Raw genomic sequence first — 57,671 nt, forward strand, 5'->3', positions numbered from 1 at the left:
TGAACCATAGAATCTCCCACGGGGTCGTGCGGTACGCAGCTCGCAGTGGTATCGCGAAGCAGAATAAACAGCAGCATCAGTGTCCGCTTGGTACCCCTCATATCCCCAGCCTCTTTCTCAACCGCGAAAAATTCCCTCGGTCCATACCCAATTCCCGTGCCGCTTTAGCCTGATTATTATCGTAACGTTCCAGTGCGTCTCGGATCAGCTCGGTCTGAAACTGGTCGGTGGCCTGGCGTAGCGTTATGCCCGGCTCTGCGACTGCAGTTGCACCAGGCATTGCAGGCAACGATTGAGCGTCTGCAGGCGCGCGCGAGGCTCCCAGGTCCAGCACATCCGCTGTGATACTCAGCACCCGTCGGCTGCCATCCTGCCCCGCCTGAACCTTGAGTACGGCCCGGCTTATCAGATGCTCAAGTTCGCGTACGTTGCCTGGCCAGTGGTAAGCGAGTAACGCATCCCGGGCTGATGGATCGAGCCTGAGGCCCCGCAGGCCAATCCGTCGCCTGTTCTGTTCGAGAAAATGCCCGGCAAGCAGCAGTGCATCTTTCTGTCGGCTGCGTAAACTCGGTACCTCGATCGGATAGACGCTGAGCCGATGATAGAGATCGGCGCGAAAGCGCCCCTCAGCGACTTCTTTATGTAGATCCCGATTGGTGGCAGCGATGATCCGCACATCCGCCTGCAGATGACTGTCGCTGCCGACTCGCTGGATCTCTCCGCTCTGCAGGGCGCGCAACAGTTTTGGTTGTACCGTAAGCGGCAACTCGCCGATCTCATCGAGGAACAGCGTTCCGCCCTGCGCGAGCTCGAACTTGCCCACCCGACTCTGCACTGCACCGGAAAACGCGCCCTTGGTGTGCCCGAAGAGTTCGCTCTCGACCAGATTCTCCGGCAGTGCAGCGCAGTTCACGTAAATCAGAGGTGCTTGCGCACGCGTGGAGCGTGCATGCAGGCGCCGGGCGACCAGCTCCTTGCCGACGCCAGTTTCGCCGGTAATCAGCACGGCGAGATCTGACTGGGCGACCATCTCGATTTCCTGCTCCAGCTGCTGCATCGCTTTGCTGCGGCCAATCAGCTCCTGCGGGCCGTGCTCGGAAACCAGTGCCTGGGTCATCAGTTGATGGTGTTCGGCGCGGCGCTCCAGCTGGCTGGTGAGCTCGGCGACATGAATTACGGCTTCGGCCAGCCGTGCGATGAAGCGTAGGCTTTCGGGCTCGACCTGATCAAAGGCGTTGGGGTTTCGCGCATCCAGCGTCAGCACGCCCCAGGGTGAATGGTTCAGGCACAGCGACACGCCCAGGCAATCATGCACGTGAAGATCGCCCGTCACCTCGCTTAACAGACCGTCATAGGGGTCGGGGAGCGGCGAGTCTGAAGGAAACCTCACAGGTTCATGGCTGAGTAAGATCCTTGCCAGCCGCGGATGAGAATCCACAGCAAAATGCCGGCCAAGCGTGTCGGTGCTCAGGCCGTCGACCGCCAGCGGGATGAGCTCGGTGCCGCGCAACTGCAACAGTGCTGCGGCATTGCAGGGCAGGGTCTGCCGAACGGCTTCAAGCAAGCGCCGGAATCGCTGTGCCGGAGGTTGATCCTGGGCAAGCTCGGCAATAAGTCGGAGCAGAGGGCCAGAAGCGACTGTTGTCATAAGAACGCGCCCCGTTGTCGTTTTAACATGAATTATGTGTTGTTGTTTGGACAGCACGGCTCGGCAGGCGTGCGGAGCCGCGGCCCCGATCTTTGGCATGGTAAGTGCTTCATTCCTTTATCCATAAAGGAGCCTGGAGCGGCTCTGCGCCATTTGTGAGCGAGATATCAGTGTTACATCTCCTCGCGCAGTAGCGTCCAGGCCCCACCTATATTCGAGCCAAGAGAGAAACCATGCTGTCACAACAAAGCAAAGATACTATCGCTGCAACCTTGCCCGCGGTGCAGGAGCACGCGACGACCATCACCTCGGTTTTCTACCCGCTGATGTTCGAGCGTTATCCGTGGGTGAAGGATTACTTCAATGAAGCGCACCAGCGTCAGGGCACTCAGGCCCAGGCACTGGCCAATGCCGTGATCGCCTATGCAGCCAACCTTGATCGGCTGGAAGCCCTGGGCGACGCGGTATCGTTGATCGTACAAAAGCACGTATCGCTGAATATCCAGCCCGAGCATTACCCGATTGTCGGCGAATGCCTGCTGGCGGCCATCAAGGAAGTACTGGGCGACGCCGCTACCGATGAGGTGCTGGGCGCATGGGGTGAAGCCTATGGCCAACTGGCAGATATTTTCATCGGTGCCGAAGAGCAGCGCTACCAACAGAACGAACAGATAGCTGGTGGATGGCGTGGCGAGCGCAGTTTCAGGATCGAGCGCAAGGAACAGGAGAGCGACGTTATTACCTCGTTCTATCTGGTGCCTGCCGATGGTGGCGCGCTGATGGACTTTATCCCGGGTCAGTTCACCTGCGTGGTGGTGACCATCGACGGGCGCATCAGACGTCGGAACTATTCCCTGTCAGACCGTCCAGGCGTGGGCCATTACCGCATCAGCGTCAAGCGCGAGTCCGAAGGCCATGTATCGAACTACTTGCATGAGCAAGTGCAAGTCGGCGACGAGGTAATGCTGACTGCGCCGAGCGGCGACTTTGTGCTCAATCAACAACAACGGCCTTTGGTGTTGCTGACGGGCGGGGTAGGCATCACGCCGGCAATCAGCATGCTGCAGCCTGCGCTGGAAAGCGGTCGGGACGTGCACTTCCTGCATGGCGCGATGAATAGCCGCTCCCACGCTTTCCGAGAGCATGTGAACGCACTGGCGGAGCAGCACGATAACCTCAGCATCCGCTATGTTTACAGCGATCCGTTGCCGGAGGACGAGGCGCATGGCACTGGCTTCTTCGACCGCGACATGCTTCGTGAGATGCTGCCGAGCGGGCCGGACGTCGACGTCTATTTTCTCGGGCCCAAGCCCTTCATGCAGAACTGTCGCAAGCTGTTGAGCGAGCTGGGCGTGCCTGAAGAAAACCAGCGCTACGAGTTCTTCGGTCCGCTGGAAGACTTGCCTGTCTGAAAGCCGTGATTGAAAACCAACCTCGGCTGATGCCTTGTCCGGTCATATACTCATGACCGGACAAGGCATAGGGTGGGTTCATTCAGTGGGCTGCTTCACTTCCACAACCAGTAACCGATATCCCGCGCTATAACTGGGGATATTCAGCACTTCGCCTGCTTCGGCGCACAGCAGAACCGAGCCGACTGGAGAAAATATCGATATGCGGTTCTCCCGCGCATCACTTTCGCCATGCCCGGTCAGCTCTACTTCCAGAAAGCCTTCGTTCTCCATATCCAGCAACTTCAATTTGCTGCCGATTCGCGCCTTGCGTGCCAGACCTCGCGGCCCGTCATGATCGAGCTGATCGAGCTTGCCAATGACCATGGCTAACTCGCGTGGGCCGATCGTCGACCAGCGAAGGTCTTGCTGAAATGACGCCTGGGGCGCTTCGACGGTGTAATTATGCAACGTCATGTGAACTCCTGGACGCAACAATGCCGCGGCTGAATATGCCGCATTCAAACACGAGGATTACCGCCGGGTACGGCTGAACCGCCCCGGCTCAGGCCAGGAAGGTGGAAGGTGCTTTGAACATGCGGTGGTGGCTGTTTTGCATAGGAACTCCGTGGTGCCGATGACGCAGGACGCAACCATAAGCCATTGCAGAATAAAAGCAACCGCAGTCCGGCGGGCGGTGAAGATCAAGCAACGCTCCTGGTCCAGACTCGCGCCCGGCCGCTCCCGGCGAGCTATGAGCGTCGGCGCAGCATCAATAGCGGCAGCCCCGCCAGCAACACCAGCAACCCCACCAGAGCACCGGGACCGGCATACAGCGTGCTGGACCACAGCAGCCCCAGGCAGGTTGCCGCAAACAGCAATGGCAGCAAGGGATAGAGCGGCACCTTGAATGGGCGAGCCCGATCAAGATCACGTCGGCGCAGGACAATCACGGACAGCGCCGTCATCAGCATAAACAGCCAGAACACCGGCGCGGTGTAGGCCACCATGGTGCTGATGCCATCCTTGCTCAGGGCACCAAAGACGATCAGCCCCAGGGTGATCAAGCCTTGCAGCAACAGCGCCCGGACGGGCGTGGAACCCTTGTCGTTCCAGGCCCCGAGTACCGACAGGCCAGGTACGTCCCGCCCCAGGGCATAGTAGACGCGCGCGCCGGTCATGATACTGGCGTTGATGGTACTCAAGGCCGCCAGGCAGACCATTACGCTGAGCATGGCAGCCGCCAGGGGACCGGCAATGATACGCATCAGTTCTGCGCCTACCGCCTCGACGCCACGCAGTCCTTCCAACCCGAAAATGTTCAGATAGGCCAGGTTCGCCAACACATAGACCAGGCTCACCACCACCACCCCGATCAACAACACGCGGCGCACATTGCGCTGCGGGTCGCGCAGTTCGCCCGAGAGATAAGCCGCTTCGTTCCAGCCACCGTAGGTCAGCAGCACGAATACCATGCCCATACCCAGAGCGCCGGCCGGATTCCCATCCAGGGGTCCCGATGCCGCGGTCTCGACAGCGGGTTCAGCCAACCTCGTATCGCTAAGCGCTGGCTCGACCATTAGCAGTCCGGCACCGATCACGCCTGCCAGCACCGCCACAGTCAGACTGGTGAAAAGGATCTGTAGACGCTTGGAATCACCAGTGCCGTGCATATTCAGTGCGGTGAGCGCTACCACCGCGACGGCTGCATGTAGCGCGGGCCCCCAATCGCCAAGCGGTAGGAGCTGCTGGGCATATTCGCCGAATATGAACGCCACCGCAGCGATGGAACCGGTCTGTATCACGGTGCCGCGCGCCCAGGCGAACATCAGCCCGACCCCCGAACCCCAGGCGCGCTGCAGATAATGGTATTCGCCCCCGGCATCCGGGTAGGCCGACCCCAGTTCGGCATAACAGAGCGCGCCCACCAGCATGATCAGGCCACCACACACCCACATGCCCATGTAGAGCGCAGGGCTGGCTGCATGCTGCGCCACCAGCGGTGGAAAACCAAAAATACCGATGCCGATGACCACGCCGACCAGAACCGCCACGCCATCCAGAACGGAAAGGCTGCTGCGGGGTGCGCCCAACGCTGCGTCGGAGCTGTCCTCAGAGGCGCTCGGCATGCCAACCCTCTGCGTCGGAGCCATCTGCTGCCACGATACGGTCGTCCTCCACCTTGCCCACGTACTGATCGAGACCTATGGCAAAGCGAATCTCATCACCCTTGAGCGACGCATCGGTAACGGCTATGTCACTCCCATCCCGATCTGCACTGGCATGCAGTTGCTGGTAGTTCTGTTGCAGCATCAGCGTTGCCTGCTCACCGTCAGCCATCGTCAGCTGCCAGCGGCCACCTACCTGCGCCGGCACAATCCACAGGTAAATCCTGGCTCCATTGACCGTGTCGAACTCATCGGGCTCCCAGGGGCCCATGTCAAACGAATGGGAAACGATCCGCGTACCCGGCGCCATGGTCTCGAGAATAACCGGCCGTAACCGGGCATTCACGGTGCTGAGCAGATACATACTCAGCACCGTCGCGTCTGACAGATCCTTCTCGAACAGGTTGCCTTGCTCAAAGGTGGTGCGATCGGTAACGCCCTCTCGCTCGGCGTTGGCGCGCGCTTTGGCCACTCTCTCGGGGTCCAGATCGATACCACGGGCGTCTTGCACACCAAAATCACGGACAGCTGCGATGACGATACGGCCATCCCCTGAGCCCAGATCGATCAGATGATCATCGGGTTGCACATCGGCCATCTCCAGCATGCGGTGAACGACGTCAGGCGGCGTGGGGACATAAGGCACATCCAGCCGAGGTGCCGCGGTCAGGCTACTGGCAAAAATCAACAGGGAGAGTGCGAAGGTCATGCTGGCGAAACGGCCGTGCTGGGCGCGTGAGGTATGAGCAGAGGGAATCATGCAGATCTCCATCAGTCAGGTTGCTGGCAGGATCCGTTCGATACCTTGATCACGAGAAACAGGCGCTGCGGTATCGAAATGAGCCGAAGTGAGCCGCAGAAAAGCATGCCCCAGTCCATGGCGCCCATGCATCCCCGCTGATTTTTCGATACCGCCAGGCCTTGCTCAGTTCCCGCGTTATAGCGCGGATCGTTTCAGGAGCTTTGTATGGTGAAACCGTTTTTTTGGGGTTGCTATACACGAGGCTATACACGGCCAGCAACAGTAGAGGAGGCAGGCAAGGGCAGTCAGAGGCCAGAAAGCCTTTTAGATCAGGGGCTTGCGAGGTGTTAAAGGGAAGAAAGGGGGAGGGGTAAACAAGCAATTGGAGCGGGTGAAGGGAATCGAACCCTCGTCGTAAGCTTGGGAAGCTTCTGCTCTACCATTGAGCTACACCCGCGTGCTGCGCATTCTAAGCAGTTGTGCCAGTGTGGGCAAACACCTTCGGAAGTTATTTTTGCTGGCCGCAATCTGTCGCTTTGCAGCTGCCCTGTTTGCCCTGGCTGGAAAGGTTATGACGGTGGACGAAAAAGGGCGCCGCCTGGAAAGTGCGGCGCCCTGGGCCAGCTGAGCCGCTGTCTACAGAGTCGACGCGACTTTCATCAGGCGCTGATAGCTGTCGCGTCTCAGCTGCTGGTCATAGATTGAACTGGCAACGATGAGTTCATCGGCCTGGGTGCGCTCCAGCAGTTCCTCAAGCTGTTGGCCTACGGTTGCTTCATCGCCCACCAATGTGCCGGCCAGGGTCGCCAGTACGCTGTGTTTCTCATGCGGCTGCCATAGCGCTTCCATGTCGTCGACTGGTGGCGGCAATGGGCCGGGATGCCCGCGAATCAGATTCAGAAACGCCTGCTGATGGGAGGTCGAAAGCATCTGCGCCTGCTCTCTGCTGGATGCAACATAGGCGTTGATGCCCAGCATCAGGTGCGGCTTATCCAGCGTTTCTGATGGCTCGAAGTGCTCACGGTAGGTGTTGAAGGCCGCATACATATAGTCGGGAGAGAATTGTCCCGCGAAGGCGAAGGGCAATCCCAGCTGTGCGGCCAGCTGCGCGCTGAAGGTGCTGGAACCCAGCAGCCAGAGCGGAACCTTGAGCCCGGCACCGGGCACTGCACGCAGGCGTTGGCCCGGCTCGGGTTCTGCGAACAGATGACGCAGTTGGTCCAGCATCTCGGGAAAGTCGCTGCCGTCACCACGGCCGCGTCGCAGCGCCTGGGCGGCTACCTGGTCGCTGCCCGGCGCGCGTCCCAGGCCGAGATCGATCCTGCCGGGGTAGAGTGATTCAAGCGTGCCGAACTGTTCGGCAATCTGCAGCGGTGCGTGATTGGGCAGCATGATGCCACCGGAGCCGATGCGTATGCGTTCGGTGCCGGCGGCCAGGTAACCCATGACCACCGAGGTGGCGGCACTGGCGATACCCGTCATGTTGTGATGTTCTGCCACCCAGAAGCGTTTATAGCCTTGCTGTTCCGCATGGCGGGCCAGCGCAAGGCTGTTATGTAACGCTTGCCTGGGGCCGGATCCCTCAGTGACAGGACACAAATCCAGAATCGACAAGGGTACGACGGGGGACGGCATAAACTACTCCTGCATTTCAGTGGCGCTCAGCATAGGATTGCCGGGCGCTGCTATCAATGCTTGGATCCTTATGCCGCTGAAGGTTCCAGCCTGCTAGGGTCTGTTGCCGTTTCATCGCGAGCCGCGCTGCTGTGTCAAATGGCACCAGGCCGGGCGGCGGTCCGCAAGGCGCGGGACGCGGGTAATGGTTGTTCCCTTGCCAAGTCCCGCAACGCCGCATGGCGTCATTTGCCACGCAACCCGTAGGGACGGGGCCCGTTTAGCGCAGTACTGCGTTACTCGTCGCTCATTGGAACAACCAAATTACACTCCTCGCGCCTTGTTCTGCACCAAACGGGCCTCCGTCGCGGCCGCGATGAAACGGCGACAGACCCTAGACCAACTCCACTTCAGTGATCAACGCTCCAGCGGGCATCCCGATATAGGCGCCCTGAGCGAAATCGATGCCCAGTGCCCGCACCTGTTCCAGAATCTCCGGGTTATGCACATATTCCGCCACGGTGTGAACGCCCATCTCCTTGGCTGACTGAACGATGCCGCGGGTGAGGGTAAGGGCGTCTTCGCTGTCGCCCAGACGACTGACCAGACTGCCATCGATCTTGATCAGATCAATATTAAGCCGCAGCAGGTGCTCGAAGTTGGAGTAGCCGGTGCCGAAGTCGTCGATGGCGATACGCGCGCCCATGGCTTTTACCTTGTCGATAAATTCGCGTACCTGGCTGTAGTTCTCAATGCCCTGGGATTCCAGGATTTCGAAAATGACCCGGTTGGCCAGTTCATTGCCGTCGAGTTGCTGGAGGATGAAGGTGGTGAGCTCGGTATCGAGCAGATCTTCGCAACACAGGTTTACCGAGAAGTCGTACCGGCTGTTGGCAAAGCGCTGGAAGCACTGCTCAACCATCGCCCGTGTAATGAAGCGGTACAGACGAATCTTCTTGGCGATTGGCAGAAACTGTTCGGGGCTGAGTGGGTCGCCGTTAATGTCGATCATGCGTGCCAGGCATTCGAATTTTTCGATGCGCCCGGTGCGCACGTCGAGGATAGGCTGGAAGAACGGAACGATGCGGCCCTCGTCCAGCGCATTTTTCAGGCGATTGGCCCAGATCAGATTCTGTTCGTAGCCTTCGCGCACCCGATTAGCCGGGTCATACACGAAGTAGCTGAGCCGGTTCAGGCGCGCCAGCTTGAGTGCCATGCTCGCCGATGGCAGCAACTGCTCGCCGTTCAGGCGCGAATTGTCAGGCTGCACCGTACTGGCGGCGCCGATGGTGGCATTCAGCGGAATATCGTGACCTTGCCAGGTGATGTCCATCAGGGTAATGAACTTGGCCACCTCTTCCAGGCGTGGGGGCAGGGACGCCGGGGCGTGGTGCCCTGGAATCACTATTGCCATTTCGTCGCCCGGCATGCTGTACAGGCTGCAATTGCGCCACGCCGCCCGACTGGCCATGAAGCGCTGCAAGGCTTCGGACAGCTTGATAATGACGTGGTCGCCGCATTCGTGACCGTAGAAATCATTGACCTGTTTGAAGGCGTCAAGATTGAGCAGCAGCAGGGCGGCCGAATCGGTCTTGCGCAGATCCTCCAGCAGCTTCTCGCGGTTCGGCATTCTGGTCAGCGAGTCGGTATAGAGGTTGCTCAACTGACGCAGTGTGCCGGCGATGATATAGAGCACCAGGCCGGCCAAAACCAAGAATATGATGCCGATGATCGCTGCGATGCGCATATTGCGGTCGCGCATCGGCGTCAGGGCTGCATCGATTTCTGTCTTGGGCACGCCGATACCGAACACCATGCCCGCTACGGTTTCGGAGAAGAACAATGCGTATTGCTCGTCGTTCACTGTTAGCGACATGCGCTGCATGGGCGAGGCGATCAGCGGGCTGGCAAGGATGTCCGGCGGCTGGATGCGAATGGTCTGCTTGTGCAGTTCGCTGCGGGAAATCGCGTCCATCAATTGCTGCGCACGCCTGACATCATCGGCTCGCGACAGGCTGGACAGGTTGCGATTATCCGAATCGATCAGAAATGAGAAGGTGCCTGGGGTTACCTCGACGCGACTGACCATACGAATGATCTCATCGGCTCGCCAATCGGTGGAGGCCAGACCAATCACCTGCTGCTGTTCGTCGCGGATGGGTGTGCTGAGACTGACCACCACCTTCTCGGTACTCGAATGGTAGTAGGCAGGGCTCCAGTAGAAGCGCGTACCCATGGCCCACAATCGATCGTCGGGCGGCTGAATCTGTGCATACCAATCGCGCTCTGCGAAATCAGTGTCGTCACTCACGATTTCCAGCTGGTTGCCGACCTTGAATCCATACACGGCAAAGGGGCCCGGCTGATAGGCGTCAGGCTGAAACCAGATGCCGCCGCCGCTGACACCTTCGACATCGCTGAGCGTCTGCGCCAGCGCGTCCTCCAGCTCCTGCCTGTTATGCCGGCCAGTGAGCGACTGTTGCCTCTCGAAAAGTTGGCCCACGCGCGCCAGTTCGCGGGTGTTCTGTTCCATCAGCCGATGATGGGCATTGATGCGATCCAGATTGGCATGGAAGGTGTCGGCGATCTGGTGCTGGCGCAGTTCCGACATGGTTTTCTGAGCGAAATCCAGGTTGAGACTGGACATGAGCCACATGCCGATGATGAAAAGGCCGACCAGTAGTGAAAGCACTATCATGATCGACCGCTTGACCGGAGTCATTCCTTCGACTCTCACGAACGTCTGCCTCGCATGTCCGATTGGACTCGTTGTTGCCCGAGCTGGAGTTGTTCAGGCGTCAGGGTATTGGCGATTCGCTCAAGGTGCGAGCGGGCGCGGGTTTCGCCATTGAGCATGGCTTTGCTGAGCCAGATATAGGCTTCGAGCGCCTCCTGGTCATCTGGCGAGCCCTGGGCGTAGCTCATACCCAGATTGTACTGGGCCTCGGCCGATTGCTGGGCCGCGGCGCGCTTGAGCCACTCCCGTGATTTGTTGGTATTGGGTTGCTCCCCGGCACTGTACTGTTCGGCTAGCGCCAGCTGGGCCGCCAGATGATCCTGCGCGGCGGCCTGCTCTAGGTGCTGAAGCGCCTTGGCCATATCAGGTTCAGTGCCCTTGCCTTGCAGATAGGCCTGGCCAGCACGGAAGCGCGCCTCAGCGAAGCCTTGCTGGGCCGCCTGCTCGACCAGCTCCAGCGCGCGCGCCTCGTCGCGCGCCGCGCCTTCGCCTTTAGTGTAGAGATCGGCAAGTAGCAACTGGCCAGGGCCATAGCCTTGTTCGGCGGAGAGTGTTGACCAGTGGATCGCTGCATCGGCTTCATTGCTGATGCGCGCCAGCGAGGCAATATGATGCTGGGACTTGGCATCACCCGCCCGTGCAGCCGACAGGCACGCGCCATGGGCTTCCTGGTAGTTGCGAATGGCAAATAACAAGTAGCAGTTGTTGGCGTGCTTGCGGCTGTCCTTGTCGAGTGTCGATGCTGGCGCGCGCGGTCGAGTAGCCTGCTCAGGTTCGGACTCGGGCTTGGACTCAGGCTCGGGCTGCGTGGTGACCGCTGCAATTTGCGGCTGCGAGACGGTTGGCTCGGGTGGGGTCTTGCGCGGTTCGGGCTGGGGCTCGGTTTCCGGTGTGGCCGGTTGCGGGCGCGCGGCGGGTGTTGCCGGTTCAGCCGGGGTTGGGGCAGGTTGCGTGTCGATAATTGGCGCGGGTTCTGCCACGGAGCTGTCGGTCTCTCCAGCGCCTCGTTGGGCGGTCTTGGGTGCCTGGATGCTCGCCTCTTGCACCGGTGGTTTGGCCGCAGCGCCAGGGGCAGACGCAGCTTTGGCTTGCTCCTGTTCGGGCGCCGATTGGGGATCGCTCATCTTGGAGATAGCCGACACCAGTCCAACCATGAACGGTGGGAAGGGGCTATAGGACTCAGCCGGGCTGTTTTTGGCGAGAGCCTTGTCGACGCGCCGTTCAAACGTGTTGACCTGGGCGTAGCAGGAGTGGCTGTAATCCGCCTTCAGCTGGGCCAGGTTCTCGGCTGAGGGTGCCATGTCAGCATAGCGCTCGCCAACCGCATCACAACGCGCATCCCTTTCACGGGCGACGCGCTGGCGGTGCGGTATATAACGCAGATCTATCGGACGTTCTGCCAGGTAATCGGTCAGCGGATCGATCCTTGGTTGGGCGAGTAGCCTGTCTACTTCCCGGGTACGAGCCTCCTCAGAGGCGTTCATCCCATCAATAAAGTCCGTCAGATTCTGTTTCTGTTCGGCAATAACCTCCGCCGGCTTGGACAGCGGTGTCTGCTGTCCAGGCGTCGTTGCACAGCCTGCAACGCTTAGTGTTATGCAGGCAAATACTGTTCTTGGTATTAAGCGCATCTACTTTCTCTATCCAGTCGGCGTATGCCGTTTTGGTCGCTACCTTGCCGAGAATGTGATCTATCGGGTCCGTTTTCGTTTCGTCGTAAGCGTGCGTTGCACGGAGCACGCAGCCGGGACGTAGAGGCCACAGACCCTAGCATTGAGTGCAAACATTATCACTGCTAGGACGCCCATTTAGTCGGTTGGTTCATATTCCGCAATGTCGAAAGGCCGCCTGACTGGAACGCTTCTTGCGTAAGCGCTTGGTATACCCTTTTTCGCGTCAAATATTTGATCAGGTGCTAGCGCATGGCAGTGGATCGTTCCCAAATGATGAGCAACATGCGAACTGGCCTGGCCGGCCTGCGCCATGGCAGTCTCGGCGTGCCGATTCTGTTGCTGGTCATGCTCGGCATGATGATGCTGCCAGTGCCGCCATTTCTGCTGGACGTATTCTTTACCTTCAACATCGCGCTGTCGCTGGTAGTGCTGCTGGTCTGTGCCTATGCGCTGCGGCCGCTGGATTTTGCCGTTTTTCCGACCATTCTCCTGGTCTCCACCCTGTTGCGACTCGCATTGAATGTGGCGTCCACGCGGGTGGTGCTGCTTTATGGGCATGAGGGCGGCGACGCGGCGGGGAAGGTGATTCAGGCCTTCGGCGAAGTGGTCATCGGCGGCAACTATGTTGTCGGTCTGGTGGTGTTCGCGATCCTGATGATCATCAACTTCGTGGTGGTGACCAAGGGCGCCGGGCGTATCTCCGAAGTCAGTGCCCGCTTTACTCTGGATGCGATGCCGGGCAAGCAGATGGCAATCGATGCCGATATGAATGCCGGAATCATTGATCAGGAGCAGGCCAAGCTGCGACGCAGTGAGGTGGCCCAGGAAGCGGATTTCTACGGCTCGATGGACGGTGCCAGCAAGTTCGTACGCGGTGACGCGGTAGCTGGCCTGATGATTCTGTTCATCAACGTCATCGGCGGTCTGGCGATCGGCATGGCTCAACACGGGCTGTCGTTTGGCGATGCCGGCCGCATCTATGTGTTGCTGACCATTGGTGACGGTCTGGTGGCGCAGATTCCATCGCTGCTGTTGTCGACCGCGGCCGCGATCATGGTTACCCGGGTGTCGACGTCGGAAGACATGGGCGCTCAAGTGCAGCGTCAAATGTTCGCCTCGCCCAAGGCGCTGGGAATTGCTGCGGCCATTCTGGTGCTGATGGGTTCAATCCCCGGTATGCCGCATGTGTCGTTCCTCGGGCTGGGTGCCCTGGCCGCCGCCGGCGCGTACTGGATCGCGAAGAAACAGAAGGACAAGGTTGAGGAGGCGGCTGAAACAGAACGCAAGGATGCTCAGGTGCCGGCGGTTCAGCGCCCGGAAACCCGTGAACTCGGCTGGGAAGACGTGATGCCGGTGGACATGGTCGGTCTTGAGGTCGGCTATCGGCTCATTCCGCTGGTCGATCGCAATCAGGGCGGCCAGCTGCTGGCGCGGATCAAGGGCGTGCGCAAGAAACTGTCACAGGATCTTGGGTTCCTTATGCCGTCGGTGCATATCCGCGACAACCTGGATCTGGCGCCCAACGCCTACCGGGTGACGCTGATGGGCGTCGGTGTGGCCGAAGCCGAGGTGTATCCGGACAAGGAGTTGGCTATCAACCCCGGCCAGGTGTTCGGCGAGATCAAAGGGATCGCTGGCAAGGATCCGGCCTTCGGTCTGGAGGCGGTCTGGATTGAGATCATGCAGCGCGATCAGGCGCAGTCGCTGGGGTATACGGTGGTTGACGCCAGCACGGTGGTCGCTACGCACCTTAACCAGATCCTGCATAAGCATGCCCACGAAATGATCGGCCACGAGGAGGTTCAGCAACTGTTGCAGGTGCTGGCCAAAGCCTCACCCAAGCTGGCTGAGGAGCTGGTGCCTGGGATGATTTCGCTGTCAGGCTTGCTCAAGGTGCTGCAGGGCCTGTTGGAAGAGCAGGTGCCCGTGCGGGACATACGCACCATAGCCGAGGCCATCGCCAACCAGTCGGGCCGGAGTCAAGATACTGGCGCCTTGATTGGGGCGGTACGGGTCGCATTGTCCCGCTCCATCGTGCAAAGCATCGTGGGCCTTGACTCAGAGCTGCCTGTGATCACATTGGAACCCAGGTTGGAACAGATATTGCTACAGAGTGTTCAGAAGGCCGGACAAGGCGCAGAAGATGGCGTCATGCTGGAACCGGGCATGGCCGAGAAGTTGCAACGGTCCCTGGCAGAGGCGGTACAGCGGCAAGAGGTGCAGGGCAAGCCAGCCATCGTGCTGGTAGCAGGCCCCATCCGCGGGATGATGGCCAAGTTTGTACGTTATGCGGCACCCGCGGCCAATGTACTGTCCTATCAGGAAATACCGGACAGCAAGCAGGTCACCATCGTTGCGACGGTGGGCCAACAATGAATACTCAGCACCAGGACAGGTGAGGTCAGCCATGAAAGTGAAACGTTTCTTTGCCGCTGATATGCGTCAGGCGATGAAGTTGGTCCGCGATGAGATGGGTGCGGACGCTTCAATTATCGCCAACCGTCGGGTCGCTGGCGGCGTGGAGCTGACTGCGGCGCTGGATTACGAAGCGCCCCGGCTGACCCCACCGACACCGGGTCTTGATCAGGAACTGAAAAAAACCCAGGAGCGTATCGTCAAGGCGCGCGCCCAGCTGGGTGACGGCGCACAGCCGGCAGATGGCCCGCAGGTTAACCGCCAATTGTTCGGCGAAGCCATGCGCCAGGCCGTCGAGCAGGGCTCGCCCGTTGCCCAGCAGTTGCTGGCACGGCTGCAGAACGAACACGCCGCTGAAGCGCCATCGCAAGAGCGGGTGAGCGCGGCGTCGCACGCTGAATCAGGGGAGAGCGGTATTGGCGCGATGCGCGCCGAGCTTGCCGGACTGCGCGAAATGCTCGAGACCCAGCTGGGCAATATGGCCTGGGGACAGATCAATCAGCAGCAGCCGCATCAGGCCAGTTTGTGGCGCCGGCTGACCCAGCTGGGCCTGCCGGCAGAATTGAGCAAGCAACTGATGGCCAAGGTAGCGGACGTGACAGATATCCGTCAGGCCTGGCGCATGCTGCTGGCGCATCTGGCGCACAGTATTCCGGTGATCCGCGACGATCTGATGGAGCAGAATGGCGTGATCGCTCTGGTCGGACCGACCGGCGCCGGCAAGACTACCAGCCTCGGTAAACTGGCTGCGCGTTACGTGCTCAAGCATGGCAGTCAGCATGTGGCGCTGGTCACCATGGATACTTTCCGGATTGGCGCCCATGAGCAGCTGCGCACGCTGGGACGCATCCTCAATGTGCCGGTGCGGGTGGTCGACGAGCAGAACAGCCTGACCGATGTACTCAAGGAATTTTCTGGAAAACGCATGGTGTTGGTTGATACCGCCGGCATGCAGGGCCAGGATCCACAGCTACGCGGTCAGCTCAATGAGCTGGCGGCACAGGGGCAACGGGTTCGCACACTGCTGGTCCTGGCTGCGACAAGTCAGTACCAGGTGATGAAGTCCGCGTACCATCATTACAAGTCCTGCGGCCTGTCCGGCTGCATCCTGACCAAGATTGACGAGGCTGCCACATTGGGCGAGTCACTGGGTCTGGCTATGCAACACGCTTTGCCGGTAGCCTATATGGCCGATGGCCAGCGCATTCCGGATGATATCTGCCAGGCGGTCGGTCACAAGCTGGTCAGCCGCGCGGTAAGCATGGCAAGCAGTGCTGGCGAAGCGCCGGCAGACGAGGCGATGGCCAATGTGTTTGCGGGTATACTGCACGCAGGTTGAAGAGCCGGTTATGACCTGATGAGCCCGTCCAGACAGGCGGAGCCAGGAATACGAACTGGATGAGTGCCCCGCCAGCGAGCTCGAATCGCGGGGTACGGTTTTTACAGAGTTGCTAATACGCATTCCTATTACAAGGTAATCCACACAGATGGGCAGCAATCATCCGGTTCAGGTTATCGCGGTCACCGGCGGCAAGGGCGGGATCGGCAAGACCAACATATCCGTCAACCTCAGCATGGCGCTGGCGGCGCTGGGGCGCAGAGTCGTGTTGCTCGATGCCGACCTCGGCCTGGCCAACGTGGACGTGCTGTTGGGCATCAAGCCCAAGGCCACGCTCGCGGATGTGCTCGACGGTAAATGTGATCTGCGTGACGTACTGATCGACGGCCCCGGCGGCATCCGCATTGTCCCCGCTGCTTCGGGCGCGGCACGTATGGTCAACCTGAATCAGCAGCAGCACGCGGGGCTTATCCAGGCGTTCAGCGATATCGGCGACAACATAGATGTGTTGATCGTTGATACCGCCGCAGGCATCGGCGACTCGGTCGTCAGTTTCGTGCGCGCCGCTCAGGAAGCGCTTGTCGTGGTATGCGACGAACCAACCTCTATCACCGACGCCTACGCGTTGATCAAACTGCTTAATCGCGACCACGGTATGACCCGCTTCCGGGTGCTGGCTAACATGGTCAACACGCCGCAGGAAGGCCGCACCGTATTCGCCAAGCTGACCAAGGTGACCGACCGTTTTCTGGACGTCGCGTTGCAATATGTTGGCGCGGTGCCCTTTGACGAATCCGTGCGTAAAGCCGTCCAGAAACAGCGTGCGGTTTTCGAAGCCTTTCCGCGGAGCAAGGCCTCCATAGCGATCCGCGGCATCGCGCAGAAGGTTGATTCCTGGCCGTTGCCGGTCAATCCGCGCGGCCACCTGGAGTTCTTTGTAGAACGTCTGGTCCAGCAGTCGGGGACAGGTTCTTGATCGCGTCCGCCAGTGGAGCCCATATGTACAACCGTACCCAATTTGCGTCCGGTCAGCAGGACCGGCTGGTGGAGGAGTTCGCGCCATTGGTCAAGCGCATCGCCTATCACATGCTGGGTCGCCTGCCGTCCAGCGTGCAGGTGGATGACCTGATGCAGGCCGGCATGATCGGTCTGCTCGAAGCCTCGCGCAAATTTGATCATTCCAAGGGCGCCAGTTTTGAAACCTACGCCGGCATCCGCATTCGCGGCGCGATGCTGGATGAGGTGCGTAAAGGCGACTGGGCGCCCCGTTCAGTACACCGCAATACGCGCATGGTCAGTGATGCCATCCGGTCAGTCGAAGCCAGACTCGGCCGTGACGCTAAAGATCATGAGGTTGCGGCCGAATTAGAGATGAGCCTGGAGGGTTACTACGCCATCCTGGGCGACACCGCCGGCAGCAAGCTGTTCAGCTTCGAGGACCTGCTTGAATCGGGCGCGGCGGCCGATGTGCATTCCGAGGGTGAACCCCAGGGCGAACTGGTCGATGACCGCTTCCGTGGCGCACTGGCTGAGGCCATAGAAGGTCTCCCGGAGCGCGAACGCCTGGTCCTGTCGTTGTATTACGACGAGGAGCTGAATCTCAAGGAGATCGGCGCTGTATTAGGTGTGAGCGAATCCAGGGTAAGTCAGTTACACACCCAGTGCGCCGCCCGACTGCGCTCCCGCCTGGTTGACTGGCTAAACGAATAATACGGGGCGGGCCTTCACGAATTGCATGCGACAGGGTGCCACCGCCCTGCGCGGGCCTTTCCTGCTGGATTGTTCTGGCTCAGAAACATGAATCTGCAGAGTGCGAACCTGCACTTTTTACTGGTTTGTACGGAGGTCTACTTGGACAAGAACATGAAAATTCTTATCGTCGATGATTTTTCGACGATGCGGCGCATCATCAAGAACCTGCTGCGCGACCTTGGGTTCACCAATACTGCAGAAGCCGATGACGGCAATACTGCCTTGCCGATGCTGCAGAGCGGCAATTTCGATTTTCTGGTCACCGACTGGAATATGCCGGGAATGAACGGCATCGAACTGCTTCGCGCTGTGCGGGCCGACGAACGCCTCAAGCAGATGCCCGTGCTGATGGTGACTGCCGAAGCCAAGCGCGACCAGATAATTGAAGCCGCGCAGGCAGGGGTAAGCGGTTACGTGGTCAAGCCCTTTACGGCGGTGGCTCTAAAGGAAAAGATCGAAAAGATTTTTGAACGCGTCCAACCGAAATAACTAACCGGGGTATCACTCATGGCATTAAGCAAGGATCCCGGCCAGGCGACTGCTCAGCAATTTGAACACTCCCTTAAGGAACACGCGTTGCAGCTGGTCGATTACCTTGAAAGTGGTAATTTCAGCGAAGCAGTGCTGGTGGTGCACGCCATCAACCAGGCCCGTGATCGCGGGCTCTATCATGAAGTCGGACAGCTCACCCGCGCGTTGCACAACGCGATCGTGAACTTTCAGATTGATACCTCCCACGCCCTCGGCGACCGCGGTGAGGCATCAAGAATTTCCGATGCCTCGGACCGCCTCGATTATGTCGTGCAGCTCACCGACAGGGCCGCCAATCGCACCATGGATCTGGTCGAGAGCAGTGCGCCCATGGTTGCTGATATCGGCCAGGAAGCCGCTGCGTTGAGTGCCGAATGGGCACGCCTGCAGCGCCGGGAAATGGCTGCAGAGGAGTTCCGTGACCTGTCCCGGCGAATTGGCGCGTTTCTGACCCGCACCGAACAGTCCGCCAGCACCGTGTCGACGCAGCTGAATGACATCATGATCGCCCAGGATTACCAGGACCTGACGGGTCAGGTAATCAAGCGCGTTACCACGCTGGTCCATGACGTCGAGGAAAGTCTGGTCAGTCTGGTCCGCATGGCGGGAACGGTTGATCGAATCGCTGGAATCGAGCACGGCGAAGAGGGGCAAGCAAAAAAAGCCCCTGAGAAAGGTGAAGGTCCGCAGATGCATGCCGATACAAGGGAAGATGTAGTGTCTGGACAAGACGAAGTTGATGATCTTCTGTCCAGTCTGGGTTTTTAAGGTCGTAGGGTCTGTTCCCGCTTCATCGCGGCCGCGACGGAGGCCCGTTTGGTGCAGAACAAGGCGCGAGGAGAGAAGTTTGGTTGTTCCAAATGAGCGACGAGTAACGCAGTGCTGCGCTAAACGGACCCCGTCCCTACGGGTTGCGTGGCAAATGACGCCATGCGGCGTTGCAGGACTTGGCAAGGGAACAACCATTACCTGCGTCCAGCGCCTTGCCTGGCGCCATTTGACACAGCAACGCNAGCGCCTTGCCGGGCGCCATTTGACACAGCAACGCGGCTCGCGATGAAACGGGAACAGACCCTAAAGGAGTGGATGCATGAGTTTTGACGCGGATGAGGAAATCCTTCAGGACTTTCTGGTAGAAGCCGGCGAGATCCTGGATCAGTTGTCCGAGCAGCTGGTTGAACTGGAAAACCGTCCGGACGACGCTGATTTGCTCAACGCGATCTTTCGCGGCTTTCACACAGTGAAAGGCGGTGCCGGCTTTCTGCAGCTGGACGCGTTGGTCTCTTGTTGCCATATCGCGGAAAACGTATTCGATATCCTGCGCAAGGGCGAGCGTTCGGTCACAGCCGAGCTGATGGATGTCGTCTTGCAGACCCTCGATTCGGTCAACGGTATGTTTGCCGACGTTCGCGAAGGCCAGGCACCCACTCCAGCCGACCCCGCGCTGCTTGAAGCGCTGGCCGTGCTTGCCAGGCCGGCGGCGGCAACCCCGGACATCGCAGTCAGCGCGTCCGCCAAGCCGGACGCAGCGCCAGTGGCGGCTGAAGTGGCTGCCGCCGGCCAAGGCGACATTACCGACGACGAGTTCGAAAAACTGCTCGATGCCTTGCACGGCGAGGCCGCTGCAAACACTCTCAATGCTGCTCCGCCGGCAGCGGCATCACCGGCCGCATCGGCCAGGGCTGAAAATGATGAGATCACCGACGACGAATTTGAAGCTCTGCTCGACCAGTTGCACGGCGCAGGCAAACCACCGGTTGCGGCGGTAACTGGCGCTTCGAGCGCACCGATCCCGGCCGCGGATGCAACGGATGATGTCATCACCGATGACGAGTTCGAGGCACTGCTTGATCAGCTGCATGGCACCGGCAAAGGTCCGGGCGTCGTGGGTGCCGTGCTGGCCAAGTCCGAGGACGAATCAGCCGTCGACTCGGTGCGGTCCGAGCATATTAGCGACGACGAATTAGAAGCGCTGCTGGATCAGCTGCATGGCTCGGGTAAATCGCCGGGGACCTCCGAAGCTGCAGCTCAAACCAGCACACCAGCGGTGGCCACCTCCGAGCCCGCGTCGCGCCCAGCATCTGCTGCGCCCGCGCCGACGAAACCGGTCGAGGCCGCCGCCGTTAAGGCGCCGCCTGCTGCCGATTCGCATCCGCCAGAAACGACAGTACGCGTGGATACCGCGCGGCTTGACGAAATCATGAATCTTGTCGGTGAGCTGGTGCTGGTGCGTAATCGTCTGGTGCGTCTGGGCGCGAGCACGGGCGGCGAAGAGCTGAACAAGGCCGTCGGCAATCTGGATGTCGTCACCGCCGATCTGCAGTCCTCGGTGATGAAAACCCGGATGCAGCCGATCAAGAAGGTGTTTGGTCGATTCCCGCGGGTGGTGCGCGATATGTCCCGGACCCTCAAGAAAGAGATCACCCTTGAGTTGATCGGCGAGGACACCGATCTCGACAAGAACCTGGTCGAGGCGCTGGCCGATCCGCTGGTGCACCTGGTGCGCAACTCGGTCGACCACGGTGTGGAGATGCCCGACGAGCGCGAAGCGGCCGGCAAACCACGTGTTGGCAAGGTGGTGCTCGCCGCTGAACAGGAAGGCGATCACATTCTGTTGACCATCACCGATGATGGTCGGGGCATGGATCCGGAGGTGCTGCGGCTCAAGGCCGTCGAGAAGGGCATGATGGAGCGCGAGGCGGCAGACCGGTTGAGCGAAAGTGAATGCTTCGACCTGATCCTGGCACCGGGCTTTTCGACCAAGACCGAGATCTCCGATGTATCCGGCCGCGGTGTCGGCATGGATGTGGTCAAGACCAAGATTTCCCAGCTCAACGGCAGCATCACCATTCAGTCGACCAAGGGGCAGGGCACGCGGATCGCGATCAAGGTGCCCTTGACGCTGGCAATCATGCCAACATTGATGGTCATGCTGGCCAACCAGTCATTCGCCCTGCCGCTGGTCAGTGTCAACGAAATCTACAGTCTGGACCTGTCGCGCACCAACGTAGTCGATGGGCAGGAAGTGATCATCGTCCGCGACAAGGCATTGCCGCTGTTTTATCTCAAGCGTTGGCTGATGCCCGGCGCAGAGGACACCACCGGGCGCGCGGCCGCCAGTGTCGTGATTGTGTCGGTCGGTACCCAGCGTGTCGGTTTCGTGGTGGATCAACTGGTAGGACAGGAAGAAGTGGTCATCAAACCACTTGGTCGCATGTTGCAGGGAACCGCCGGCATGTCCGGCGCAACGATAACCGGTGATGGCCGCATCGCGCTCATTCTCGATATACCCAGCCTGCTCAAGCGTTACGCCCGACGCGGTTAACCGCTCGGGGCAGGTACTCAGGGAGAGTTATATGGCGGTGAAAGTACTGGTGGTCGATGATTCGGGTTTCTTCCGACGCCGGGTAACTGAAATCCTGAGCGGCGACCCGCAGATTCAGGTAGTCGGCACGGCCTCGAACGGCCAGGAAGCAATCGATCAGACGCTTGCGCTGCACCCCGACGTCATCACCATGGACTACGAAATGCCGGTCATGGACGGCATCAGTGCAGTCAAGCAGATCATGCAGCGTTGTCCGACAGCGGTGCTGATGTTTTCCTCACTGACCTACGAAGGTGCCCGGGTCAGTCTGGATGCCCTGGACGCTGGCGCAGCGGATTACCTGCCGAAGAACTTCGAAGATATCTCCCGTAACCCGGACAAGGTGCGCCAGCTGCTATGCGAGCGGGTACACGTTCTGGCACGGACCAATCGCCGCTCGCTGGGCTTGAGCAGCTCGCCGCCCGCAGCGACGCCGGCTCGCCAACCGGTTGCGCCGCACTCCGAGGCGCGGCAGCCGCTAACGCCAGCTCGCAGCAATGCGGCTCCCGCGGCCAGCCCCGCACCGCGTCGCAAGAGCTATCGGCTGGTGACCATAGGCACCTCGACCGGCGGCCCGGTTGCACTGCAAAGAGTGCTCACCCAGCTGCCGGCCAACTTTCCTGCGCCGTTGCTGCTGGTGCAGCATATGCCGGCGGCATTCACCAAAGCCTTTGCAGAGCGGCTCGACAAGTTGTGTCGCATCAGTGTCAGAGAAGCACAGGACGGTGACGCGCTGCGCCCCGGTCTGGCGCTGCTGGCACCGGGTGGCAAGCAAATGATGGTGGACAGTCGAGGCTTGGTGCGCATCCTGCCCGGTGACGAGCGCCTCAATTACAAACCCTGCGTGGATATTACCTTCGGTTCGGCCGCCAAGGTCTTCCAGGACAAGGTATTGGCCATCGTACTGACCGGCATGGGCGCCGATGGCCGCGAGGGCGCACGGATGCTCAAGCAGGCTGGCAGTTCAGTCTGGGCACAGGACGAAGCCAGTAGTGTCATTTATGGCATGCCCATGGCCATCGCCAAGGCCGAACTGGCCGACGGCATTTATAGCCTGGACGAAATCGGGCGTTACCTTGCTGAGATTGGCTGATGGATATTCTCAGCATCATCGGGGTTATTCTGGCCTTCGTGGCCATTCTGGGTGGCAACCATCTCGAGGGCGGTCACGTCGCGGCGCTGTTGAACGGGCCGGCGGCGATGATCGTCATTGGTGGCACCCTGGCCGCCGCCTTCATTCAGACGCCGCTGCCGGTATTCAAACGGTCCCTCAGTATTCTGAGCTGGATATTCGTTCCGCCGCGTAACCGTCATCGCGAAGGCATTGGCCAGGTCATCAACTGGAGCACCACCGCCCGCAAGGACGGCCTGCTCGGACTCGAAGCGATCGCCGAGCTGGAGCCGGATGCCTTCGCGCGCAAAGGGTTGCAGCTGTTGGCCGATGGCTGTGAGCCGGAGGCGCTGCGCAGCATACTTGAGGTCGACCTGCTCACCCGGGAAAACCGCGATATGGCGGCGGCGAAGGTGTTCGAGAGCATGGGCGGCTACTCGCCGACCATCGGCATCATTGGTGCGGTAATGGGGTTGATTCACGTCATGGGCAATCTGGCGGATCCCGCGTTGCTTGGCGGTGGCATAGCGGTGGCCTTTGTCGCCACTATCTATGGCGTGGCGCTGGCCAACCTGTTTCTGCTACCAGTGGCCAACAAGCTCAAATCCGTCGTGTTGCAGGAATCCAGTTACCGGGAAATGTTGCTGGAGGGGCTGACCTCGATATCCGAAGGGGAAAATCCGCGCTCCATTGAGTTGAAACTCGAAGGCTTCCTGGACTGATATGCGCCGGCGCAACAAACACGAAAGCGAAAACCACGAACGCTGGCTAGTGTCCTACGCGGATTTCATTACCTTGCTGTTTGCGTTCTTCGTTGTCATGTACTCGATTTCGTCAGTCAATGACGGGAAGTACAAGGTGCTGTCCGATACGCTTGGCGGTGCCTTCAATCAGCCGCAGCAGGTGATCAATCCCATCCAGATTGGCGAGACCACGCCGTTGAGCCTGAGCCCGATTGATGGCCAGGGTGAGCACGATGGTGGCAGTGACGCGGAGAATGACAGCCTCGCGGACATTGCTCAGGCAATGCAGGCGGCCTTTGGTGATCTGATCAGCGCGGGTGAAATAGAAGTACGGGGTAATGAGCTCTGGATCGAAATCGAGCTGAGCTCGGGGCTCCTGTTCCCCAGCGGCGATGCTCTGCCGCTGGATAACGCGTTCTTCCTGACTGAGAAGATCGCCGAGATTCTGGCGCCCTATGACAACCCGATTCACGTGGAAGGCTTCACCGACAATGTGCCGATCAGTTCGCGGCTGTACCCGACCAACTGGGAGTTGTCCGCCGCCAGGGCCGCGAGTGTTGTGCGCATGCTCGCCCACGGTGGAATAGCTCCTGAACGATTGGCTGCGGTGGGCTATGGAGAATTCCGTCCAGTGGCCGATAACACTACAGTAGCGGGGCGACGTGCCAATCGCCGGGTGGTGTTGTTGGTGTCTCGATATACCGAACAGCCCAGCGCTGCGTCGCAGCGGGATCGGCACGGCGTGGAGGATATGCGCACTGCGCGCAGCCGCAGCCTGGCTGATTCCGCGTCGGCGAGTGGTTCTGGCACGGGTTCTGCTAACTAATCCGGTAATTGAAGGATTCTGCATTGACGTTGAAATCGGCGTCAATTTGTCGTCGTAGTCGGGCCGCCATTGGCTCCGGCTCTGGAGGTTGAATGAGAGTCTGGGCTGTAGCCAATCAGAAGGGCGGGGTGGGCAAAACCACCACAGCGGTAGCCTTGGCTGGCCTGCTGGCGGATCAGGGGCAGCGGGTGCTGGTCGTCGATCTCGATCCCCATGGTTCGATGACAAGCTACTTCGGGCACGATCCCGATCGCCTGACCAGCAGCGTATTCAATCTGTTCCAGCACAAGGGGCAGGTCCCCGATGGGCTGGCCGAAGCCTTGTTGCTGGATACCACGCATGAAAACATCCGCCTGCTGCCGTCGAGCACGGCGCTGGCCACCCTGGAGCGGCAATCTGCCGCCCAGGGTGGCTTTGGGCTGGTGCTGTCACGGGCGTTGGCGCAGCTGTGGAATGACTATCAGTTTGTGCTGATCGACAGCCCGCCACTGCTTGGCGTTTCGATGATCAATGCGCTGGCGGCCTGCGAACAGCTGGTGATCCCGGTGCAGACCGAGTTTCTGGCGCTCAAGGGCCTGGAGCGCATGGTCAGTACACTGGACATGGTCAACCGATCGCGAAAGCAGGGGCTGCCCTATACCATCGTGCCCACCTTGTTTGATCGCCGTACCCAGGCCTCGCTGAGCACCCTGCGCTTGCTGCGCCGCGATTATCAGGATCATCTGTGGCAGGCATTCATTCCGATCGACACCAAGCTGCGTGATGCGAGCGTGGCAGGCCTGGTGCCGTCGCGGCACGATGCCAATTCGCGCGGCGTGCTGGCTTATCGCGCCTTGCTGCGGTATCTGCTGGCGCAGTCAATGACGCGCCGGGAGCAGGTGGCCTAATGTTAACCCCGCTACCGCCGATAACTCAGGCATGTCGATGAATAGAAGTACGCCCCTACAGGAATATATCCCCCAGCAAACCATCCAGTGTTATCTGGATGCCTTGCTGCAGGAGGCGGCTGTCGAGCTGGCGCTGGCCGATCAGCCCGAGCTCGAACCCGTACTGCAAGCGCCTGTAAAAGCCGCGGTGCAAGCGAGCGTGATCGCGCCTGAGATAGCGCCGGTTGAGGCAGAGGTGTTGCCGGCTGTTCAGCAGGAGCCTGTTCAGAGCGCACTAGACACCGGCCTGTCAGTTGAATGGCAGACAGTCGAACAGGAGGCTCCGCCACAGGAACCGGTTGCGGTTGCCCAGTCCGAGTGGCGAGAGCGTCCCTTCGAGGCCTTGTTGTTCGATGTTGGCGGTCTGACTCTGGCTGTGCCGTTGGTTTCGTTGGGCACCATTCATTCGCTGGAGAGTGAAATCACGCCCTTGTTTGGTCAGCCTGACTGGTTTCTCGGCATTTTGCCGACGCCGGGGGGCAACCTGAAGGTGCTGGATACCGCTCGCTGGGTGATGCCGGAGCGCTATGTGCCAGAGCTGCAGAATGATCTGCGGTTCGTCATCTCCGTCCAGGGGCATGACTGGGGTATGGCCGTACACGGCGTCAGCCGATCCATCAAGCTGAACCCCGAACAGATCAAGTGGCGCTCGCAGCAGGGCAAGCGACCCTGGCTGGTGGGAACGGTGATCGAACATATGTGTGCACTGCTGGACGTCTCGGCGCTGGCCTCGCTGCTGATCAGTCATGCGCCAGGCGAGCCGGCGAAGCGGCTTGCCTAAGATAAATCATTCGCCCTGCGCAGGGACCACGCGCCGGGTCTTTTACATAGATCGGGAAATGACAGATGAATAACCACACCGCACAAAGCGCCGAAGATCCGATCCTGCAGTGGGTGACTTTCCACCTGGACAGCGAGACCTATGGCATCAATGTCATGCAGGTTCAGGAAGTACTGCGTTACACCGAGATCGCGCCGGTGCCAGGCGCGCCTTCCTATGTGCTGGGCATCATCAACCTGCGCGGCAACGTCGTCACGGTGATCGATACGCGTCAGCGCTTTGGGCTGAGCCCGTCGCCGATCACCGACGCGACCCGCGTAGTGATCATCGAGGCAGACAAACAGGTGCTAGGTATCCTCGTCGATAGCGTTGCCGAAGTGGTGTACCTGAAGCAATCAGAGATCGAGACGGCGCCCAATGTGGGTACCGACGAGTCTGCCAAGTTCATTCAGGGCGTGTGCAACAAGAATGACGAGCTACTGATCCTGGTCGATCTGGAAAAGATGATGACCGAGGATGAGTGGGCCGAGTTGCAGGGCTTTTGATCGAGATGGCTGAATCAGGGCTGGTATTACTGCTGGGGTTGGGTCTGGGGCTGGTTATTGCCGCCCTGGCTGCCCTGGCTGTGGGGTATCGCCGCCTGGCAACGCGTCTTGATGAGCAGGACGCCGCGCAGCGTCTGCGGATCGAGCAGCTGCTCAAGGACATCAGCGGCTACCAGCAGGGCACCATTGGCATGGGCGAGGAGCTGGTTGCGTTACGTGATCAACTCCAGCGCATCGACGATAAACAGCAGCGCTTCGAGCAGCATGACCCGCAGTCCATGCCTTACAACCAGGCCGCGCGGCTGGTGGGTCTGGGCGCAAGCATCGAGGACGTCACCCAGTCCTGTGGCCTGTCAAAGGCTGAGGCCGAACTGGTGGCGCGGTTGCATGCCGCGCGGCAGGACAGATCCTGAGTCGATCCTGTCTGTCTGAATCCTCTACCCATCAGAAAAAATCATCCTCTGGCGGAGCAAAGCCTGCCGGTGCCTTGCCTTTAAGGAACCAGGCAAAGGCGATGATCTCGGCGATGGTACGGTAGAGCTCCTCGGGAATTTCATCACCGAGTTCCATGCGCGCCAGCATCTTCGCCAGATCAGCGTTCTCGTAGATCGGCACTTCGTATTCCATCGCCAGCTGTACGATCTGCTCGGCCAGATCACCTTCGCCCTTGGCTGTCAGGGTCGGGGTCTGCTCGCCGTCGTATACCAGCGCTATGGCCTGTTTAGGATCGGTCATCAGGTTATCTCATCCACCCAATTTTGCTGTACAGCCTGCCTCGGTGGCGGCGGCGTGCCCTGGTGCGAGCTTAACTCGCCTACCGACAGCCCCTTGGCCAGCAGGCGATCGCGCAGGTGATTCAGTTCGCTGTCGAGCAGGTTCAGCGTGCCTGGCCGTTCGGCCCAGAATTCACTGCTCACTCTGCCTTTATACAGGCGGGCAATTGCCTGCAGCGGACCCAGTGGGTCCAGATCAAACGCCAATCGTACTTCCCAGTGGGGTACCGGCTCGGCTGTCTTTTTCGACGGCGCCGCGTCGTCACGCTGGACACGCACCTGCACATGGTTGAACTGCTGGCCGTCACGCAGCGGAATCTCAAGCTGCCAGACCGTCTGGCTGCTGCCATCGGCAAAACTCTGGCTCTGGCCAAGGCTTTGCAACTGGTGGTGCTGTATCCGCGAGAGCAGGGCGGCGGTCAGACGCAACAGACTGCCGAGATCCGGCGTTTCGCTCATGTTCTGCAGAATGCGCGATGGCAGCGGGAACGCGCCGGGCCTGATACCCGGTATTTTCTGCCAGGGCCCAGGCGGCAACGCCAGTAAAGCGCGGCTTTCAGGTGGCAGTTGTTGCTGCAGCGTCAGTAGCAGATTGGTCAGTGACGCCTTGAGATCCGCACCAGGCAGCGGTTCGACGCCAGGCGGCGTCGCCAGCCCGGCGAGCAGTGCAAGCACCTTGCTCAAGGGGGGCAGTTGCACGGCTGGCGATTGCCCAGTCGGGAGCTCGCTGCCGCCCGGACGGGTTTTCAGGGCGTTGGCCAGCATCGCCAGATTGTTTTCCAGGAACAGGCCACTCTGTTTGACGGCCTGCGCCACACCCGCTTCGGTACTCAGTTGGGCGAAGGTGGTCACGTGCATCAATACCTGGCGCATGGACGGCTGCAAACGCTCCGGCGCTGCGCTGACGATGCGCTCCAGTTGGGCCATGAGCGGTTCAGCCGAGGCCTGACGCTGCAGGCTATCGCGCAGGCCCAGCGAGACAGCCAACTGCCGGAGCTGCTCGGTGGGAGCCGCTACCCGCAACTCGCCGGAGGCGCCAACGGTGGCCTGTAACAGCGTGCCGGGTTCCACCGGTTTGCTGCTGACCAGCGAGAGGGTTGACCCGCTGCCCGCGCCCTGTACGATGCGCGCAAGCAACGCAAATCGCTGCTGAACGCCGGTTTCGATGACCTGTTGCGTCAATACCCGGGCCTGCAGGCTGGTGTTGGGTGGAAACTGGCCAGGATCGAGGCGCGTGAGCGGGGTATTGAGCGCCGCGCTGGTTGCGGCGACTGCCTGCACCGATGCGATCATCCGGGTCTGATTCAGCGCTTGCACCAGCAGCTGGGTGCCACTGGGAACCTGCTCGCGGCTGCTGACCTTGAGTTCGGCGGGTGGCAAGCCATCGGACCGGGCGATGCGCAGTAATAACTCGAACTGGCCCGCGCGGGCGGTGCTGCTGATGACCTCGGCTTTGGCTGTGCCGCCGGCATCCAGGATCTGTGCGTCAATAGGCCGCAGCAGTTGCAGCGCAATACTCGCAGCAGCCGTTGGGCGGCTGGCAGGCCCGGAAGCAGGCGGGCTAGCGATGGAGGGCAGGCGGAAGTCAGATGTCATGGCGCCACAACTTGATATAAATCAGGGCCCTTCACCGAAGGGCTGTATGTATAATGGCCTCCCGATAAGAACTGGCCAGAATGCGCTGTTCAGGCGCACCAAGAGTATAGCGGCTGAACGCCTGCGAACATGAATCTGGCTGTATTATCCCGGCTGCGCCAACCTGGAGAGACAGTGAAATCACTGCCTATTGAAATACACGAGTTGACCTGTGAGCGCGACCAGCGGGAGCTGTTTTCCGACCTGTCCTTTGCGTTGCAGGCCGGTGACGTGTTGCAGGTGGCCGGTCCGAATGGCTCCGGCAAGACCAGCCTGTTACGGATTCTCGCAGGGCTGCTGCCAGCCGTCGCGGGCGATGTGCGTTATGGCGGCGCCTCTACCTTTGCGGGCAGAGGACGCGAGCAGTGGCGCAACAGTCGTCTGTTTATTGGGCATGCCCCGGCGATCAAAGCCAATCTCACCGCCGAGGAGAATCTCAGCTGGCTGTGCGCACTCAGTGAGCCGGTCGAGGGGCAGCGCATCAGCGATGCACTGGCGCAGGTCGGGTTACGTGGCTTCGAGGATGTCCCTTGCCACACCTTGTCGGCCGGGCAACAACGGCGCGTGGCACTTGCCAGGCTGTATCTCGAAGCGCACCCGGTATGGATACTCGATGAACCCTTCACCGCTATCGACAGGGCCGGCGTCGCGGCACTGGAGCAACATGTGCTGGCCCATGCGGAGCGAGGCGGCTTGGTAATCCTCACTACCCATCACAGCCTTGACCATATCGACAGTCTGCGCCGGCTTGATCTCGGGCAGGTTGCCTGATGCGCCAGATCGTCTGGCTATTATTCTGCCGCGAATGGCGCCTGGCCTGGCGCCGTCCGGGGGATCTGCTCAACCCGCTGGTGTTCTTCGCCATCGTTATCAGTCTGTTTCCGCTGGCCGTTGGACCTGAGCCGGGCATGCTGCGCACCATGGCCCCCGGGGTGATCTGGGTGGCGGCCTTGCTGGCCACCCTGTTGTCCCTGGACGGAATGTTTCGCAGCGACCACGAAGATGGCTCCCTTGAGCAGTGGGTGCTTTCGCCGCATCCCCTGGCGATGATGGTTCTGGTAAAAGTACTGCATCACTGGCTGGTGTCCGGGTTGGCAATGGTGCTGTTGGCGCCCTTGTTCGGCCTGATGCTGGCGCTGCCTGTATCGGTATTGCCGGTCCTGTGCCTGAGTCTGCTGCTGGGCACGCCAGTGCTGAGTTTGCTGGGCGCGGTGGGTGCGGCATTGACTGTCGGTCTCAAAGGCGGCGGGGTATTACTCGCGCTTTTGATTCTGCCCCTGTACATTCCGGTGCTTATTCTGGGTACCGGAGCGATCGAGGCCTCGTTACAGGGAATGCCGGTCGCAGGCTATGCCTTGTGGTTGGGTTGTCTGGCGGTGTTGTCTCTGAGTCTGGCGCCGGTGGCGATTGCTGCCGGATTGCGCATCGGGGTGAGCGAATGATTGATGGAATAGGTCAAGCATGAACTGGAGTTTCTTCCACAAACTGGGTTCGCCCAAGTGGTTCTTCGAGATCAGCGGACGCTGGTTGCCCTGGTTCACGGCGGCAGGCGTACTGCTGTTGCTGGTCGGTAGCGTGTGGGGGCTGTTCTTTGCTCCGCAGGATTACCAGCAGGGCAACAGCTTCCGTATCATTTATATACATGTGCCGGCGGCTTTCGTGGCGCAGTCGTGTTACATCATGCTCGCGGTGGCGGGCATCGTCGGACTCGTCTGGCGGATGAAGCTGGCGCATGTGGCGCTCAAGTGTGCTGCGCCCATCGGCGCCTGGATGACCTTCATTGCGCTGGTTACCGGGGCCATCTGGGGCAAGCCGACCTGGGGCACCTACTGGGTCTGGGATGCGCGCCTGACGTCCATGCTGATTCTGCTGTTTCTGTATTTCGGCATTATTGCGCTGGGGCAGGCGATCAGTAATCGCGAGACCTCGGCGAAGGCCACTGCCGTGTTGGCTATCGTTGGCGTGGTGAATATTCCAATCATCAAGTACTCAGTCGATTGGTGGAATACGTTGCACCAGCCAGCCACCTTCAAGATCACGGAGAAGCCGGCAATGCCGGTGGAAATGTGGTTGCCGCTGCTGCTGATGGTGCTGGGCTTTTATGCCCTGTTCACTGTCAGCTTGCTGATGCGCATGCGGGTCGAGATCCTGCGCCGCGAGAACCGCACGCGTTGGGCCCGCGAAGCAATGGAGAAGATGTTGTGAATGCTGTGTCTGAATTTCTCGCCATGGGCGGGCATGGAGCCTTTGTCTGGTCTTCCTATGCCATCACCCTGGTGGTCTTGTCGCTGAACGTGTTGCAGCCCTGGCTGGCACGTCGGCGTTTGGTAAATGAAGAGGCGCGTCGTCGGCGCCGGGAGATGACTTGATGCACCCGCAACGCAAGAAACGTCTGAGCCTTATCCTGCTGGCCCTGGTCGGGATCGGGATTGCAGTGGCCCTGGCTCTCAGCGCCCTGCAGCAGAACATCAATCTGTTCTACACACCGTCAGAAATCGCGACCGGCCATGCGCCGATCGATACGCGGATTCGGGCGGGTGGATTGGTGGTAGACGGCAGTCTGGAACGTTCACGTGACAGTCTGGACGTGCGCTTTAAGGTCGGCGATGGCGCTGAAGAAGTGCTGGTTGCCTTCAGCGGCATTCTTCCGGATCTGTTCCGTGAAGGGCAGGGCATAGTCGCCCTGGGCAAACTGGACGAAAATCGCATGCTGGTAGCCGATGAAGTGCTGGCCAAGCATGATGAAGAATACATGCCGCCGGAGGTTGCGCAGGCGATGGATAAGGTCAACCAGATGAAACTCGATGCCAGCTCAGCCGCTAGTCCGGAGGCCAAATGATTCCCGAACTGGGTCAGATTGCGCTGATCATTGCGCTGTTCCTGTCAGTGCTGCAGGCCACGGTCCCATTATATGGCGCCTGGCGCGGCGACAGCCTGGCGATGAGCTTCGCGCAGCCAGCGGCCATGGCGCAGGGATTGTTTGTACTGTTTGCCTTCCTCTGTCTGGTGCAATCCTTCCTGGCCAATGACTTCAGCGTGTCCTATGTGGCGCTCAACTCGAACTCCGCACTGCCCTGGTATTACCAGATAAGCGCGGTCTGGGGCGGACACGAGGGTTCGTTGCTGTTATGGGCGCTGATACTGTCTGCCTGGACCTTTGCCGTAGCGATCTTTTCACGCGATCTGCCCGAGGAGATGCTCGCTCGGGTCCTGGCCGTGATGGGGATGATCAGCGTCGGCTTCATGCTGTTCATGCTGATGACCTCTAATCCCTTCGACCGACAGTTGCCGTTTCATCCGGCCGATGGCAATGACCTGAACCCGCTGCTGCAGGATTTCGGTCTGATTGTGCATCCGCCCATGTTGTATATGGGTTATGTCGGCTTCTCCGTCGCCTTCGCCTTCGCCATTGCCGCCCTGCTCGGCGGTCGGCTTGATGCCGCCTGGGCGCGCTGGTCGCGGCCCTGGACCATTGTTGCCTGGGCCTTTCTCGGGCTGGGCATCATTCTTGGCTCGTGGTGGGCCTATTACGAGCTTGGCTGGGGTGGCTGGTGGTTCTGGGACCCGGTTGAAAACGCCTCCTTCATGCCCTGGCTGGTCGGCACGGCGCTGATCCACTCGCTGGCGGTTACCGAAAAACGCGGCGTGTTCAAGAGCTGGACGGTGTTGCTGGCTATTGCAGCGTTCTCGTTAAGTTTGCTGGGCACCTTCCTGGTCCGTTCCGGGGTGCTGACCTCGGTTCACGCCTTTGCCAACGATCCGGAGCGAGGTGTGTTTATCCTTGGTTTCCTGATGGTCGTGGTCGGCGGTTCGCTGGCACTGTATGCCTTGCGCGCCCCGTCGGTGAAAAGCCAGATCGGTTTTGCGCTCTGGTCGCGGGAAACCTTCCTGCTGGTTAATAACGTCATTCTGGTGGTCGCCGCGCTGATGATCTTGCTCGGCACACTGTATCCGCTGGTACTGGATGGCTTGACCGGCACCCTGGTATCGGTGGGACCTCCGTATTTTAACGCCTTGTTCCTGCCGTTGATGGCGCTGCTGATGCTCGCCATGGGCGTCGGCATGCTCAGCCGCTGGAAGGACACACCCTTAAAATGGCTGTTCGGGCAGCTGAAATGGGTGCTGGTATTCTCGGCAGTAGGCGCGATTGGTCTGGCCGTCTGGATTGGCGACCATCACTTGGCCGTCGGCAGCATGCTGTTCCTGGTGTTCTGGGTAGTCGGCGTGAGTATTCGCGACATATTGCACAAGACGCGCAACAAGGGTCTGGTCAAAGGCATGCGAGCACTGCCACGCAGCTTCTGGGGCATGACCGCAGCGCACATTGGCATGGCCGTTTGTGCGGTGGGCATCGTGGGAGCCAGTCTGTTCGACAGCCAGCGCGATCTGCGCATGGCGCCGGGCGATTCGCTGGAGCTGGGTGGTTATCGCTTCGTCTATCAGGGGGCGGCGCATCTGCAGGGGCCGAACTGGGAGTCTGACCAGGCAACCGTCGAGATATACAAGGGCGATCGCCAGATTACCGTTCTGCACCCTGAGAAGCGGCTGTATACCGTGCAAAATCAGCTGATGACCGAGGCCGCGATTGATCCGGGCTTTACCCGTGACCTGTTTGTCGCCATGGGGGAGCCGCTGGATGATGGCGCCTGGGCCATGCGTGTGCATATCAAACCCTTTGTGCGCTGGATCTGGCTGGGCGGGTTGATGATGACGTTTGGTGGCCTGTTGGCTGCGACCGACAAACGTTACCGCCTGCGCATCAAGCGCCGGGAAACCGAGCCGCAAGCCCTGGCACCGGAGACAGCGTGATGCGCAGACTTTATCTGATCATTCCATTGGTGCTGTTTCTCGGGCTGGTTGGCTTCTTCATGAACGCGCTGATGGACAAGAAGCGCGAGAACGAGGAGGCCGCCGCCCTAGGCATGCAGCCTTCGACTTCTCTTGTATTGCCCTCGGCCTTGATTGGCAAGCCGTTTCCGGCGTTCAGTCTGGCGACTGTCGAAGACCAGAGTCAGATGCTCACAAACGATGATCTTATCGGCAGGCCTGCCCTGGTCAACATATGGGCGACCTGGTGCGTAGCGTGCCGCGTCGAGCATCCGGTGCTTAACAAGCTGGCTGCGCAGGGCGTGGTGATCCACGGGGTTAATTACAAGGATGAAAATCCCTCTGCGCAGAAATGGCTGAAGGAGTTCCACGATCCCTATCAGCTGAATATCAGCGATGCGGAAGGGCGTCTTGGCCTTGATCTGGGTGTATACGGCGCGCCGGAAACTTTCCTCATCGATGCCGAAGGCGTGATCCGCTACAAATTCATTGGCGTTGTCGATGAACGGGTCTGGGAGCGCGAATTACAACCGCGTTATCAGGCTCTGGTAGACGGAGCCCAGCCATGATCAGGCATATCTGGATGTCACTGGTGCTGGCCTTGATGGTGGGTGTCAGCCAGGCGGCAGTGGATACCTTTGAGTTCGAAACCGAGGACCAGCGCAAGCGTTTCTACTCGCTCAGCGGTGAGCTGCGCTGCCCGAAGTGCCAAAACCAGAATATCGCCGATTCCGACGCGCCGGTGGCCACTGACCTGCGCCGCGAACTCTTCCGACTGCTCGATGAAGGGGAGAGTGACGAAGAGATCGTCGAGTTCATGGTCGCGCGCTATGGCGATTTTGTACGCTACAAACCTGCTCTGACCGTTCAGACCATTGTGCTCTGGTTCGGTCCTGCCCTGTTTTTGCTGATCGGTCTGGTCTCGCTGGCAGTCATGCTGCGCCGGCGCCAACGCGCCATGCGTGACACACACGCCGGGCACCTGACCGTTGACGAACAGCACCGCCTGCGAGCCCTGTTGGAGAAGAAGAATTCTGATGACTGATTTATGGATTTACGGCGCCCTGTTGCTGATTCTGGGTGTTGCAGCGGTACTTTGGCCAGTCTGGCGGCACCACCGCAGCGCAACAGTTGACCGCACCACCTTGAACGTCACCCTGTATGAAGAGCGCCTGGCTGAACTGAATGCTCAGGTTGCAGCCGGTGAAATTACGTCTGAACAGCGCGAGTCCACCGCGGAGGAAGCCAGTCGCCTGCTGCTGGAAGATACCGCCCAAGCTGATGGCCGGCGAACTGAAACGCGCCGGGGCAGCCCGCTATTGCTGTTTATTGCCGCCGGTTTGTTGCCGTTGGTCGTCTTCGGCCTGTACATGAGCTGGGGCAATCCGGCGGGTCTGGCGCTGTACCGCGAACTGCAGGAAAGTCCTGAGCCGGCCAGTCTCGAGCATATGATTGACCGCATGGAGCGCATCACTGAGGTCCAGCCTGATAATGGCGAAGCCTGGTTTATGCTTGGCCGTGGCTACATGTCGGCGCAGCAGCCAGGCCGTGCCATAGGTGCCTTCGAGAGCAGTCTCAAGCACATCGGCGAGCGGCCAGAAGTACTGTCACAACTGGCGCAGGCACGTTTCTTTGCGGCAGGTAACCAGCTGGATACCGAAGCCGCAGCGGCGCTGGATAAGGCACTGGAGCTGGATCCGGACGAGCCGACCGCATTAGGCTTGCTGGGGATTGCTGCCTTCGAAGCAGGCGAATACACCGGTGCCATCGGCTACTGGGAACGGCTTCTGGCCGGCATGCCAGCCGGCGGTGCTGGCGCGCAAGCCATTCAAGGTGGGATTGATCGCGCGCGTGAACGTTTGGGAATGGATTCGACTGAGGCAGCTGCGGAGCAACCTGAGGTCGACGAATCCGCCGTGATTCGGGTACGCCTTGAACTCAGCGATGAGGTCACTGCCGAGCTGGATGACGGCGCGGTGGTCTTCCTGTTCGCCCGCGACCCAGCCGGCCCGCCAATGCCTCTGGTAGCGCGCCGCTTCGCGCTCAACGAATTGCCGGCCGACGTGATATTGAGCTCCTCCGACGCCATGCTGCCCGACGTCAGGCTGAACACCGGCCAGACCCTGGAACTCATCGCCCGCGTGTCACCCGAAGGCGACGCCACGCAAGGCACCCATCAGGAGACCCTGGGTGGCGTTAAAGTAGGTGCTGAGGATCAAGTGTTGCTGCGGGTGGATACTGCGGTACAGTAAGGCTGCAACAAAGGCGTCCTGCGGACGCCGCCGTGGCGTCACCAGGCGCCCCGCCTACCGATTCCCTGTAATTGCGCATCGCTCCGTGGGAGGCCCGCCCTCGGGGCGATGGTGTTCGAAGAACACCTGGAACCTGACCGTTTCGCTTATTTAGCCTCAGATCACAGATCCATAGCTCTCCATGATGTTCAATTGCCCTGACCAAGAACCAGGGCGAGCGATTGAAGAATTCAAAAGGGCATTCCCGCGATCTACGCATAGGCCGGACTTCCGAGCCCGGACGCCTATACCTGATCACGGCTGTCACCTTGAACAGAGAGCCCGTCTTCGCAAAACTTGCGAACGCTCGAACATTGATTAACGTTTTTCGCGCAGAGTCCGAGCTGAAACAGGTTCGGACCTGGGCCTTCGTCGTCATGCCCGACCATTTCCATTGGATGGTACAACTGAATGACGAGGCTCTATCGCACGTAGTAGGCAGAGTTAAAGGGATTGCAGCGAGGCGGCTTGGCCGAGCGATCTGGCAGGATGGATTTCATGATCGAGCGCTGCGGCAGGAACATGATTTAAAGGCCATGGCGAGATACGTTGTTGCCAATCCGATACGGGCTGGGATTGTCGATTCTGTTGCAGATTATCCGCATTGGGATGCGGTGTGGTTGTGAACCGGGCGTCCTGCGGACGCATCGCGGCGACGGTTCGGCGCCCCGAGGCGCCCCTCCCACCAAGCCCAGTCCGACGCGCTTCCCGTAACAAGTGAACAAATTAAATAGCAGCATTCACCCGTGCGAGGCCCGCCCCCGGGGCGATGCTGGTCGCAAGACCAGCTAATCCAGCTTGCACCTACCTCGACGTTGTCGCACACGCTGACGCGACAAGGCGTTCCGTGTACGACAATCCCTACAAAACCAAAACCGCCGTCACAAGGACGGCGGTTGGGGCATGCTAGAGATTAACGATCAAACCCCAAACACAAAGCCCATCAGCAGATAACCAATCACCGTAACAATAGCCACACCCGCGAGATTGAGCGCAAAACCAGCGCGGATCATGTCGCTGATCTTGATGTGTCCGCTACCGAACACAATGGCATTCGGCGGTGTTGCGACCGGCATCATGAAGGCGCAGCTGGCGGCGATCGCGGCGGGCACGGCGAACAGGATGGGCGATACACCCTGACCCACTGCCAGGGCGCCGAGCAGCGGCAGGAAGGCTGCTGCGGTGGCGGTGTTGCTGGTCACTTCGGTGAGGAAGATGATCACCGTGGTGATCAGAATAACCATGGCGATGATCGGCAATACACTCATGATCGACATGCTTTCGGCAATCCACACCGCCAGCCCGGAGGAGGTAATGACCGACGCCAGTGCCAGGCCGCCGCCGAACAGCAGCAGTACGCCCCAGGGCATTTTCTGGGCGGTTTCCCAGTCCATCAGGAATACGCGACTCTTGGTATCGACGGGAATCAGGAACATCACGATCGCCGCGGCGATGGCGATCACGGTGTCGTTAAGCCAGGGAATCAGCGTCTCCGAGAGAACCGGCTGAAAGATCCAGGACAGGGCTGTGGCCAGGAACACAATCGCGACCAGTTTCTCACCCTTGCTCATGGGGCCCAGCTCTGCCAGATGCTCCCTGAGCAGCGTCGAGCTATTGGCTGATTCGCTGTCCAAACCGAAGTCCTTGCGGGTCAGCATCCACCACACGACCAACAGCATGGTGAAGGAAACGGGCACGCCAATCAGCATCCACTGCGCGAAGCCCACCTGGATGTCATGGGTCTCGGCCAGATAGGCTGCAAGCAGCGCGTTCGGCGGTGTACCGATCAAGGTGGCGATACCGCCGACACTGGCTGCATAGGCAATCGCCAGCAGCAGGTTCGAGGAGTAACGGCGGATTGGCTCGGAGCTTTCGTTGCCCATCATGCTGACCACGGACAGGCCGATCGGCAGCATCATGATGGTAGTGGCGGTGTTGCTCACCCACATGCTCAAAAATGCCGTGGCAATCATGAAGCCCGCTACCTGGCGCTTGGGCTGACTGCCCACGGCCAGCAGGGTGACCAGCGCGATGCGCTTGTGCAGGTTCCAGCGCTGCATGGCCAGCCCCAGCACGAAGCCGCCCATGAACAGAAAGATGATGGGGTTGGCATAGGGCGCCGTCGCCTGGGCGACGCTGCCCAGGCCCAGTGCCGGAATAAGGCAGATAGGCAGCAAGGACGTAGCGGGAATCGCGATTGCCTCAGTGGACCACCAGCTGGCCAACAGCAACATGAGTCCCAGCGCATGCCATGCCTCTATGCTCATCCCGGCGGGTGCTGGCAGCACCAGCGTCATGATCAGCAGCAATGGTCCGAGGAACAGGCCGATGATGCGCGTTAACGGAAGTCCCTGGTTCGGGGTTCCGTGGTGTGTTTCAGACATGTAATGATCCCATCAAGTGAGTAATCAGACTTCAGGCAGCGAGCGAGCCAGCACAGCGCCGGCCAAACCTACCATTGAAAGTAGCAGCAACATGCCGGCAGCGCCGATCAGCGTGCTCAGCAGACCAAACACGCCGGTAGCCAGCAGTATGCCGCCGATAAAGGTATTGCCCACAGCGACGTAATCCGTACGGCGATTGCCTTCAGCCATGTCCAGTACATAGGTCTTGCGTCCGACGCGCACGCCGCTGTGGGCTATGCCGAGCACGAAGAATGCTACCGGGAACAGCCAGGCGTGCAGTGCAGCGGGCAAACCGTCCCAGAAATGCAGCGCCAGCACCACGGGGCCCAACAGGCTTGCAATATAGGCAGCGGAGATTAACACGCGTTTGCTCGAACGGTCGGCCATGCGGCCCCAAACCATGGCGCTGAGGCTATTCGCCAGTCCGTTGGCGACCAGAAAGGCACCGAGCATGCCGACACCGGACTGGATGTCCTGCCCCAGCAGAACGTAGTAGGGCGCTGACAGGGCAGAGCAGAGCAGCAGCGCACGGGTGATTACGAAGCGCCGAAACGCCGTGTCGGTGCGCAGCAGGCCCATGCGGGCGAAGGCTTCGCGAATCGCGTTCTCGCCGCCTTCGGTCGCCCCTGGCTGCTCGTCTATGTGTCGATAGATCCAGGCGGCGATCACCCATAACAAGGCGGCGGCGGCCAGGAGGCCAGCATAGAACAGCACATCATCGTCGGTCGGTGGCCAGAGCATGCAATATATACCGAACGCCAGAGCCGCCCAGCCGGACAGACTGCTTGCCAGGCCGTTGAGCCGGCCGCGTCGGGTCTTGGGGACAGTCTTGCCGATCACGTCCTTGCCAGCGACGGAGCAGAGCCCGCGGGCCAGACTGAACAACACCAGGCAGGCGATGATCAGGCCCCCGGCCAGCGCGCCCTCGAACAACCAGGCCACTGCACCGAGCGCTAATAGCATGAGCGCTTGCAACAGACTGCCCAGAATCCAGACGCCGCGGCGCATGGCATGACGGCGGATGCGCGCGGCGATCAGTAGCTGCGGCAACATCGAGCCGGACTCGCGAATAGGCACCAGCCAGGCAACCATGGCCACGGGTGCGCCCACCACGCCCATCAGCCAGGTGAGTGTTGTCTTTGGATTGATGAGGGTATCGCCCAGGCTGGTCAGCGTATTGGCTGCCACCTGAAGGAAGAAATTCTGCGGCACGCCATTACAGGCGCTGTCCGGTATATCCTTGCAAACCCGGACGTCGTCCTCGTTCATCAGTTTGCTGTAGATACTGTCCAGATCCGGCTGCGCGGCCATGATGGCGTCCCTAACATAATTCACGGGGCGCAAATTGTGCCGCAGTGGGCATTTTAACGCTAGGGTCTGTTGCCGTTTCGGCGGGAGCCGCGTTGCTGTGTCAAATGACGCCAGGCAAGGCGCGGGACGCAGGTAATGGTTGTTCCCTTGCCAAGTCCCGCAACGCCGCATGGCGTCATTTGACACGCAACCCGAAGGGACGGGGCCCGTTTGGCGCAGCACTGCGTTACTCGTCGCTCTTTTGGAACAACCAAACTACGCTCCTCGCGCCTTGTTCTGCACCAAACGGGCCTCCGTCGCGGCCGCGACGAAACGGCAACAGACCCTAGCGCGCGAAGGTACTATTGCCTTGCCATCGATGCCGAACCAGCAAGATGCTGATGTATTGGGCCTGGATACTGCCTGTTTGGCGCCGTAGCGTCCGGTTTTTTGCAGGCACCGGGTGCAAGGGCTTCTCTTTCAACGGCTTAGTGGGTAAAAATGCACCTTTGTTGGAGGCGATGCAGGCAGCAACGCATCGCAACTGCACGCAAGGACAAGCAACTTTAATGCGATTGAAATGCATCAGGCTGGCGGGCTTCAAATCCTTTGTCGATCCCACCACCGTCTACTTCCCGACCAATATGGGCGCTGTCGTGGGCCCGAATGGCTGCGGCAAGTCGAACATCATCGATGCGGTGCGCTGGGTCATGGGCGAAAGTTCGGCCAAGAACCTGCGTGGCGAATCCATGACTGATGTCATCTTCAACGGCTCTAATAGCCGCAAGCCGGTGGGTCAGGCGTCGATCGAACTGGTCTTCGACAACAGCGCCGGGACGCTCAAGGGCGAATACGCCGCATATAACGAGATATCCATACGCCGCAAGGTCACCCGCGAGGCGCAGAATCAGTACTACCTGAACGGCACCAAGTGCCGCCGCCGCGATATCACTGACATCTTTCTGGGTACCGGACTGGGGCCACGCAGTTATTCGATCATCGAGCAGGGGATGATCTCCAAGCTGATCGAGGCCAAGCCCGATGAGCTGCGCCTGTTCATCGAAGAGGCTGCTGGCATTTCCAAATACAAGGAACGCCGCCGCGAGACCGAAAACCGCATCCGCCGTACGCATGAAAATCTCGCCCGCCTGACCGACCTGCGCGACGAACTGGAACGTCAGCTCGGTCACCTGCAGCGTCAGTCCCAGTCCGCGGTGAAATACAAGGAATACAAGGCCAGCGAGCGCCAGCTCAAGGCGCAGCTGCAGGCGCTGCGCTGGCAGACACTTGATGGGCTGGTTGTTGAACGTGAACATCGCGTGCGCGAGCTGGAGATTGCGCTGGAGGCGCTGATCGCCGAGCAGCGCAACGCCGATAGCCAGATGGAGAAGCAACGCGACCAGCATCTGGATCTCACCGAGTCGTTCAACCGTGTGCAGGCGCGTTATTACAGCGTGGGCGCGGACATCAGCCGCATCGAGCAGACCTTGCAGTTCAACCGTGATCGCCAGAGCCAGCTGCAGGCGGACATCGACCGTACCGAGCAGGCCTGGCAGGAGACGCAGAGCCATCTCACCCAGGATCAGGCGCTATTGGCGGATCTGCATAGCGAGCTGGCCGAGATCGAGCCGGAACTGGAGATGTCCGCCGCGGCAGATGAGGAAACGGCGCAGCAACTGCAAGACACCGAGCACGCCATGCAGGAATGGCAGTCAGCCTGGGACCAATTCAATCAGCAATCAGCCTCGCCACGGCAGCAGGCAGAGGTGGAGCAAGCCCGTATCCGCCATCTGGAGCAGGCAACGGAGCGCCTGGCTGAGCGTATCCAGCGGCTCGAAGAAGAACGCGCCACGTTAACTGCAGGCCCGCTCGGCGATGAACTGACCGAGCTGAACGAACAGCTGGCGGAGCTGGAGCTACGCGGCGAAGCCGATCAGCAGCAGCTGGAAGCGCTCGGCGACACGCTGCGCCAGGAGCGCGATGCGCTGGCAGCCCTGACGCAGGAAGCCGAGATCCGGCGCGGTGAGCTGCAGCGTCACAGCGGTCGGATGGCATCGCTCGAAGCCCTGCAACAAGCCGCGCTTGATCATGGAGCCGGTGTGCGCGACTGGTTGCGGCAGCAGGGGCTGGGGGAGCGGCCGCAACTGGCGGCGCAGCTACAGGTTGAGCCCGGTTGGGAAAGCGCGGTCGAAACGGTGCTCGCCGACGATCTCCAAGCGGTCAGTCTCGACGATCTGGGCGCCATCGCCGGACTCTGTTCGACCTTCGCGCAGGGCAGTCTGCGCGTGCTGGACGGTATGCGCTCGAGGGCGACCGCCGCGTCGCCATCCGGTTCGCTGCTGGAGAAAGTCACATCGTCCGTGGATCTCGCACCCTGGCTCGCGCCGGTAACAGCCTGCGACTCGCTGGAGCAGGCATTGAGCCGGCGCTCGACCCTGGCCAGCCATGAGTCATTGATCACCGCCGACGGGCAGTGGGTCGGCCCGAACTGGCTGCGGATCAAACGCGGGGGCGCCAGCGAAACCGGCGTGCTGGCCCGGCAACAGGAGATGGAGCAGCTGCAGGCAAACATCGAAGAACAGCAGGCGCTGCTAGCCCATGGCGAGGAACACATTGCTTCGCTTCAGGAGCAGGTGCGCCGGCTGGAGCAGCAACGCGACACGCTACAGCAGGAGCTGGCGCGCACATCGCGTGAGCAGGGCGAGATCAAGGCGCAATGCTCCGCGCGGCAAGTGCGCCTGGAGCAGCTCAATGCACGCCGCCAGCGTATTGATGAAGACCTGGAAGACATTCGTCTGCAACGCGCCGACGAACTGGAGCAGATCGGTGAAGCGCGCATGACCCTTGAGGCCGCGCTGGAGCACATGGCCTTAGACGCCGAGCAGCGCGAAACCTTGCTGCAGCGCCGAGATCAGGCCCGCGCAGCACTGGACCAGGCGCGCCAGCAAACGCGTCAGCACAAGGATCGCTCCCACCAGCTGGAACTGCAGGCGCAGTCGCTGCGGGCCCAGCGCGAATCCACGTCGCAGGGCCTGGAGCGTCTGACGATTCAGGTTGAACGACTGGCCGAGCGCAGGGAAGAGCTGCGTCTGACCTTCGAGGACAATCAGGCGCCGGAGGATGACCAGCGCATCGAGCTCGCGTCACTGCTTGAGCAGCGTGTTCAGGCAGAGCAGGATCTGGCCACGGCTCGCCAGTCACTGGAAGCAGTCGATCAGCAGATCCGCGAGCAGGATCGACGTCGTAGCCAGGCCGAACAACAAGCCCAGCAAGTGCGCGGTCAACTGGACGAACAACGACTGAACGCCCGGGATCTGCAGACGCGTCGGCAGGGGCTGCAAGAGCAATTGCTTGAATCAGGCTATGATCTGAACGGAGTGCTCGCGACACTGTCTGACGATGCGACTGAGTCTGACTGGGAGCAGGAGCTTGCCCAGCTGGATGCGCGCATTCAGCGACTGGGGCCGATCAACCTGGCAGCTATCGACGAATACGAGCAGCAGTCTGAACGCAAACGCTATCTTGATGCACAGAATGCCGACCTTGCGGAAGCGCTCGACACGCTTGAGCAAGTCATCCGCAAGATCGACCGGGAAACACGCAGTCGCTTCAAGGAAACATTCGACAAGATCAATGAGGGGCTGCAGGCACTATTTCCCAAGGTGTTTGGCGGCGGCAATGCCTACCTGGAACTGACCGGTGATGACCTGCTGGATACCGGGGTGGCAATCATGGCGAGGCCGCCCGGCAAGAAGAACAGCACCATCCATCTGCTGTCTGGTGGGGAAAAAGCACTGACCGCCATTGCGCTGGTGTTCTCCATCTTTCAGCTGAATCCGGCGCCGTTCTGCATGCTCGACGAGGTGGACGCGCCGCTTGATGATGCCAACGTGGGGCGCTACGCCAGGATTGTAAAAGAGATGTCTGCCCGGGTGCAGTTCATCTATATCACTCATAACAAGATAGCCATGGAAATGGCTGATCAGTTACTGGGCGTAACCATGCATGAACCTGGCTGCTCAAGACTGGTCACAGTGGATGTCGAGGAGGCAGCAGCGCTGGCTGCAGTGTAAAGTTTCGCGAGCTCGTGTTAGGGTCTGCACACGTTTCATTGTGGCTTGAAGCAGGTGCCGTTTGGGGCAGAAGCTTGAATAGACCACAGCTCTTCGTAATTATTTCCGGACGGCCTTCAGAGGCCGTCTCATCTGAAAGAATTGGCATAACAGGAACAGGAATTCATGGATTTCGGTTTACGTGAGTGGCTTATCATTATCGGCGTGTTGGTGATCGCCGGTATCTTGTTTGACGGATGGCGACGCATGGGCGGCCGCTCGCGTATACGTATCAAACTCGAACGCAATCTGAACGAAGACTCCGAGGCCCCCCCGGCAGATGACTTGCTGGGGCCGCCGCGCGTGATCGGCCAGAAGGACCGATCAGAGCCGTCCTTCGGACGCGACCTGTCAGCGCTGGACGATCTGGGCGAGGATGCGGCGGTGCAGGAGCAGGCCGAGCAGGCCAATATAGATCTCGGGGGGCTGAATCTGGATGACATTCCCGAGCCGCCTACGTCGCAGGATACGCGCGGCACCTCGCGTCCGCGCAAGGTCAGCCCGCGCGTGCCGGATATGCCGCGCCGTGAAGCACGCGTCATTGGCAAGAACGAACCACCAGTTCGCGTGGAGCCAGGCCTGGCTTCCGAGCCAGCCGCGGCGAAGGAAGAGCTACCGCCCGTCGAAGAGGTGTTCGTCATCAATGTGGTCGCGCGGGACGAGCTGGGTTTCCCCGGTTCGGCGTTGCTGCAGAATATTCTCGAAAGCGGCCTGCGCCATGGGGAGATGAATATCTTCCACCGCCACGAGAGCATGAGTGGCAATGGTGATGTGCTGTTCTCCATGGCCAATGCCTTGAAGCCCGGTGTGTTCGATCTTGACGAAATGGACAGCACCTATGTGCGTGCCGTCAGCTTCTTCATGGGCTTACCCGGCCCACGCCATCCCAAGCAGGCGCTTGATCTTATGATCGCTGCCGCACGCAAGCTCTCCCATGAGCTGGGTGGGGATCTCAAGGATGAACAGCGCAGCGTACTCACCGCGCAAACCATCGAACATTATCGCCAACGCATTGCTGAGTATGAGCGCAAGCGTTTTAGTCAGCGTCGCTCGCGCTGATCTTTAGCTTGCCCCGGGATTTGTAGGGGCGCCTTGGGGCAACGGCTTTGTACGGCGCAGGCTGCGCTCTACATTGGCTGACCTGTCGGCCAGCGTCGTGCCGACGGTTCGGCGCCCCGAGGCGACACTTCCACGGGTTTGGTGCACTCTGCATTGGCTGGCCTTTCGGCCAGCGTCGTGCCGAGGGCGACACTCCCACGGGGTTTTTATGTGTGTGACGCTCGGTGCATAGCTCAACTCCGCGTTGCCGACGGGTGAGAAGTTCGTCGTGGGAGGGGCGAGTCGCCGCGAATGGCGACCGCAGGGCGCCCCGGGTTTGATACAACCACATTGGCTTGCCTATCAGCCAGCATCGTTCCGAGGCGACACCCCCACGGAATTGCCGACGCTCCCCAAACACTGCCGTCTCCACCCGCTTCCTTGTACAATCACCCCCTTGTTTCGCCTCGGACGATTTGACCGACCATGATCCTAACTCCCGATCCGGCGCTGCGTGCCCAACAACTGCGTGAGCAGATCAACGAGCACAACCATCGCTACTACGTGCTCAATGAGCCTTCCGTTCCCGACGCGGAATACGATCGCCTGTTTAACGAACTCAGTGCGCTGGAAGAGGCTAATCCGGAGCTGATTCTGCCTGATTCGCCAACCCAGCGTGTCGGTGGGGCACCGGCCGCGGGATTCGGCACCGTCCAGCACGAAGTACCCATGCTCAGCCTGGGCAACGCCTTCGAAGAGAGCGATATGCTCGACTTCGACCGCAGCGTACGGCGCGGTCTGGATATGCCGGCTGATGATCTATTCGGCGCAGAAATCGAATACTGCTGCGAACCCAAGCTCGACGGTCTCGCAGTCAGTCTGCTGTACGAGGACGGTTACCTGGTGCGCGGCGCTACCCGCGGCGATGGCAGCAAGGGCGAGGACATCACCACCAACGTGCGGACCATCCGCAATATTCCGTTGAAACTGCGTGGCGATGACTGGCCGAAAGTGCTGGAGGTGCGTGGCGAAGTCTATATGAGCAAAGCGGGTTTCGACGCGCTGAACGAACGCGCACGCAGCGAAGGCTCAAAAACCTTTGCCAACCCGCGCAATGCTGCCGCCGGTTCCTTACGCCAGCTCGATTCCAGCATCACCGCCCGCCGTCCGCTGGAGTTCTGCTGCTATGGCATTGGCCGTTTCGAGGGTGAACTGCCGCGTACCCAGACCGCCATCCTTGAGGCTGTGAAGACCTGGGGGCTGGCGATCAGTCCTGAGCTGAAGCGGGTGAGTGGCATTCAGGGTTGTCTCGACTATTACCGGGATATTGGCGAGCGTCGAAACGACCTGAGTTACGAAATCGACGGGGTGGTGTTCAAGGTCAATGATCTGGGCTATCAGCGTGAGCTGGGCTTTCGCGCCCGGCAACCGCGTTGGGCCATTGCGCATAAGTTTCCCGCCAGTGAAGAGCTGACCGAGGTGCTGGCGGTGGAGTTTCAGGTGGGTCGTACCGGTGCCATAACACCTGTCGCGCGGCTTAAGCCGGTGCAGGTGGCTGGTGTCACGGTGTCCAATGCTACTCTGCACAACATGGACGAAGTCGCGCGTCTGGGGGTGATGATCGGCGATACGGTCATCATTCGTCGCGCCGGCGATGTGATTCCGCAGGTCATGCAGGTAGTCAGCGACCGCCGCCCCGCGGATGCCCAACCGATTGCTGTGCCTGAAACCTGCCCGGTGTGCGGCTCGGCCGTCGAGCGCACCCGTCTGGTCAAGCGTAGCCGCGGCCGCGAGACCTATACCGAGGGCTCGGTATACCGCTGCGTGGGGCGGATGATCTGCCAGGCGCAGTTGAAGCAAGCGATCAATCATTTTGTGTCCCGTCGGGCGATGGATATCGATGGGCTGGGCGAGAAGATCATCGAGCAACTGGTCGATGCCGGCCACGTCACGTCCCCGGCGGATCTCTATGCGCTGACCTACGAGCAGGTAATCGAGCTGGAGGGCTTTGCCGACACATCCACCGTCAACCTGCTGACGGCGATCAACAACAGCAAGCGTCCGGGGCTTGCGCGGTTCGTGTATGCACTGGGCATCCCGGACGTAGGGGAGGAGACCGCCAAACTGCTGGCGCGGGCGCTGGGTAGTCTCGAGCGGATTCGTCAGGCGCTACCGGAGGTGTTGGTGTATCTCCCTGATATCGGCAACGAGGTCGCCCACGAGATCCATTCGTTCTTCGTCGACGAGCACAATCTCAAGGTTCTGGAGCAGCTGCGTGAGCGCGGCGTAGACATACAGGATGAAGGTGATATCTCCCCCGAGTACGCGGCCTATGTCAGTCTCGCGGATTTTATTACCCGATTGGAAATCCCTTATATTGCCCGCACCGGCTCCGAACGACTGGCGTCGACCTTCAACAATCTGCAGCAGATTATCGAGGCTGACTGGCTCGAACTCAAGCGAGTTGATCGGCTAAATGATAAGGCAATCAATAGCTTGTTAAGTTATTTTAATGACGATGCTAGCAGTAGGAAGGTGCTTGAGGTCGAGCAGCAACTGCGCGATTTTGGCATGCACTGGGAAAGTCCCAAGGCCAGTATCGACAACCTGCCACTCGCTGGCCAGACCTGGGTGCTGACCGGCACGCTGGAGACCTTTTCCCGCGATGTGGCCAAGGATCATCTGGAAAGCCTTGGTGCCAAGGTCGCTGGCAGCGTGTCGGCCAAGACCCACTGCGTGGTTGCTGGCCCAGGGGCGGGTAGCAAGCTGGCCAAAGCCCAGCAGCTCGGTGTGAAAGTGCTGGATGAGCAGGGCCTGCTGAATGAGCTGGCGGAGCGGGGCATCCCCGTTTGAGCAATGTGATCATTCTGGCGCCCATGGAAGGACTGGTGGATGCGCCCATGCGCGATATCCTGACGCGCATTGGCGGCATCGATCGCTGCGTCAGTGAATTCATCCGGGTAACCGAGGGGCCGCTGAACAAGGGCACCATCCTGCGGATCGTACCGGAAGCCCTGAGCGGCTGGGTCACGCGCGCCGGTGTGCCGGTGCATCCACAATTGCTGGGCTCGGATCCCGAGTGGTTGGCGTTCAATGCGGCGATGTTGGCGCAGATGGGCGCGCCCGCAGTGGACCTGAATTTCGGTTGTCCGGCCAAGACGGTCAATCGTCACGGCGGTGGGGCGGGTTTGTTACGGGACCCGGAGGTGCTTGCCAGGATCGTCACAGCCGTACGCGCCGCCGTGCCTGCTGCCATTCCGGTTACCGCAAAAATGCGCCTCGGTTACAGCGATACCAGCCTGGCGCTTGACTGCGCTCAGGCGTTGGCCGATTCAGGCGCGGCGGAAATCGCCGTGCATGCACGCACCAAGGTCGATGGTTACAAGCCACCGGCGCACTGGGAGTGGCTGGCGCGTATACGTGAAGCCGTGCAGGTGCCGGTGATTGCCAATGGTGATGTCTGGAGCCACGAGGACTACCAACGCATCCGTGAGGTCAGTGGCTGTGACGCGGTCATGATTGGCCGCGGCTTGGTGAGGTGCCCGGATCTGGCGGCTCAAATTCGCCAACAACTGGCTGGAAAGGACATCGCCAGCATGAGCTGGCACTCTTTACAGCCATGGTTCGCGGATTTCTTCCGCCAGACCCAGGAACGCGTGGCGGCCCGGCATGCGCCGGGGCGCTTTAAGCAATGGCTGGCGATGCTGACGCACCAGTTTCCCGAAGCCCGGGTACTGTTCGATCAGGTGCGTCGCGAGACCAGCGCGGATGTAATTTCGGCTACCCTTTGCCCTGCAGGTGATGGGCAATACGGTCCTTGACCGCGCGGCGTTTTTCTTTCAGCTTTTTGATGTCATCGTCCTCGACATCCCCCGCCGAGATGGACTCGCCAGCAAGCACCTGATTATCGAGATCGCTGTATTCATCCAGCAGCTTGTCGAGCTTGCTGTCCTGCTCGCGCCGCTTCTGGATTTCTTCTCTGCTGACCTGAAGATCCTGATAAAGATCGTGGGATGCAACCATGATTATCTCCGTATGCTCTCGAAATGAAGCCAGCGACGGGCGCCATTCGCACCGTCGCCGCGTTGTTGTTATCTCTCTGTTTGGAGCCACCGAAGCGGAAATAATTCCAACAGGCCCACCAATCGGGACCCCTTTCTGCAGCGTCTATAGCCGCCGCTAATGGGTACGCATTGGCTCCGCTAATGCAATTATTTCGGAATCGACTTCCGCACTGCGAACCTGATAGTCTCTCGATTGGTCTTTTTCCACCCTGTGCGGGAGCGCGAAGTGCCTCATAATAATAGTTTGTATCCTTCAAGTGGCCGTGCCTGGTTTACCGTCTCCATCCTCTTGTTGGCATATGTGCTGTCCTTCGTCGACAGGCAGATCCTGAACCTGCTGGTTGAACCCATTCGCCGCGATCTGGCAATCAGCGACACCCAGATGAGCCTGTTGATGGGCTTGTCATTTGCCATCTTCTATACCATTGCCGGCATCCCGCTGGGTCGCGTTGCCGATAGCAAGAGCCGTCGCGGCTTGATCGGTGCTGGCGTGCTGGTGTGGAGTCTGATGACTGCCGCCTGCGGGCTGGCGCAGCAGTACTGGCACTTTATTCTGTGCCGTATTGGCGTTGGTGCCGGTGAGGCGGCGCTATCGCCGGCGGCGTATTCGCTGATGGCTGACAGCTTCCCACCTGAGAAGCGCGCGACCGCCATCAGCGTTTACTCCATGGGCATTTATCTGGGCGCGGGTATGGCGTTCCTGCTTGGCGGCATGGTGATCACCTTCGCCAACGCTCAGGGGGATGTGATCCTGCCGATCATCGGTCTGGTGCGGCCCTGGCAGCTTATCTTCCTGATGTTGGGTGGGGTGGGGGTGGCCTTCTGTTTTGTGCTGTTTGCAATCAAGGAACCTACCCGCAAGGGCATCGGCGCTGGCGTGGCTGTTCCGCTGAAAGAGGTCGGTGCCTATCTGCTGAGCATCCGTAAAGCGGTGCTCTGCCATAACATCGGCTTTGCCTGCCTGTCCTTCGCCTCCTACGGCGCCTCCGCCTGGATTCCGACCTTCTTCATCCGCAACCATGGTCTGACAGCGGGCGAAGTAGGTCTCTATTACGGCACCATTGTGATGGTCGCGGGTTCTCTGGGTATCGTCTTCGGCGGTCGCCTGGCTGATTACCTGGCGCGCCGCGGCTACACTGATTCGAACATGCGTGTCGGCCTGCTGGCAGCGGTCCTGACGATTCCGTTCAACGTGGTTTACCTGGTCGGTGACCTGAACCTGGTCTGGTTCCTGATGTTCTTCAACGTCTTTACCGTGGCCATGCCGTTTGGCGTTGCGCCCGCAGCCATTCAAGAGGTCATGCCCAACGCGATGCGTGGCCAGGCCTCCGCCATTTATCTGTTCACCATTACCCTGATTGGCCTGGGTATTGGCCCGACCGCCGTCGCCATGTTTACTGATTTTGTTTTCAACGATGACGCGGCGGTCCGTTATTCGATCTTCATTGTCGCAACGGTTATTACCCTGGGCTCGGTTGCGCTGCTCTGGATGGGGTTGAAACCCTACCGTGAAGCCCGGGAAACACTGGCCCGCTGGGGCGAGAGACAGGGGCAGCCGGTCTGATTCGACTAGGGTCTGTTCCCTGCCGGGGTCAGTACGCCCGGCTTACATTATCTAAACAGGAGTTACACCATGACTGACGCAGTTATCGTATCTACGGCCCGTACCGCACTGGGCAAATCCTACCGCGGTGCCTTGAACAACACGCACAGTGTCGACATGGCCGGTTACGTCATCGAGCACGCAGTCAAGCGCGCCGGTATCGATCCTTCCATTATTGAAGACGTTATCCTCGGTGCGACTTTCCACGAAGGCGCGCAGGGCAAGAACATGGCCCGTCTGGCGGCTATCCGTGGCGGCCTGCCGGTTACCACTGCTGGTATGTCGATCAACCGTTTCTGCAGCTCCGGTCTGCAGTCGATCGCCATTGCTGCCCAGCGTGTCGTCAGCGAGAAGATCCCTGCGATCGTCGCCGGTGGCGTTGAGTCGATCAGCCTGTGCCAGAACGACAAGATCAACATGTACCGTGGCGTTAACGAGTGGATCAAGCAGAATAAGCCTGAGCTGTACATGTCTATGATCGAAACCGCCGACATCGTTTCTGCACGCTACAACGTCAGCCGCGAATCCCAGGACGAGTACGCTCTGCTCAGCCAGCAGCGTACTGCGGCCGGCCAGGAAAGCGGCAAGTTCGATGACGAGATCGTTCCTTATCAGACCACTATGCTGGTCAAGGACAAGGAAACCGGTGAAGTCAGCGAGCAGCAAGTCAACCTGACCAAGGACGAGTGCAACCGTCCGGGCACCACGCTGGAAGGCCTTGCCGGTCTGCAGCCCGTACGTGGGCCTGAGCACTTCGTCACCGCCGGTAACGCCAGCCAGCTGTCTGACGGCGCTTCAGTCTGCGTGGTTATGAACGGCACGGTCGCCGAGCAGCAGAACATCGAGCCCATGGGTATTTTCCGCGGCTTCAGCGTTGCCGGTTGCGAGCCTGACGAAATGGGCATTGGCCCTGTCTATGCCATTCCTCAGCTGCTCAAGCGCAATGGTCTGACCATGGACGACATCGGCCTGTGGGAACTGAACGAAGCCTTTGCTTCGCAGGTCGTCTACTGCCGCGACAAGCTGGGCATCCCGATGGAAAACCTCAACGTTAACGGCGGCTCCATCGCCATCGGTCACCCCTACGGCGTGACAGGTTCGCGTCTGACCGGTCATGCGCTGATTGAAGGCAAGCGTCGTGGCGCCAAGTTCGTCGTAGTCACCATGTGTATCGGTGGCGGTCAGGGCGCAGCTGGTCTGTTCGAAGTTATTTAAAGGCAGCGGCACGCTACAAGCGAAACCCGGGCCTGTGCTCGGGTTTTGTCTTGTGGGGCTGTGAAGCCAGCCGCGTGCGGTTGAACACCTCGAGGATTCATTCATGTCCCAGAAGATTATCAATACCGACGACCTGTCCTTTTTGCTCTACGAGCTGCTGGATATCGAACGTCTGACCCAGTTCCCCCGTTATACCGACCACAGCCGTGACACCTTCGATGCCGCCATTGAGCTGGCATTGAAAGTCGGTGCTGAAACCTTCGCCCCGCATAACCATATATGCGATGCGGATGAGCCACGCTTCGAGAATGGCAAGGTGGTCATTCGCCCCGAGGTCGCTGAAGCCCTGGCAGTACTGCGTGAGACCGGGTTGATGGCTGCCTCTCAGGATTACGAGCGCGGCGGTATGCAGTTGCCGGCAGCGGTCGCACAGATCTGCATTGGCTTGATCAAGGGCGCTAACGTCAGCACACAGGCCTATGCAGGTCTGACGATTGCAGCCGGCAACCTGATCATGGCCCACGGCAGCGAGGAATATAAAAAGCGCTTTGCCGAGCCTATGATGGAAGGCCGCTTCTTCGGCACCATGTGCCTGACCGAGCCGCAGGCCGGCTCGTCACTGGCGGACATCAAGACGCGCGCCGTGCCCGCCGACGACGGCAGTTATCGCATCAGCGGCAACAAGATCTTCATCTCCGCCGGCGACCATGAGCTGAGCGAGAACATCGTTCACCTTGTGCTGGCCAAGCTGCCGGACGCGCCGCCCGGCGTGAAGGGCATCTCGCTGTTTATCGTACCCAAGATCCTGGTCAATGAAGACGGCAGTCTCGGCGAGCGCAACGATGTGCACCTGGCTGGCCTGATTCACAAAATGGGCTATCGCGGTACGACCTCGACCATGCTCAACTTCGGCGAGCAGGGCGGGGCAGTCGGCTATCTGGTCGGAGAGCCGCATCAGGGTTTGGCGCAGATGTTCCATATGATGAACGAGGCGCGCATCGGTGTTGGCCTGGGCTCGGTCATGCTGGGCTACACGGGCTATTTGCATGCACTGGAATACGCCCGCGAACGCCGTCAGGGTCGCCCGCTCAAGGAGCGTAATCCTGAAAGTCCGATGATTCCGCTGATCGAGCACGCCGATGTGCGCCGCATGTTGCTGGCACAGAAGGCATTTGTGGAAGGCGGTCTGTCGCTGTGTCTGTTTGCCTCGACGCTGGTCGATGAGAAGAAGCATGCCGAGGACCCAGCCAAGCGCGAAGAGGCCGAAGGCCTGTTGGATCTGCTCACGCCCATCGTCAAATCCTGGCCTTCGCAGTTCTGCCTGGAAGCCAACAGCCTGGCGATTCAAGTCCACGGTGGCTACGGCTACACACGCGAGTATCCGGTAGAGCAGTTCTACCGCGACAACCGTCTGAACCCGATTCATGAAGGCGCCCACGGCATTCAGGGGCAGGATCTGCTTGGCCGCAAGGTCAACATGCAGGACGGCCTGTACTATCAGGCACTGGTCTCGCGCATGCGCACCACCATCAGTGAATGCCAGGCGGAAGCCGAATTGCAGTCCTCCTGCGCCTTGCTCGGCGACGCGCTGACTACTCTGGAAGAGATCACCACTGTATTACGGGCGCTGCGCAAGGATGATCCGGAGCGCGCGCTGGCCAATGCTTATTTGTACCTGGAGGCTTTCGGTCATGTGGTGGTGGGCTGGATGTGGTTGCGCCAGGCCCAGGCGGCACTGCGTGGCCTCAAGCAGGGCGGGGCGCGGCCACAGGCGTTCTATCAGGGCAAGTTGAACACCTGTGAATACTTCCTGCGTTATGAGTTGCCCAAGACGTTGGCACTGGCAGAGGTATTACGCAGCGCAGACCGCACCACGCTGGATATGCCGGGAGAGTGTTTCTAACGGTTGAATGACCTGCCGGCGCTGCACAGGTTTTCGCAGCGCCGGCATTTTCTGACGTGTCCGCGCAGTCCGTCTGCCCAGTTTGCCTTCCCTTGCGTCACCGCACCTTCCTGAACGTCAGGTTATAGCGCACTGAGCCAGTCAACGGATGGTCGGCACGTTTTCCGAGCGGCGCCACGCCATGAAAGAACAAACGGCTGGGACCGCCCCAGACCAGCACATCCCCATGTTCAATCTTCCAGCGAACCGGCTGGTGTGAACGGGTCGATCCGCCAAACAAAAAGCTGATTGGCGCGCCAAGGGACACCGAGACGATGGGCGCGGATAGATCCTGTTCGTCCTTGTCCTGGTGCAGCGCCATGCGCGCGCCGGTTTCATACCTGTTGATGAGACAGCTCTGCGGCGCAAAGGCCGGGTAGCCAGCGACGCTGGCGGCATTGATTGCTAGCTGCTTGAAGGAATCGGGCAGGGCGGGCCAGGGTTGGTCATCCAGGGGATCGGTCGGGCTGTAACGGTAGCCATATCGGTCGGTTACCCAGCCCAGCTCGCCGCAGCTGGTCATGGCTGCCGACATGCTGTAGCCGCCGGGCGTCACCTGATGGCGAAAGGGCGCTCTGGCGGCAATCTGTTGCAGGTCGCTCAGCAACTGTTGCGCATCGGCGGTCGCGAAGCCGCGCAGGAGCCAGGCACCCTCGGCCAGGGGTTGTGGCGGCTCGGGATCAGGTTCGAACAGATCAAGCGTACTAGCCATGTCAGATCTCAGCGGCGAGGCGTTTCTCAAGATCGATAAGGCTGCGCTTACGTTCGACGCCCCAGCGATAGCCGGAGATACCGCCGTCACTGCGTAGCACACGGTGACAGGGCACCACGATCGCCAGCGGGTTTGCGGCGCAGGCACCGGCCACGGCCCGTTTTGCGGCTGGCCGCCCGCAACGCATTGCCAGTTCGCTGTAGGTAATGGTCTGACCCGCGCCGACTTCGCTGAGTACTTCCCATACCTGCTGCTGGAAACGGGTGCCGAACGGCGCCAGAGGACGCGGCAAAGCGGGGGGTGTCAGCCCTGGGTTATCAACGTAAGCCAGAAGGACGGCCAGTTCTGATTCCAGAGCGGCATCCTGCTGTTCGATATCGCTGGCGGGGAAACGCCGCCGCAGATCTTCCACGAGCGTTTGCGCATCATCCCCTAACAGAATCGCGCATATGCCGCTCTCGCAAACGCCGTAGAGCAAACTGCCGAACTGACAGCGACCGGTGGTGTATTGAATGGATAAAGGGCGAGTAACCATGACCAGATCCTGAATTGGAGTGCTGAATTGATATTCGACCCTAATAGTGGGCAATTCAAGGTGTCTGGTCGGGAAGGCGCCAACGCACATTCTCTTATGCGCCCCCCTGGGGGTGTAGCGCGCCTGCGCTACGCCAGGCTGATACGCCAAGCTAGTCAGTCCAAACGCGACCCATAGCGGCCACCAACCCCGTCGGCGCGTCCGATCGCGGCCCGAGCCGCACGCCAACCCCAGGAAAACCCACCCCGATCTGCTACCGAGGTCCCAGGTGGAATAACACGCTCAGCCGACGCCATCCTGGGGGCGTAGTGCGCCTGCGCTACGCCAGATTTCCGGTAACTCCAACCCAAGAGAATAACTACCAGCTAATCGGCAACAATCAAACCTTCATCCCCGGCAAATTCAGCGACGCAGTATTCCCACCATCCACCGCCAAGGCCTGACCCGTCATATAGCCGGCATCGTCGCTCGCCAAGAATGCGATAACCGAGGCAATCTCTTCAGGCCGCCCATAGCGGCGCAATTCGCACCGGGCGCCGAGTTTGGCTTCTTTGTCATTGGCACGGGCGTAATCGAACACCGGTTTGGTCATGCCGGTTTCCACCAGGCCGGGACACACCGCATTGACGCGAATATTCGAGCCGCCCAGATCACAGGCAGTCGTCATGGTGAAGTTGATTACGCCGGCCTTGGACGCGCTGTAGGCATTCCCACCCGCGCCAGAACGAATGCCGGCCACCGAGGCAGTGTTGACGATGGCGCCGCCACCCTGTTCCACCATCTGCCGGCTGACGTACTTGGTGAACAACATCACGCCGTACAGGTTCACACCGATAATTTTCTGCCAGGTTTCCAGGTTCTGATCGGGCGCAGTGCTGTAATCCCCACCAGCGATCCCCGCGTTATTGCACAGCACGTCGATCCTGCCGAAGTGGGCGAGGGTATCGGCTACGCACTGTTCCACTTCTGCCTCGACCGCTACATCGACTTCTTTGGTCAGCGCTTCGGCGCCTTCGGGCAGCTCAGCGAGGGTCTGCTGCAATCCTTCAGCATTGCGGTCCACAAGCATCAGGCGTGCGCCCTCGCTGGCCAGACGCTTGGCGGTGGCGCGGCCGATACCGCTACCGGCGCCGGTGATCAGGGCAATCTTGTTGTTGTAACGTTGCATTGTTGACTCCTGTAGTCAGGGCAAGCTTTCAGAAGGGGGATAACGCTTCAGTGGTCGATGCTCGGATCGACGCCGAGGTCGCGTTCCGCCTGCGGCTCGATCCCGAGGCCTCGGGCGACGGCATCGTTATCAATCTGCCAGCTGGCGATATCCCGCTCGAAACGCAGCGGCGAAATGGCGATACGCCCGGCACGCAGCGCACCGACATCAGTATCCAGGCCGGTGATGCGCTCGGTCTGGCGCTGAAAGCCGAGCCAGAAATAGGGCACATCGCGGGTATCGCGCCGACATTCGATATTGATTCCGCCGATGCTGCCCGCGCGCGCACGGCAGGTGGCGACACCGGTGACCTGTTCGGGCGTGCAGGCAGGGAAGTTGATATTCATGGCGCAATCGGTCGGCCAGCCCTTCTCCAGAAGCGCACGCACGATGCCGGGGCCGAACTTGCGTGCGGTGTCCCAGTGAATGTCACTGCCCTTGTGGTAAGCCTGCGACAGGGCAATAGACGGGATGCCCATCAGTGTCGCAGTCATCGCGCCGCCAATGGTGCCGGAATAGGCCACCGAATCACTGATATTGGCGCCGGCATTCACGCCGGATAACACCAGGTCGGGCATCTCGGGCATCAGCTCGCCCACCGCCAGTAGCACGCAGTCACTGGGGGTGCCGCTGATGCTCAGGCGATTTTCGCCCATGTGGTGCACGCGCAGCGGCGAATGCAGAGTGATCGACATGGACACGCCGCTCTGGTCCAGATCCGGGGCGATGATCCACACTTCTTCGGCAATTTCTCTGGCGATTTCTTCCATGATGGACATGCCGGGTCCGCGCCAACCGTCATCGTTGGTCAGCAGGACGCGCTTGATTGGTTTGCTCATGGCTGTGTTCGCTCATTGTTCTAATCGACATCTGGCGTAGCGCAGGCGCGCTACGCCCCCAAGCAGGCCGGTTTACTTGCGCTGAGCGATTTCCCAGCCAATATCGGCCAGTAGCCCGGCGCGTTTGCCGACCTCCAGCGCATCGGCGTTGCTTGCGTTACCTTGCAGCGCGCGGTGATACACGCCCTGGACGATGGCAGCCAAACGGAACAGCGAGAAGGCCAGGAAAAAATTCCAGTCCGGCACTTCGGTGCGGCCAGTGAACTCGCAGTACCAGTCCAGCACCTGCTGCTCTTCGGGAATGTTGCGCGCCTTGAGGTCCAGCCCCTGCATCCCACGCATGCCTTCGGCGCTGGCGGGCTGGTGATAGGGGAGACAGCAGTAGGCCAGATCGGACAGCGGATGACCCAGCGTCGCCAGCTCCCAATCCAGAATCGCCACGACCTTCGGCTCGGTCGGGTGCAGAATCAGATTACCCATGCGGAAGTCGCCATGGGCGATGGTGGTGAGGTCATCCTTGGGCGCGTTCTCAGGCAGCCAGGCCATCAATGCATCCATGGACGGCATATCACCGGTACGGCTGGCTTCAAACTGGCCACTCCAGCGCTTGATCTGCCGCGGGACATAACCTTCAGCCTTGCCGTATGTTTCCAGCCCCACCGCTTTCCAATCTACGTTGTGCAGCTGAGCCATGGTCTGGATCATCGACCTGTGGATCGGCATGCGCTGCTCGATGGCGACATCCTGCAGCAGCGGCTGCGAGTAAACTCGGCCGTCCACATGGTCCATGACGTAGAACGCGGTGCCAATAACCTCGGGATCTTCGCAGAGCAGGCGGGCAGCAGGGACCGGCACATCGGTCTGGCCCAGGGCACTG

The 57,671-nt window shown here is 60.2% G+C and carries 49 protein-coding genes and 1 tRNA gene (1 of these 50 running past the window's edge); 32 read left to right on the forward strand and 18 right to left on the reverse strand.

The window, feature by feature from the left end; translation table 11 throughout:
- Window positions 1-97: 97 nt before the first annotated feature.
- Window positions 98-1,648, reverse strand: a complete 1,551-nt coding sequence (norR, locus tag FHK95_RS17315) for a nitric oxide reductase transcriptional regulator NorR (RefSeq protein WP_150305898.1) — start codon at window positions 1,646-1,648, stop codon at window positions 98-100.
- A 233-nt stretch (window positions 1,649-1,881) separates the two neighbouring features.
- Here norR and hmpA point away from each other — a divergent pair, with 233 nt between their 5' ends.
- Window positions 1,882-3,060: an NO-inducible flavohemoprotein gene (gene hmpA / locus FHK95_RS17320; protein ID WP_150305899.1), complete on the forward strand. Its 1,179-nt coding sequence runs from the start codon at window positions 1,882-1,884 to the stop codon at window positions 3,058-3,060.
- 78 nt (window positions 3,061-3,138) lie between these two features.
- On the opposite strand, the gene FHK95_RS17325 is transcribed toward hmpA, so the two are convergent.
- The 7 genes from FHK95_RS17325 to FHK95_RS17355 form a co-directional block, all read right to left on the reverse strand.
- Complete coding sequence (locus tag FHK95_RS17325) at window positions 3,139-3,516, reverse strand: GreA/GreB family elongation factor (protein WP_150305900.1); 378 nt, start codon at window positions 3,514-3,516, stop codon at window positions 3,139-3,141.
- Window positions 3,517-3,791: 275 nt separating this feature from the next.
- Window positions 3,792-5,168, reverse strand: coding sequence for an APC family permease (locus tag FHK95_RS17330; protein WP_150305901.1), 1,377 nt, complete (start codon window positions 5,166-5,168; stop codon window positions 3,792-3,794).
- Window positions 5,152-5,967, reverse strand: coding sequence for an SAM-dependent methyltransferase (locus tag FHK95_RS17335; RefSeq protein WP_235906820.1), 816 nt, complete (start codon window positions 5,965-5,967; stop codon window positions 5,152-5,154). Before FHK95_RS17335 ends, FHK95_RS17330 begins: the two co-directional genes overlap by 17 nt.
- Window positions 5,968-6,332: 365 nt before the next feature.
- Window positions 6,333-6,406: transfer RNA gene (locus tag FHK95_RS17340), tRNA-Gly, on the reverse strand.
- A 179-nt stretch (window positions 6,407-6,585) separates the two neighbouring features.
- Entirely contained in the window at window positions 6,586-7,584 is a 999-nt protein-coding gene (locus tag FHK95_RS17345; RefSeq protein WP_150305902.1) for an LLM class flavin-dependent oxidoreductase, read from the reverse strand.
- 373 nt (window positions 7,585-7,957) lie between these two features.
- On the reverse strand, window positions 7,958-10,261 hold the full coding sequence (locus tag FHK95_RS17350) for an EAL domain-containing protein (protein ID WP_178114834.1): 2,304 nt from the start codon (window positions 10,259-10,261) through the stop codon (window positions 7,958-7,960).
- 35 nt (window positions 10,262-10,296) lie between these two features.
- Window positions 10,297-11,784 carry a tetratricopeptide repeat protein gene (locus FHK95_RS17355; RefSeq protein WP_178114835.1) on the reverse strand — a complete coding sequence of 496 codons (1,488 nt, stop codon included), beginning with the start codon at window positions 11,782-11,784 and terminating at the stop codon, window positions 10,297-10,299.
- Between the two features lie 444 nt (window positions 11,785-12,228).
- Here FHK95_RS17355 and flhA point away from each other — a divergent pair, with 444 nt between their 5' ends.
- The 14 genes from flhA to FHK95_RS17425 all read left to right on the forward strand — a co-directional run bounded on the left by flhA (window position 12,229) and on the right by FHK95_RS17425 (window position 26,719).
- Window positions 12,229-14,349, forward strand: a complete 2,121-nt coding sequence (flhA, locus tag FHK95_RS17360; protein WP_150305948.1) for a flagellar biosynthesis protein FlhA — start codon at window positions 12,229-12,231, stop codon at window positions 14,347-14,349.
- Between the two features lie 31 nt (window positions 14,350-14,380).
- The gene (gene flhF, locus FHK95_RS17365; protein ID WP_150305905.1) at window positions 14,381-15,727 is read left to right on the forward strand and encodes a flagellar biosynthesis protein FlhF; all 1,347 of its coding nucleotides are present in this window, start codon (window positions 14,381-14,383) and stop codon (window positions 15,725-15,727) included.
- 148 nt (window positions 15,728-15,875) lie between these two features.
- On the forward strand, window positions 15,876-16,703 hold the full coding sequence (fleN, locus tag FHK95_RS17370; RefSeq protein WP_150305906.1) for a flagellar synthesis regulator FleN: 828 nt from the start codon (window positions 15,876-15,878) through the stop codon (window positions 16,701-16,703).
- Between the two features lie 23 nt (window positions 16,704-16,726).
- Window positions 16,727-17,437 (forward strand): RNA polymerase sigma factor FliA, encoded by a 711-nt coding sequence (locus FHK95_RS17375; RefSeq protein WP_150305907.1) that lies wholly within the window; start codon window positions 16,727-16,729, stop codon window positions 17,435-17,437.
- A gap of 153 nt (window positions 17,438-17,590) precedes the next feature.
- A complete protein-coding gene (locus FHK95_RS17380; protein WP_178114836.1) occupies window positions 17,591-17,968 on the forward strand; it encodes a chemotaxis response regulator CheY in 378 nt (125 codons plus the stop codon).
- An 18-nt stretch (window positions 17,969-17,986) separates the two neighbouring features.
- Complete coding sequence (locus FHK95_RS17385) at window positions 17,987-18,778, forward strand: protein phosphatase CheZ (protein WP_150305909.1); 792 nt, start codon at window positions 17,987-17,989, stop codon at window positions 18,776-18,778.
- 322 nt (window positions 18,779-19,100) lie between these two features.
- Complete coding sequence (locus FHK95_RS17390) at window positions 19,101-21,335, forward strand: chemotaxis protein CheA (protein WP_150305910.1); 2,235 nt, start codon at window positions 19,101-19,103, stop codon at window positions 21,333-21,335.
- Window positions 21,336-21,366: 31 nt separating this feature from the next.
- Window positions 21,367-22,467: a protein-glutamate methylesterase/protein-glutamine glutaminase gene (locus FHK95_RS17395; RefSeq protein ID WP_150305911.1), complete on the forward strand. Its 1,101-nt coding sequence runs from the start codon at window positions 21,367-21,369 to the stop codon at window positions 22,465-22,467.
- Entirely contained in the window at window positions 22,467-23,207 is a 741-nt protein-coding gene (locus FHK95_RS17400; protein WP_150305912.1) for a flagellar motor protein, read from the forward strand. The genes FHK95_RS17395 and FHK95_RS17400 overlap by 1 nt, the downstream gene beginning before the upstream one ends.
- Window position 23,208: 1 nt before the next feature.
- Window positions 23,209-24,054, forward strand: coding sequence for a flagellar motor protein MotD (gene motD, locus FHK95_RS17405; RefSeq protein ID WP_150305913.1), 846 nt, complete (start codon window positions 23,209-23,211; stop codon window positions 24,052-24,054).
- Between the two features lie 92 nt (window positions 24,055-24,146).
- A complete protein-coding gene (locus FHK95_RS17410; protein ID WP_150305914.1) occupies window positions 24,147-24,941 on the forward strand; it encodes a ParA family protein in 795 nt (264 codons plus the stop codon).
- A 31-nt stretch (window positions 24,942-24,972) separates the two neighbouring features.
- A complete protein-coding gene (locus FHK95_RS17415; protein WP_150305915.1) occupies window positions 24,973-25,761 on the forward strand; it encodes a CheW domain-containing protein in 789 nt (262 codons plus the stop codon).
- Between the two features lie 65 nt (window positions 25,762-25,826).
- Window positions 25,827-26,306, forward strand: a complete 480-nt coding sequence (locus tag FHK95_RS17420; RefSeq protein WP_150305916.1) for a chemotaxis protein CheW — start codon at window positions 25,827-25,829, stop codon at window positions 26,304-26,306.
- Window positions 26,282-26,719: a DUF2802 domain-containing protein gene (locus FHK95_RS17425; protein WP_235906821.1), complete on the forward strand. Its 438-nt coding sequence runs from the start codon at window positions 26,282-26,284 to the stop codon at window positions 26,717-26,719. Before FHK95_RS17420 ends, FHK95_RS17425 begins: the two co-directional genes overlap by 25 nt.
- Before the next feature lie 31 nt (window positions 26,720-26,750).
- Here FHK95_RS17425 and FHK95_RS17430 read toward each other — a convergent pair whose 3' ends face one another.
- Window positions 26,751-27,041, reverse strand: a complete 291-nt coding sequence (locus FHK95_RS17430) for an EscU/YscU/HrcU family type III secretion system export apparatus switch protein (protein WP_150305917.1) — start codon at window positions 27,039-27,041, stop codon at window positions 26,751-26,753.
- Entirely contained in the window at window positions 27,041-28,675 is a 1,635-nt protein-coding gene (gene fliK, locus FHK95_RS17435) for a flagellar hook-length control protein FliK (protein ID WP_150305918.1), read from the reverse strand. The genes FHK95_RS17430 and fliK overlap by 1 nt, the downstream gene beginning before the upstream one ends.
- A gap of 129 nt (window positions 28,676-28,804) precedes the next feature.
- Here fliK and ccmA point away from each other — a divergent pair, with 129 nt between their 5' ends.
- The 10 genes from ccmA (at window position 28,805) to FHK95_RS17485 (ending at window position 36,458) form a co-directional block, all read left to right on the forward strand.
- On the forward strand, window positions 28,805-29,485 hold the full coding sequence (ccmA, locus tag FHK95_RS17440) for a cytochrome c biogenesis heme-transporting ATPase CcmA (RefSeq protein ID WP_150305919.1): 681 nt from the start codon (window positions 28,805-28,807) through the stop codon (window positions 29,483-29,485).
- A complete protein-coding gene (gene ccmB / locus FHK95_RS17445) occupies window positions 29,485-30,156 on the forward strand; it encodes a heme exporter protein CcmB (protein ID WP_150305920.1) in 672 nt (223 codons plus the stop codon). Before ccmA ends, ccmB begins: the two co-directional genes overlap by 1 nt.
- Window positions 30,157-30,175: 19 nt before the next feature.
- Window positions 30,176-30,919 (forward strand): heme ABC transporter permease, encoded by a 744-nt coding sequence (locus FHK95_RS17450; RefSeq protein ID WP_150305921.1) that lies wholly within the window; start codon window positions 30,176-30,178, stop codon window positions 30,917-30,919.
- Entirely contained in the window at window positions 30,916-31,083 is a 168-nt protein-coding gene (gene ccmD, locus FHK95_RS17455; RefSeq protein ID WP_408003644.1) for a heme exporter protein CcmD, read from the forward strand. Before FHK95_RS17450 ends, ccmD begins: the two co-directional genes overlap by 4 nt.
- Window positions 31,083-31,553 carry a cytochrome c maturation protein CcmE gene (ccmE, locus tag FHK95_RS17460; RefSeq protein ID WP_150305922.1) on the forward strand — a complete coding sequence of 157 codons (471 nt, stop codon included), beginning with the start codon at window positions 31,083-31,085 and terminating at the stop codon, window positions 31,551-31,553. Before ccmD ends, ccmE begins: the two co-directional genes overlap by 1 nt.
- Window positions 31,550-33,523: a heme lyase CcmF/NrfE family subunit gene (locus tag FHK95_RS17465; protein WP_150305923.1), complete on the forward strand. Its 1,974-nt coding sequence runs from the start codon at window positions 31,550-31,552 to the stop codon at window positions 33,521-33,523. Before ccmE ends, FHK95_RS17465 begins: the two co-directional genes overlap by 4 nt.
- Window positions 33,523-34,110, forward strand: a complete 588-nt coding sequence (locus FHK95_RS17470) for a DsbE family thiol:disulfide interchange protein (protein WP_150305924.1) — start codon at window positions 33,523-33,525, stop codon at window positions 34,108-34,110. The genes FHK95_RS17465 and FHK95_RS17470 overlap by 1 nt, the downstream gene beginning before the upstream one ends.
- The gene (locus FHK95_RS17475; RefSeq protein ID WP_150305951.1) at window positions 34,110-34,586 is read left to right on the forward strand and encodes a cytochrome c-type biogenesis protein; all 477 of its coding nucleotides are present in this window, start codon (window positions 34,110-34,112) and stop codon (window positions 34,584-34,586) included. The genes FHK95_RS17470 and FHK95_RS17475 overlap by 1 nt, the downstream gene beginning before the upstream one ends.
- The gene (ccmI, locus tag FHK95_RS17480; RefSeq protein WP_150305925.1) at window positions 34,579-35,793 is read left to right on the forward strand and encodes a c-type cytochrome biogenesis protein CcmI; all 1,215 of its coding nucleotides are present in this window, start codon (window positions 34,579-34,581) and stop codon (window positions 35,791-35,793) included. The genes FHK95_RS17475 and ccmI overlap by 8 nt, the downstream gene beginning before the upstream one ends.
- A 221-nt stretch (window positions 35,794-36,014) precedes the next feature.
- Window positions 36,015-36,458 (forward strand): REP-associated tyrosine transposase, encoded by a 444-nt coding sequence (locus FHK95_RS17485; protein ID WP_150305926.1) that lies wholly within the window; start codon window positions 36,015-36,017, stop codon window positions 36,456-36,458.
- Window positions 36,459-36,752: 294 nt separating this feature from the next.
- Here the strand turns inward: FHK95_RS17485 and FHK95_RS17490 are convergent, their stop codons facing one another.
- Complete coding sequence (locus FHK95_RS17490) at window positions 36,753-38,216, reverse strand: SLC13 family permease (RefSeq protein ID WP_150305927.1); 1,464 nt, start codon at window positions 38,214-38,216, stop codon at window positions 36,753-36,755.
- Between the two features lie 24 nt (window positions 38,217-38,240).
- Complete coding sequence (locus tag FHK95_RS17495; RefSeq protein WP_206668613.1) at window positions 38,241-39,548, reverse strand: MFS transporter; 1,308 nt, start codon at window positions 39,546-39,548, stop codon at window positions 38,241-38,243.
- Between the two features lie 548 nt (window positions 39,549-40,096).
- Here FHK95_RS17495 and smc point away from each other — a divergent pair.
- The 4 genes from smc to FHK95_RS17520 all read left to right on the forward strand — a co-directional run bounded on the left by smc (window position 40,097) and on the right by FHK95_RS17520 (window position 48,498).
- On the forward strand, window positions 40,097-43,600 hold the full coding sequence (smc, locus tag FHK95_RS17505) for a chromosome segregation protein SMC (RefSeq protein ID WP_150305929.1): 3,504 nt from the start codon (window positions 40,097-40,099) through the stop codon (window positions 43,598-43,600).
- Window positions 43,601-43,765: 165 nt separating this feature from the next.
- Entirely contained in the window at window positions 43,766-44,698 is a 933-nt protein-coding gene (zipA, locus tag FHK95_RS17510) for a cell division protein ZipA (RefSeq protein WP_150305930.1), read from the forward strand.
- 465 nt (window positions 44,699-45,163) lie between these two features.
- The gene (gene ligA / locus FHK95_RS17515; protein ID WP_150305931.1) at window positions 45,164-47,530 is read left to right on the forward strand and encodes an NAD-dependent DNA ligase LigA; all 2,367 of its coding nucleotides are present in this window, start codon (window positions 45,164-45,166) and stop codon (window positions 47,528-47,530) included.
- A gap of 23 nt (window positions 47,531-47,553) precedes the next feature.
- Window positions 47,554-48,498 (forward strand): tRNA dihydrouridine synthase, encoded by a 945-nt coding sequence (locus FHK95_RS17520; protein WP_150305953.1) that lies wholly within the window; start codon window positions 47,554-47,556, stop codon window positions 48,496-48,498.
- Here FHK95_RS17520 and FHK95_RS17525 read toward each other — a convergent pair.
- Window positions 48,458-48,700 (reverse strand): hypothetical protein, encoded by a 243-nt coding sequence (locus FHK95_RS17525; protein ID WP_150305932.1) that lies wholly within the window; start codon window positions 48,698-48,700, stop codon window positions 48,458-48,460. The two genes, FHK95_RS17520 and FHK95_RS17525, sit on opposite strands and share 41 nt — an antisense overlap.
- A 267-nt stretch (window positions 48,701-48,967) precedes the next feature.
- On the opposite strand from FHK95_RS17525, the gene FHK95_RS17530 reads away from it, so the two are divergent.
- From FHK95_RS17530 to FHK95_RS17540, 3 genes are all read left to right on the forward strand, one after another.
- The gene (locus FHK95_RS17530; RefSeq protein ID WP_150305933.1) at window positions 48,968-50,305 is read left to right on the forward strand and encodes a spinster family MFS transporter; all 1,338 of its coding nucleotides are present in this window, start codon (window positions 48,968-48,970) and stop codon (window positions 50,303-50,305) included.
- Window positions 50,306-50,374: 69 nt separating this feature from the next.
- Entirely contained in the window at window positions 50,375-51,559 is a 1,185-nt protein-coding gene (locus FHK95_RS17535) for an acetyl-CoA C-acyltransferase (RefSeq protein ID WP_150305934.1), read from the forward strand.
- 103 nt (window positions 51,560-51,662) lie between these two features.
- Window positions 51,663-53,462: an acyl-CoA dehydrogenase gene (locus FHK95_RS17540; RefSeq protein WP_150305935.1), complete on the forward strand. Its 1,800-nt coding sequence runs from the start codon at window positions 51,663-51,665 to the stop codon at window positions 53,460-53,462.
- A gap of 97 nt (window positions 53,463-53,559) precedes the next feature.
- Here the strand turns inward: FHK95_RS17540 and alkB are convergent, their stop codons facing one another.
- The 5 genes from alkB to FHK95_RS17565 form a co-directional block, all read right to left on the reverse strand.
- Window positions 53,560-54,213 (reverse strand): DNA oxidative demethylase AlkB, encoded by a 654-nt coding sequence (gene alkB / locus FHK95_RS17545; RefSeq protein WP_150305936.1) that lies wholly within the window; start codon window positions 54,211-54,213, stop codon window positions 53,560-53,562.
- Between the two features lies 1 nt (window position 54,214).
- Window positions 54,215-54,748: a methylated-DNA--[protein]-cysteine S-methyltransferase gene (locus tag FHK95_RS17550; protein ID WP_178114838.1), complete on the reverse strand. Its 534-nt coding sequence runs from the start codon at window positions 54,746-54,748 to the stop codon at window positions 54,215-54,217.
- A gap of 379 nt (window positions 54,749-55,127) precedes the next feature.
- The gene (locus tag FHK95_RS17555) at window positions 55,128-55,916 is read right to left on the reverse strand and encodes an SDR family NAD(P)-dependent oxidoreductase (protein ID WP_150305938.1); all 789 of its coding nucleotides are present in this window, start codon (window positions 55,914-55,916) and stop codon (window positions 55,128-55,130) included.
- A gap of 47 nt (window positions 55,917-55,963) precedes the next feature.
- The gene (gene surE / locus FHK95_RS17560) at window positions 55,964-56,794 is read right to left on the reverse strand and encodes a 5'/3'-nucleotidase SurE (RefSeq protein WP_150305939.1); all 831 of its coding nucleotides are present in this window, start codon (window positions 56,792-56,794) and stop codon (window positions 55,964-55,966) included.
- Between the two features lie 72 nt (window positions 56,795-56,866).
- Window positions 56,867-57,671 carry the 3' portion of a phosphotransferase gene (locus tag FHK95_RS17565; protein ID WP_150305940.1) on the reverse strand. It continues 245 nt past the right edge of the window, so only the last 805 of its 1,050 coding nucleotides appear in the window; its start codon lies beyond the right edge, outside the window; its stop codon occupies window positions 56,867-56,869.

This window comes from Pseudomonas saliphila, from assembly GCF_008638345.1.
GTDB classification, from domain to species: domain Bacteria; phylum Pseudomonadota; class Gammaproteobacteria; order Pseudomonadales; family Pseudomonadaceae; genus Halopseudomonas; species Halopseudomonas saliphila.

Coding starts and splice junctions, on each gene's coding strand:
- FHK95_RS17450 (WP_150305921.1), top strand. CDS start 30,176: ATGAACTGGAGTTTCTTCCACAAACTGGGTTCGCCCAAGTGGTTCTTC.
- FHK95_RS17465 (WP_150305923.1), top strand. CDS start 31,550: ATGATTCCCGAACTGGGTCAGATTGCGCTGATCATTGCGCTGTTCCTG.
- FHK95_RS17550 (WP_178114838.1), bottom strand. CDS start 54,748: ATGGTTACTCGCCCTTTATCCATTCAATACACCACCGGTCGCTGTCAG.
- alkB (WP_150305936.1), bottom strand. CDS start 54,213: ATGGCTAGTACGCTTGATCTGTTCGAACCTGATCCCGAGCCGCCACAA.
- flhF (WP_150305905.1), top strand. CDS start 14,381: ATGAAAGTGAAACGTTTCTTTGCCGCTGATATGCGTCAGGCGATGAAG.
- FHK95_RS17375 (WP_150305907.1), top strand. CDS start 16,727: ATGTACAACCGTACCCAATTTGCGTCCGGTCAGCAGGACCGGCTGGTG.
- smc (WP_150305929.1), top strand. CDS start 40,097: ATGCGATTGAAATGCATCAGGCTGGCGGGCTTCAAATCCTTTGTCGAT.
- FHK95_RS17495 (WP_206668613.1), bottom strand. CDS start 39,548: ATGGCCGCGCAGCCGGATCTGGACAGTATCTACAGCAAACTGATGAAC.
- ccmI (WP_150305925.1), top strand. CDS start 34,579: ATGACTGATTTATGGATTTACGGCGCCCTGTTGCTGATTCTGGGTGTT.
- FHK95_RS17325 (WP_150305900.1), bottom strand. CDS start 3,516: ATGACGTTGCATAATTACACCGTCGAAGCGCCCCAGGCGTCATTTCAG.
- FHK95_RS17430 (WP_150305917.1), bottom strand. CDS start 27,041: ATGACCGATCCTAAACAGGCCATAGCGCTGGTATACGACGGCGAGCAG.
- FHK95_RS17380 (WP_178114836.1), top strand. CDS start 17,591: ATGAAAATTCTTATCGTCGATGATTTTTCGACGATGCGGCGCATCATC.
- FHK95_RS17525 (WP_150305932.1), bottom strand. CDS start 48,700: ATGGTTGCATCCCACGATCTTTATCAGGATCTTCAGGTCAGCAGAGAA.
- FHK95_RS17385 (WP_150305909.1), top strand. CDS start 17,987: ATGGCATTAAGCAAGGATCCCGGCCAGGCGACTGCTCAGCAATTTGAA.
- FHK95_RS17395 (WP_150305911.1), top strand. CDS start 21,367: ATGGCGGTGAAAGTACTGGTGGTCGATGATTCGGGTTTCTTCCGACGC.
- FHK95_RS17400 (WP_150305912.1), top strand. CDS start 22,467: ATGGATATTCTCAGCATCATCGGGGTTATTCTGGCCTTCGTGGCCATT.
- FHK95_RS17420 (WP_150305916.1), top strand. CDS start 25,827: ATGAATAACCACACCGCACAAAGCGCCGAAGATCCGATCCTGCAGTGG.
- FHK95_RS17410 (WP_150305914.1), top strand. CDS start 24,147: ATGAGAGTCTGGGCTGTAGCCAATCAGAAGGGCGGGGTGGGCAAAACC.
- FHK95_RS17470 (WP_150305924.1), top strand. CDS start 33,523: ATGCGCAGACTTTATCTGATCATTCCATTGGTGCTGTTTCTCGGGCTG.
- fleN (WP_150305906.1), top strand. CDS start 15,876: ATGGGCAGCAATCATCCGGTTCAGGTTATCGCGGTCACCGGCGGCAAG.
- FHK95_RS17390 (WP_150305910.1), top strand. CDS start 19,101: ATGAGTTTTGACGCGGATGAGGAAATCCTTCAGGACTTTCTGGTAGAA.
- FHK95_RS17520 (WP_150305953.1), top strand. CDS start 47,554: ATGGAAGGACTGGTGGATGCGCCCATGCGCGATATCCTGACGCGCATT.
- ccmA (WP_150305919.1), top strand. CDS start 28,805: ATGAATCTGGCTGTATTATCCCGGCTGCGCCAACCTGGAGAGACAGTG.
- FHK95_RS17355 (WP_178114835.1), bottom strand. CDS start 11,784: ATGAACGCCTCTGAGGAGGCTCGTACCCGGGAAGTAGACAGGCTACTC.
- FHK95_RS17345 (WP_150305902.1), bottom strand. CDS start 7,584: ATGCCGTCCCCCGTCGTACCCTTGTCGATTCTGGATTTGTGTCCTGTC.
- FHK95_RS17540 (WP_150305935.1), top strand. CDS start 51,663: ATGTCCCAGAAGATTATCAATACCGACGACCTGTCCTTTTTGCTCTAC.
- FHK95_RS17415 (WP_150305915.1), top strand. CDS start 24,973: ATGTCGATGAATAGAAGTACGCCCCTACAGGAATATATCCCCCAGCAA.
- ccmE (WP_150305922.1), top strand. CDS start 31,083: ATGCACCCGCAACGCAAGAAACGTCTGAGCCTTATCCTGCTGGCCCTG.
- ligA (WP_150305931.1), top strand. CDS start 45,164: ATGATCCTAACTCCCGATCCGGCGCTGCGTGCCCAACAACTGCGTGAG.
- hmpA (WP_150305899.1), top strand. CDS start 1,882: ATGCTGTCACAACAAAGCAAAGATACTATCGCTGCAACCTTGCCCGCG.
- FHK95_RS17335 (WP_235906820.1), bottom strand. CDS start 5,967: ATGATTCCCTCTGCTCATACCTCACGCGCCCAGCACGGCCGTTTCGCC.
- FHK95_RS17350 (WP_178114834.1), bottom strand. CDS start 10,261: ATGATAGTGCTTTCACTACTGGTCGGCCTTTTCATCATCGGCATGTGG.
- surE (WP_150305939.1), bottom strand. CDS start 56,794: ATGAGCAAACCAATCAAGCGCGTCCTGCTGACCAACGATGACGGTTGG.
- FHK95_RS17555 (WP_150305938.1), bottom strand. CDS start 55,916: ATGCAACGTTACAACAACAAGATTGCCCTGATCACCGGCGCCGGTAGC.
- FHK95_RS17535 (WP_150305934.1), top strand. CDS start 50,375: ATGACTGACGCAGTTATCGTATCTACGGCCCGTACCGCACTGGGCAAA.
- norR (WP_150305898.1), bottom strand. CDS start 1,648: ATGACAACAGTCGCTTCTGGCCCTCTGCTCCGACTTATTGCCGAGCTT.
- zipA (WP_150305930.1), top strand. CDS start 43,766: ATGGATTTCGGTTTACGTGAGTGGCTTATCATTATCGGCGTGTTGGTG.
- ccmB (WP_150305920.1), top strand. CDS start 29,485: ATGCGCCAGATCGTCTGGCTATTATTCTGCCGCGAATGGCGCCTGGCC.
- FHK95_RS17330 (WP_150305901.1), bottom strand. CDS start 5,168: ATGCCGAGCGCCTCTGAGGACAGCTCCGACGCAGCGTTGGGCGCACCC.
- fliK (WP_150305918.1), bottom strand. CDS start 28,675: ATGACATCTGACTTCCGCCTGCCCTCCATCGCTAGCCCGCCTGCTTCC.
- motD (WP_150305913.1), top strand. CDS start 23,209: ATGCGCCGGCGCAACAAACACGAAAGCGAAAACCACGAACGCTGGCTA.
- FHK95_RS17490 (WP_150305927.1), bottom strand. CDS start 38,216: ATGTCTGAAACACACCACGGAACCCCGAACCAGGGACTTCCGTTAACG.